The 57671-nt window shown below is 74.0% G+C and carries 47 protein-coding genes (2 of these 47 running past the window's edge); 26 read left to right on the top strand and 21 right to left on the bottom strand.

The features are described from left to right. On the top strand, positions 1-1224 hold the 3' portion of the coding sequence (locus tag Mco01_RS03485) for a cryptochrome/photolyase family protein (RefSeq protein WP_204055421.1). It extends 273 nt beyond the left edge of the window; the window shows 1224 of its 1497 coding nt (coding positions 274-1497); its start codon lies beyond the left edge, outside the window; the stop codon is at positions 1222-1224. Between the two features lie 21 nt (positions 1225-1245). Here the strand turns inward: Mco01_RS03485 and Mco01_RS03480 are convergent, their stop codons facing one another. Continuing rightward, on the bottom strand, positions 1246-3171 hold the full coding sequence (locus Mco01_RS03480) for an endonuclease/exonuclease/phosphatase family protein (protein ID WP_204055420.1): 1926 nt from the start codon (positions 3169-3171) through the stop codon (positions 1246-1248). Positions 3172-3346: 175 nt separating this feature from the next. On the opposite strand from Mco01_RS03480, the gene Mco01_RS03475 reads away from it, so the two are divergent. After that, on the top strand, positions 3347-4525 hold the full coding sequence (locus Mco01_RS03475; RefSeq protein ID WP_204055419.1) for an ROK family transcriptional regulator: 1179 nt from the start codon (positions 3347-3349) through the stop codon (positions 4523-4525). Positions 4526-4574: 49 nt separating this feature from the next. Here Mco01_RS03475 and Mco01_RS03470 read toward each other — a convergent pair whose 3' ends face one another. The 4 genes from Mco01_RS03470 to Mco01_RS03455 form a co-directional block, all read right to left on the bottom strand. Beyond that, a complete protein-coding gene (locus Mco01_RS03470; RefSeq protein WP_204055418.1) occupies positions 4575-6134 on the bottom strand; it encodes a glycoside hydrolase family 3 protein in 1560 nt (519 codons plus the stop codon). Positions 6135-6243: 109 nt separating this feature from the next. Then, the gene (locus Mco01_RS03465; protein WP_204055417.1) at positions 6244-7095 is read right to left on the bottom strand and encodes a carbohydrate ABC transporter permease; all 852 of its coding nucleotides are present in this window, start codon (positions 7093-7095) and stop codon (positions 6244-6246) included. Beyond that, the gene (locus Mco01_RS03460) at positions 7092-8105 is read right to left on the bottom strand and encodes a carbohydrate ABC transporter permease (RefSeq protein ID WP_204055416.1); all 1014 of its coding nucleotides are present in this window, start codon (positions 8103-8105) and stop codon (positions 7092-7094) included. Before Mco01_RS03460 ends, Mco01_RS03465 begins: the two co-directional genes overlap by 4 nt. Positions 8106-8110: 5 nt before the next feature. Then, complete coding sequence (locus Mco01_RS03455; protein ID WP_204055415.1) at positions 8111-9442, bottom strand: sugar ABC transporter substrate-binding protein; 1332 nt, start codon at positions 9440-9442, stop codon at positions 8111-8113. A gap of 216 nt (positions 9443-9658) precedes the next feature. On the opposite strand from Mco01_RS03455, the gene Mco01_RS03450 reads away from it, so the two are divergent. Next, positions 9659-10822: an ROK family transcriptional regulator gene (locus Mco01_RS03450; protein ID WP_204055414.1), complete on the top strand. Its 1164-nt coding sequence runs from the start codon at positions 9659-9661 to the stop codon at positions 10820-10822. Positions 10823-10966: 144 nt separating this feature from the next. Continuing rightward, complete coding sequence (locus Mco01_RS03445) at positions 10967-11662, top strand: M15 family metallopeptidase (RefSeq protein ID WP_204055413.1); 696 nt, start codon at positions 10967-10969, stop codon at positions 11660-11662. A 31-nt stretch (positions 11663-11693) separates the two neighbouring features. On the opposite strand, the gene Mco01_RS03440 is transcribed toward Mco01_RS03445, so the two are convergent. The 3 genes from Mco01_RS03440 to Mco01_RS03430 are packed head-to-tail and all read right to left on the bottom strand — an operon-like array spanning position 11694 to position 15129. Next, the gene (locus Mco01_RS03440; protein ID WP_204055412.1) at positions 11694-13616 is read right to left on the bottom strand and encodes a N,N-dimethylformamidase beta subunit family domain-containing protein; all 1923 of its coding nucleotides are present in this window, start codon (positions 13614-13616) and stop codon (positions 11694-11696) included. Further along, positions 13613-14899: a condensation domain-containing protein gene (locus Mco01_RS03435; protein ID WP_204055411.1), complete on the bottom strand. Its 1287-nt coding sequence runs from the start codon at positions 14897-14899 to the stop codon at positions 13613-13615. The genes Mco01_RS03440 and Mco01_RS03435 overlap by 4 nt, the downstream gene beginning before the upstream one ends. Then, complete coding sequence (locus Mco01_RS03430) at positions 14896-15129, bottom strand: acyl carrier protein (protein WP_204055410.1); 234 nt, start codon at positions 15127-15129, stop codon at positions 14896-14898. Before Mco01_RS03430 ends, Mco01_RS03435 begins: the two co-directional genes overlap by 4 nt. Positions 15130-15729: 600 nt before the next feature. Between Mco01_RS03430 and Mco01_RS03425 the strand changes: the two genes are divergently transcribed. The 5 genes from Mco01_RS03425 to Mco01_RS03405 are packed head-to-tail and all read left to right on the top strand — an operon-like array spanning position 15730 to position 22036. After that, entirely contained in the window at positions 15730-17151 is a 1422-nt protein-coding gene (locus tag Mco01_RS03425) for a class I adenylate-forming enzyme family protein (protein ID WP_239103306.1), read from the top strand. After that, positions 17148-18740 (top strand): condensation domain-containing protein, encoded by a 1593-nt coding sequence (locus Mco01_RS03420; protein ID WP_204055409.1) that lies wholly within the window; start codon positions 17148-17150, stop codon positions 18738-18740. The genes Mco01_RS03425 and Mco01_RS03420 overlap by 4 nt, the downstream gene beginning before the upstream one ends. Continuing rightward, a complete protein-coding gene (locus tag Mco01_RS03415) occupies positions 18737-19663 on the top strand; it encodes a thiamine pyrophosphate-dependent dehydrogenase E1 component subunit alpha (RefSeq protein ID WP_239103305.1) in 927 nt (308 codons plus the stop codon). The genes Mco01_RS03420 and Mco01_RS03415 overlap by 4 nt, the downstream gene beginning before the upstream one ends. Then, on the top strand, positions 19654-20658 hold the full coding sequence (locus Mco01_RS03410; RefSeq protein WP_204055408.1) for an alpha-ketoacid dehydrogenase subunit beta: 1005 nt from the start codon (positions 19654-19656) through the stop codon (positions 20656-20658). The genes Mco01_RS03415 and Mco01_RS03410 overlap by 10 nt, the downstream gene beginning before the upstream one ends. After that, the gene (locus Mco01_RS03405) at positions 20651-22036 is read left to right on the top strand and encodes a 2-oxo acid dehydrogenase subunit E2 (protein WP_204055407.1); all 1386 of its coding nucleotides are present in this window, start codon (positions 20651-20653) and stop codon (positions 22034-22036) included. Before Mco01_RS03410 ends, Mco01_RS03405 begins: the two co-directional genes overlap by 8 nt. 103 nt (positions 22037-22139) lie before the next feature. Here the strand turns inward: Mco01_RS03405 and Mco01_RS03400 are convergent, their stop codons facing one another. Next, on the bottom strand, positions 22140-27083 hold the full coding sequence (locus Mco01_RS03400) for an ATP-dependent helicase (RefSeq protein ID WP_204055406.1): 4944 nt from the start codon (positions 27081-27083) through the stop codon (positions 22140-22142). Between the two features lie 117 nt (positions 27084-27200). On the opposite strand from Mco01_RS03400, the gene Mco01_RS03395 reads away from it, so the two are divergent. From Mco01_RS03395 to Mco01_RS03375, 5 genes are all read left to right on the top strand, one after another. After that, positions 27201-28535: a pyridoxal phosphate-dependent decarboxylase family protein gene (locus tag Mco01_RS03395; protein ID WP_204055405.1), complete on the top strand. Its 1335-nt coding sequence runs from the start codon at positions 27201-27203 to the stop codon at positions 28533-28535. A 46-nt stretch (positions 28536-28581) separates the two neighbouring features. Next, positions 28582-29070: a VOC family protein gene (locus Mco01_RS03390; protein WP_036322373.1), complete on the top strand. Its 489-nt coding sequence runs from the start codon at positions 28582-28584 to the stop codon at positions 29068-29070. A 57-nt stretch (positions 29071-29127) separates the two neighbouring features. Beyond that, positions 29128-29322, top strand: a complete 195-nt coding sequence (locus Mco01_RS03385; protein WP_036322371.1) for a DUF3046 domain-containing protein — start codon at positions 29128-29130, stop codon at positions 29320-29322. 70 nt (positions 29323-29392) lie between these two features. After that, on the top strand, positions 29393-29635 hold the full coding sequence (locus Mco01_RS03380; RefSeq protein ID WP_204055404.1) for a hypothetical protein: 243 nt from the start codon (positions 29393-29395) through the stop codon (positions 29633-29635). Continuing rightward, the gene (locus Mco01_RS03375) at positions 29632-29877 is read left to right on the top strand and encodes a transcriptional regulator (protein ID WP_204055403.1); all 246 of its coding nucleotides are present in this window, start codon (positions 29632-29634) and stop codon (positions 29875-29877) included. Before Mco01_RS03380 ends, Mco01_RS03375 begins: the two co-directional genes overlap by 4 nt. A 113-nt stretch (positions 29878-29990) precedes the next feature. Here the strand turns inward: Mco01_RS03375 and Mco01_RS03370 are convergent, their stop codons facing one another. Then, positions 29991-30266, bottom strand: a complete 276-nt coding sequence (locus Mco01_RS03370; protein ID WP_204055402.1) for a hypothetical protein — start codon at positions 30264-30266, stop codon at positions 29991-29993. A 316-nt stretch (positions 30267-30582) separates the two neighbouring features. On the opposite strand from Mco01_RS03370, the gene recA reads away from it, so the two are divergent. The 3 genes from recA to rny all read left to right on the top strand — a co-directional run bounded on the left by recA (position 30583) and on the right by rny (position 34993). After that, complete coding sequence (gene recA / locus Mco01_RS03365) at positions 30583-31686, top strand: recombinase RecA (RefSeq protein ID WP_036322359.1); 1104 nt, start codon at positions 30583-30585, stop codon at positions 31684-31686. Between the two features lie 8 nt (positions 31687-31694). After that, complete coding sequence (gene recX, locus Mco01_RS38895; RefSeq protein ID WP_239103304.1) at positions 31695-33047, top strand: recombination regulator RecX; 1353 nt, start codon at positions 31695-31697, stop codon at positions 33045-33047. A 320-nt stretch (positions 33048-33367) separates the two neighbouring features. Next, the gene (gene rny / locus Mco01_RS03355) at positions 33368-34993 is read left to right on the top strand and encodes a ribonuclease Y (RefSeq protein WP_204055401.1); all 1626 of its coding nucleotides are present in this window, start codon (positions 33368-33370) and stop codon (positions 34991-34993) included. A gap of 185 nt (positions 34994-35178) precedes the next feature. On the opposite strand, the gene Mco01_RS03350 is transcribed toward rny, so the two are convergent. From Mco01_RS03350 to Mco01_RS03325, 6 genes are all read right to left on the bottom strand, one after another. After that, a complete protein-coding gene (locus Mco01_RS03350) occupies positions 35179-37056 on the bottom strand; it encodes a S9 family peptidase (RefSeq protein ID WP_204055400.1) in 1878 nt (625 codons plus the stop codon). Between the two features lie 91 nt (positions 37057-37147). Beyond that, positions 37148-37897, bottom strand: coding sequence for a type 2 periplasmic-binding domain-containing protein (locus Mco01_RS03345; protein ID WP_204055399.1), 750 nt, complete (start codon positions 37895-37897; stop codon positions 37148-37150). 170 nt (positions 37898-38067) lie between these two features. After that, positions 38068-38940 (bottom strand): amino acid ABC transporter permease, encoded by an 873-nt coding sequence (locus Mco01_RS03340; RefSeq protein WP_204055398.1) that lies wholly within the window; start codon positions 38938-38940, stop codon positions 38068-38070. Then, entirely contained in the window at positions 38937-39608 is a 672-nt protein-coding gene (locus Mco01_RS03335) for an amino acid ABC transporter permease (RefSeq protein ID WP_204055397.1), read from the bottom strand. Before Mco01_RS03335 ends, Mco01_RS03340 begins: the two co-directional genes overlap by 4 nt. 40 nt (positions 39609-39648) lie before the next feature. Beyond that, complete coding sequence (locus tag Mco01_RS03330) at positions 39649-40482, bottom strand: glutamate ABC transporter substrate-binding protein (RefSeq protein WP_239103303.1); 834 nt, start codon at positions 40480-40482, stop codon at positions 39649-39651. A gap of 152 nt (positions 40483-40634) precedes the next feature. Then, complete coding sequence (locus Mco01_RS03325; RefSeq protein ID WP_204055395.1) at positions 40635-41390, bottom strand: amino acid ABC transporter ATP-binding protein; 756 nt, start codon at positions 41388-41390, stop codon at positions 40635-40637. Between the two features lie 125 nt (positions 41391-41515). Here Mco01_RS03325 and miaB point away from each other — a divergent pair, with 125 nt between their 5' ends. Continuing rightward, positions 41516-43012 (top strand): tRNA (N6-isopentenyl adenosine(37)-C2)-methylthiotransferase MiaB, encoded by a 1497-nt coding sequence (miaB, locus tag Mco01_RS03320; protein ID WP_204055394.1) that lies wholly within the window; start codon positions 41516-41518, stop codon positions 43010-43012. Positions 43013-43094: 82 nt separating this feature from the next. On the opposite strand, the gene Mco01_RS03315 is transcribed toward miaB, so the two are convergent. The 4 genes from Mco01_RS03315 to Mco01_RS03300 form a co-directional block, all read right to left on the bottom strand. Next, positions 43095-43700, bottom strand: a complete 606-nt coding sequence (locus Mco01_RS03315) for a hypothetical protein (RefSeq protein WP_204055393.1) — start codon at positions 43698-43700, stop codon at positions 43095-43097. A 243-nt stretch (positions 43701-43943) separates the two neighbouring features. Next, positions 43944-45509: an MFS transporter gene (locus Mco01_RS03310; RefSeq protein ID WP_204055392.1), complete on the bottom strand. Its 1566-nt coding sequence runs from the start codon at positions 45507-45509 to the stop codon at positions 43944-43946. Continuing rightward, positions 45425-46000 (bottom strand): ArsR/SmtB family transcription factor, encoded by a 576-nt coding sequence (locus Mco01_RS03305; RefSeq protein ID WP_204055391.1) that lies wholly within the window; start codon positions 45998-46000, stop codon positions 45425-45427. The genes Mco01_RS03310 and Mco01_RS03305 overlap by 85 nt, the downstream gene beginning before the upstream one ends. Before the next feature lie 24 nt (positions 46001-46024). Continuing rightward, positions 46025-48193: a helix-turn-helix transcriptional regulator gene (locus tag Mco01_RS03300; RefSeq protein WP_204055390.1), complete on the bottom strand. Its 2169-nt coding sequence runs from the start codon at positions 48191-48193 to the stop codon at positions 46025-46027. A gap of 162 nt (positions 48194-48355) precedes the next feature. Here Mco01_RS03300 and Mco01_RS03295 point away from each other — a divergent pair, with 162 nt between their 5' ends. From Mco01_RS03295 to Mco01_RS03285, 3 genes are read left to right on the top strand one after another with little or no spacing between them, the layout of a single operon-like run. Continuing rightward, complete coding sequence (locus tag Mco01_RS03295; protein ID WP_204055389.1) at positions 48356-49147, top strand: hypothetical protein; 792 nt, start codon at positions 48356-48358, stop codon at positions 49145-49147. Between the two features lie 4 nt (positions 49148-49151). After that, entirely contained in the window at positions 49152-50270 is a 1119-nt protein-coding gene (locus tag Mco01_RS03290) for a hypothetical protein (RefSeq protein WP_204055388.1), read from the top strand. 46 nt (positions 50271-50316) lie between these two features. Beyond that, entirely contained in the window at positions 50317-51246 is a 930-nt protein-coding gene (locus Mco01_RS03285) for a ribonuclease Z (protein ID WP_204055387.1), read from the top strand. Positions 51247-51903: 657 nt separating this feature from the next. On the opposite strand, the gene Mco01_RS03280 is transcribed toward Mco01_RS03285, so the two are convergent. Continuing rightward, positions 51904-52599: a class III extradiol ring-cleavage dioxygenase family protein gene (locus Mco01_RS03280; protein ID WP_204055386.1), complete on the bottom strand. Its 696-nt coding sequence runs from the start codon at positions 52597-52599 to the stop codon at positions 51904-51906. 79 nt (positions 52600-52678) lie between these two features. Between Mco01_RS03280 and Mco01_RS03275 the strand changes: the two genes are divergently transcribed. The 5 genes from Mco01_RS03275 to Mco01_RS03255 form a co-directional block, all read left to right on the top strand. Further along, positions 52679-53209 carry a methylated-DNA--[protein]-cysteine S-methyltransferase gene (locus tag Mco01_RS03275; protein WP_204055385.1) on the top strand — a complete coding sequence of 177 codons (531 nt, stop codon included), beginning with the start codon at positions 52679-52681 and terminating at the stop codon, positions 53207-53209. Between the two features lie 51 nt (positions 53210-53260). Continuing rightward, positions 53261-54184, top strand: coding sequence for a tRNA (adenosine(37)-N6)-dimethylallyltransferase MiaA (gene miaA / locus Mco01_RS03270; protein WP_239103301.1), 924 nt, complete (start codon positions 53261-53263; stop codon positions 54182-54184). Position 54185: 1 nt separating this feature from the next. Continuing rightward, on the top strand, positions 54186-54998 hold the full coding sequence (gene dapF, locus Mco01_RS03265) for a diaminopimelate epimerase (RefSeq protein WP_204055384.1): 813 nt from the start codon (positions 54186-54188) through the stop codon (positions 54996-54998). A gap of 88 nt (positions 54999-55086) precedes the next feature. Further along, complete coding sequence (locus Mco01_RS03260; RefSeq protein ID WP_239103300.1) at positions 55087-55851, top strand: SCO6745 family protein; 765 nt, start codon at positions 55087-55089, stop codon at positions 55849-55851. A gap of 199 nt (positions 55852-56050) precedes the next feature. Then, positions 56051-57671: the 5' portion of a tetratricopeptide repeat protein gene (locus Mco01_RS03255; protein ID WP_204055383.1), read on the top strand. The gene runs 662 nt beyond the window's last position; the window shows 1621 of its 2283 coding nt (coding positions 1-1621); the start codon lies at positions 56051-56053; the stop codon falls past the right edge of the window.

Below are 57671 nucleotides of genomic sequence, written 5' to 3'. Positions count from 1 at the left end.
ACCAGCCACGCGGCGGCCGCCTTCGTCGCGGGGCTGCCCGGGGTGACCGTGCTCCCGCCCCGGGGGTTCGCCAGCACCGAGGAGGAGTTCGCGGCGTGGGCAGCCGGGCGCGGCCGTCGCCGGCTGCTGATGGAGGACTTCTACCGCGACGCCCGGCGGCGGCTCGACGTGCTCATGGACGGTGACGAGCCGGCGGGCGGGCGGTGGAACTTCGACCGCGAGAACCGGCGGCCGGCGCCGCGTGAGGCCGGTCTCGGCCTGCCGCCGCCCTGGCGGCCCGAGGAGGACGAGATCGACGAGGGGGTCCGCCGGGACCTCGACCGGTGGGAGCGCGCGGGCGAGATGGCGTTCGCCGGACGGGACGCCCCGCGGGCCCACCCCGCGACCCGGGACGAGGCGGTGGCGGCCCTGCGGGACTTCGTACGGCACCGGCTGCCGTTCTTCGGGCCCCACCAGGACGCCATGCTCGCGGCCGACCCCGTCATGGCGCACAGCACGCTGTCGCCCGCTCTCAACCTCGGGCTGCTCGACCCCATGGAGTGCGTACGGGCGGCCGAGGCGGCTTACCGGGACGGACGGGCGCCGCTGGCGAGCGTGGAGGGGTACGTCCGGCAGCTGATCGGCTGGCGCGACTACATGTGGCATCTCTACTGGCACTTCGGCCCGGACTACCGGCGCTCGAACGCGCTCGGGGCCCGCACCCCGCTGCCGCGCTGGTTCGACGACCTGGACGCGGACGCCGTGGGGGCCCGCTGCCTGTCGTGGGCGCTCGCGCAGGTCCGCGACCACGGCTTCACCCACCACATCGTCCGGCTGATGGTGCTCGGCAACTACGCCCTCCAGCGGGGGTTCGACCCCGAGGCGCTGGCCGGCTGGTTCCACCGGTCGTTCGTGGACGGGTACGACTGGGTGATGATCCCCAACGTCGTCGGGATGTCCCAGCACGCCGACGGGGGGCGCCTCGCGACCAAGCCCTATGCCGCGGGCGGGGCGTACATCGACCGCATGAGCGACTTCTGCGGCGGCTGCCGCTACCGCCCCGACCGGAGAACCGGCGACGACGCCTGCCCCTTCACCGCGGGCTACTGGGCGTTCGTGGCCCGCAACGAGGAACTGTTGCTGGCCAACCCGCGCACCGCGCGGGCCGCCAGGGGCATGCGCCGGCTCGCGGACATCGACGAGGTCCGCGCGCGCGAGGCTCGGCGCGGCGACGCGCCTCCCTGACGCACCCGGAGCCGGCGGCGCTCACGCGACGCGCAGGCGCACCACCAGTGGCAGGTGGTCGGAATACGGCACGCGGGGGGCGTCGGCCGACACCGCGGTCAGCCCCGGGCTGATCAGCACGTGGTCGATCCGCCTCACCGGACGGTCGGCCGGGGAGGTCGGGGGGTCGCCGAGCGCGCGCAGCGGATCGGTCAGCCCGGCCGCCTCCAGCACCCGCATCGCCGGCTCGTCCGGCGTCGTGTTGAGGTCGCCCGCCAGGACCACGGGGATCGGGTCGCCCACCCCGACCTCGGACGGCGGTGCGCCGGCCCGCAGCCGGCGGACGATCGCCGCGACCTCGGGCGCCTGCCCCGGGGGCGACTGGAGGTGGGTGTTCACGATGCCCACCCGGCGGCCGCCCACGTCGAGCACGATCGACTGGGCCTGGGCGCCGGTCGGGTACCCGTGCCGCCCCAGGCGCGCCGACTCCACCCGCGCGACGGGCAGATCGGTGAGCACGGCGTCGCCCCACAACCGGTCGGCCGCCCAGGCGAAGTGGTAGCCCATGCCGAGGCCCCGGGCGATCCTGGCCAGGTCGTCGTGGCCGCCGTTGAGCAGCCAGCCGCGGTCGACCTCGCTCAGCAGCACCACGTCGGGGTGCCGCGTGCGGGCCCAGGCGGCGATCCGGTCGAGGTCGAGGCGCCCGCCGAGCCCGTACCCCATCCGGATGTTGTACGCGATCAGCGTGAACTCCGGCCCGGGGACCGGCCGCTCGGCCGGGAGCGGCTGCCAGGTGAGCAGGCCCGTGAGGAGGGCGGCCGCCAGGGTGGCCCGCTTCCACCGGCGGGGCGCCGCCCGCAGGGGGCCGGCGCCGCGCCACCGTCCCCGGGACCCTCCCGCCCAGGCGGCCCCGGCGACGAGCACGGCGACGGCCACCGGCACCAGGCCGTTGGGGAAGCCGAGGTCGGCGTCGTAGGCCGCGTAGTAGAGGAACACCGCCACCAGGAACACCAGCATCCCGGCGAGGACGGCGCCGCCCGCCCGTGAGGTCCGGCGCGGACCGTCCGCCTCCCCGTGGGGCAGCCCCGCGAGGCCGGCGCAGGCGCCGAGGGCGACCGTCGCGACGAGGACCGGCAGGACGGGGAACGAGCCCGCCTGCTCGATCGCGATCCCGAGCACGAGGAAGATCCCCGCCATCGGTCCCCAGACAACGGTCCACGCGCACAGGGCCGCCCCGATCATCGCGGCCACCCGTACGGCGACGCCGAGGGCGGCGAGCGGCGCCGCGATCTGGTGGTCCTCCACGGACAGCAGCCCGGCCTGGCCGAAGTACATCCCCGTCAGCAGCAGCATCGGGCCGAACAGGAACCAGACGGCCGCGGGAGCGGGATCGGCCGGCGCCTGCGAGAGCCGTACGGACCACAGGAAGGCGGCGCAGAGGGCGAGGACGGCGAGCCAGGGGAGCGGGCCGTCCCGCCACGCGAGGTCCATCTGGCCGAGCGCGAAGTGGACGGCGACCGAGGCCGCCAGGCCACCCGTCAGCCCGGCGGGCACCCAGGCCGCGGCCGTCGTCCGGGCCGCGCCGTACAGGAACACCAGGCCGGCCGTGACGCCCGCGGCGGCGACGAGGAGCTGCGGGGTGCCGCCGTCGGTCGCCTGCAGGGCGATCCGCGCGGCCGCCAGCAGTGTCGCGCCGGCGACCCGGAGGAGGCGCGGCGGCACGACGCGCGACAGCGGGACCGCCGCGAACGGCAGCGCGAACCACAGCGCGGCGAACAGGCCCATGCGCTCGGGAGGGGTCTCGCCCGCCCGGCCGTACAGGGTGATGAGTGACGGCAGGAACACGCGTAATGTGTCGAACAGGAGCAGCACGCCGCCGGCGAGCGCGACGAGCGGCCACGGCGCGGGGGCGTCCGCGGGCGGGCCGGGGCGGGAGCCGGGGCGGGGCTCGGCGGTCGTGCCGGTCATGGGCGCTCCTCACAGGCGACATGAGTGATCCTCACGTCCCGTGGGAGCGGTATCAAGAGGGCGGCCCGGACCGGTCCGCGCCCTTGTGGGCTCGCTAAACTTGCTGGAAACTTTGTTGACGATTCGCGGGAGCGATCGTGTCACCGCGACGGGGGCGACCATAGAAAGCAGGAGCATGGAGCGACGCCCTGGCGTGCCCAGGCTGCTCCGGGAGATCAATGACCGGGCCGCCCTGGAGCTGCTGCTCGCCTCGGGGCCCCTGACGCGCGGCCAGATCGGCGAGATGACCGGCCTGTCCAAGGTCACCGCGTCCCAGACGCTGGCCCGCCTCGAGGAGCGCGGGCTGGTCGAGGTCGTGGGGGAGCAGGCGGGCAACCGCGGCCCCAACGCCGCCCTGTACGGCGTGATCGCCTCGTGCGCGTACGTCGCGGGGCTCGACGTCGGGCCCGACTCGGTGACGGCCGCGATCGCGGACATCAACGGCGACATCGTCGGCGAGGCGACGGCCTCGCCGAACGGCCACGACGACCCGGTCTCGATCGTCCACAACGCCGTGATGCGGGCCTGCCGGTCCGGGAAGGTGGCGCTGTCGCGGCTGCGCGGCGTCGTGATCGGCACGCCGGGCGTCGTCGACCCGCGCACGGGCGACGTGCGGTTCTCGTTCGACCTGCCCCACTGGCACGAGGGCATCCACGAGGCGCTGGCCCGCGACCTGCGCCGCGACGTCACGATCGAGAACGACGTGAACCTCGCGGCCATCGCGGAGCGGGCGAAGGGGGCGGCCCAGGGGGTGGACGACTTCGTCCTGGTCTGGGTGGGCCGCGGCCTCGGCCTCGCCGTCGTCCTCGGCGGGCGGCTGCACCGAGGCAGGTCGGGGAGCGCGGGCGAGATCGGCTACCTGCCCGTGCCCGGCGTCCCTCTCGCCGAGGACGTCAAGGCCACGCCCGGCCGCCTGCCGTCCCTGGCCGGCGGCCTCCAGTCGCTCGTCAGCTCGGAGGCGGTGACGGAATTGGCCCGCGAGTACGGCTTCAGCGCGGACGGCGCGGCCGGCTGCGTCACGGCCGCCGTGGCGGCCGGCGACGCCGGCGACCGCCTGCTCGACGAGATCGCCTCCCGGCTCGCGCTCGGCGTGGCCTCGGTGTGCGTGGTGCTCGACCCGGGCCTGGTGGTGCTGGCCGGCGAGGTGGGCCAGGCGGGCGGCGCCGCGCTGACCTCCCGCGTGGAGGAGGCGGTGGCCCGAATCTGCCCGATACGCCCCGAGGTGGTGGTCACCGGCGTCGAGGGCAACGCGGTGCTGCGCGGCGCGGTCCTCGCCGCGCTGGACCAGGCCCGCGAGGAGATCTTCGCCTCCTGACGCGCGTACGGCCCGGGACGCCTGTCCCGGGCCGTGGTCACGTGGCCGTTCAGGCCGTCAGCAACTCGACGGCGGCCTGCGTGTTCGCCCGGGCCGCGCCGTACGTCGCAATGTAGGCGCCGGCCGCGGGACGCCAGATCGGCAGGCCCATCTCCACGACGACCGCGTCGGGGCGTCCGGCGACCAGCGCGGACACGAGCGCCCTGGTGCGCGGGTGGCGGTGGGCGTCCTTCACCACGACGATCAGCGAGCGGCCCCCGGCCCGGCCGAGCAGCGCGGCCGTGTCCGCCTCGTCCGGCTTCACGCGGACCACCTCCGCGTCCGGCAGCCAGGGGGACACGCCCCACGGCACGTCGCCGACGGCGATGGTCGGCGGAGTGTCGACCTCCACCACGAACGGCTCCACCAGCGGCGCGGCCGACCCGGTCAGGGACACGGCGCGGCGGGCGGCGTCCAGGCCGACGACCGTGCTCTCGCCGGCGTCCCGGTGCGGGGCGGCGAACCAGTCACGTAGCCGGTCGGTCCGCTCGTTCGCCTCCTCCAGCCGCTCAAGGGGCAGCCGCCCGTCGGCGACCGCGTCCACGATCGCGGCCAGCAGCAGCGTGATCTCCTCGGGTGTCGGCAGCGGGCCCAGGCACAGCAGATCGGCGCCCGCCGCCAGGGACATGACCGCCCCGCCGCCGAGGCCGACGCCGCGGGAGATCGCGTGCATGTCGAGCGCGTCGGTGATCACCACGCCGTCGTAGCCCATCTCCCGGCGCAGCAGGGCCGTGAGCGTCTCGGCGCTGAGCGTGGCGGGCAGGCCTCCCGTCAGGCCGGGCACCGCCACGTGCGCAGTCATGATCGACTTCGTGCCCGCCTCGATCGCGGCCCGGAAGGGCACCAGCTCGCGCTCACGCAGCAGGTCGAGGGAGGCGTCCACCAGGGGGATCTCCAGGTGGGAGTCCTGCCGGGTGGCGCCGTGGCCGGGGAAGTGCTTGACGCAGGCGGCGATCCCGAGGGCCTGCAGCCCTCGTACGGCGGCGACCGTGTGGCGCGCCACGAGCTCCGGCGACGAGCCGAAGGACCGCGTGCCGATGATCGGGTTGTCGTCGACGGTGTTGACGTCGGCCACCGGGCCCATGTCGAGGTTCACCCCGCAGTGGGCGAGGCCGGCGGCCATCGAGCGGTAGACCCGCTCGGTGAGCTCCACATCGTCGACGGCGCCGAGGGCGGCGTTGCCCGGGTAGGGGCTTCCGGTGTGGTAGGCGAGGCGGGTGACGTCGCCCCCCTCCTCGTCGAGCGAGATGACGGGCCGCCCTGCCCCCTTGAGCTGGGCGGTGAGCGCCGCCATCTGCTCGGGCCCTTCGACGTTGAAGCCGAAGAGCGTGACGCCGCCCAGGCCGTCCTCCAGGCCGCGAAGCACCCAGTCGGGCGCGGCGGTGCCCCGGAAGGCGGCGAGCAGCGTGCCCGCCGCGAGGCGGACGAGTCCCCGATCGCCGGCGTTAGCGATCAAGTCGGCGATCCCCCCGCGCGGCCCGCTGTCGCGGGCGCCGTCGGTCCCGGGGTCCGGGAGGGGGTCGCGGGACTTGGCGATCCCTGTCGGCAGGGGATCGCGGGTCGCAGACATGGTGTCTCGACTCCTTAGGTGGGTGTGTGTGCTTACTCGGTGGACGGGCAGGCCGGCTACGGCCAGGCCCTCGTGGGGCCGTGGCCGTAGGATGCCCGGAAAAGGGGGGTCAACCCTTGACTGCGCCCGCGACCAGGCCGGAGACCATGCGCCGCTGGACCAGAAGGAAGAAGGCGAGGACCGGGATGGTCATCAGGGTCGAGGCCGCCATGATGCCGCCCCAGTCGGTCGACCGCTGGCCGACGAAGAACTGCAGCGCGACCGGCATCGTGTACTTGCCCTGGTCTCCGATGAGGGTGAGGGCGTAGACGAACTCGTTCCACGTGGTGATGAACGAGAAGATGCTGGTGGCCACCAGGCCGGGCGCGACGAGGGGGAACAGCACGCGCCAGAACGTGGTGAACCGGCTGGCGCCGTCGATCCAGGACGCCTCCTCCAGCTCCTTCGGGACGGCCGCGACGAACGTGCGGAGCATCCAGACGGAGAACGGGAGCGTCAGGCCGACGTTGATGATGATCAGGCCGAGCAGCTGGTCGTACAGGCCGAGGCGCTTGACCATGGTGAACAGCGGGATGAGCAGCGCCTCGGCCGGGACCATCTGCACGATCAGCAGCAGGATCAGGAACGAGGTGCGGAAGCGGAAGCGGAAGCGCGCCACCGCGGTCGCCGCGAGCAGGGCGAAGACCGCGCCGATCACCACGGCGCTGACCGCCACGAACGTGCTGTTGAGCAGGTACTGCCAGATGGAGTGACCGGCGACGCCCTTGGTGAAGACCCGTGAGACGTGGTCGAGCGAGGGCGGGCTCGGGAACGGGATGAAGGCCGTGGTGAAGATCTGGTCGTTGGGCTTGAAGGCCGTCGTGACCATCCAGTACACGGGGAAGACCGCGAAGAGGAACACCGCGACGCCGGCGGCGTTGAGCGCGGCGGCGCCGAGCCTCTTGCGGGCGAGCGGGCTCATCGGACGTCCTCCGTCTTCACGATCTGCCGGACGTACACGAAGGTGATCACCAGCAGGATGCCCGTCAGGACGACGGCGATGGCCGCGCCCAGGCCCATCTTGGGCGGGCTGCTGAACGCCTCCGCGTAGCTCCACAGCGAGAGGTTGAAGGCGTCGCGGTTCACCGTGCCGCCCGCCAGCAGGTAGAGCTGCGTGAAGACCTTGAAGTCCCAGATGATCGACAGCACGACCAGCACGGCGAAGACCGGCTTGAGCAGCGGGAAGGTGATCTTCCTGAACGTCGTGAACGCGCCCGAGCCGTCCATTCGCGCCGCCTCGTACAGCTCGGCCGAGATGCTCTTGAGCCCGGCGAGGACCGACACGGCGATGAACGGGAACGACGCCCAGACCACGGCGACGATCAGCACGAAGTAGAGCGTGCTGGTGTCGTTGAACCACGGCTGCCCGCTCCAGTCGGACCGGCCGAAGACCAGGCTCGACAGCCAGTCGGGCAGCAGGTTCAACGTCCAGTTGACCACGCCGGAGTCGGAGTCGAAGAGCCACTTCCACACGATGGCCTGCGCGGTGGGCGGCGTCGCCCAGGCCGACATGATGCCGATGATCACGAACGTCGACATCTTCTTCCCCAGCCTGTTGAGCAGGAGGCCGACCAGCGTGCCGAGGATCAGCGTGAACGCCACGGCGAGGACGGCGAACACGACCGTGTTGCGCAGCGACGACCAGAACAGGTCGGAGCTGAGGATCTGCTGGTAGTTGTCGGTCCCCACGAACTCGGCCGGCGCCGGATTCGTCACCTTGATCTGGCGCAGCCCGACCTTGTGGAACGACATGTCGACCATCTGGTAGAGCGGGTAGAGCAGCAGCACCGCGATGACCAGAAGGCCGGGCAGGAGGAGGACGTACGGGACCGCCTTGTCGGAGAGGCCGGACCTGCGCGCCCTCGGTGGCGTACGCCGCGACGGGGCGGAGTTGTCGGCTCCGCCCCGGGCGACCAGTGACGTCTGGGTCATGATCCCTACTGGTTGAGGATCGTCTCAAGCTCGGAGTTCGCGTCCGTCAGAGCCTGGTCGACGCTCTTCTTGCCCTCGATCACCGACCGGGCCGCGTTCTGCAGCACGGCCTTGGTGTCGTTGGCCTCCGCCCAGTTGGGGCTGGCGGGGAAGCCCTTGGCCACCTTGAAGGTGTCCGTGAACGGCTTCTGGGTGGGGTCGCTGCCCAGCTGCTCCAGCGCGTCGGGGTAGAGCGGGAGCAGGCCGCCCTCCTTGGCGTACCGCACGCCGAACTCCTTGCCCGCGGCCAGCTTCAGGTACTCGGCGGCGAGCTCGGGGTTCTTGGTGTCCTTCCAGATGGCGATGTCGTTGCCGCCCTGGAAGGCCGGGGCCGGGCCGCTGCCGTCCTTGGACGGGAGCGAGAAGAAGGCCATCTTCGACTCGTCGATCTTGCCCTTGCTCTGCTCCTTGATCGCGGCGATGTCCCAGCCGCCGGTGACGTACATGCCGACCTTGCCGGCGGCGAAGCGCTGGGCGATGTCGACGCTGTTCTGGGTGAGGCGGCCCTTGCCGGAGACGGCGTCCTTGGACACCAGGTCCGTGTAGAACTGGAAGCCTTCCTTGAAGCCCGGCTGGGTCAGCTCGCCGACCCACTTGCCGCTCTCGAACTTCGCGAAGTCGCCGCCGGCGGACCAGACGAACGGGGACAGGGACATGTTGGCGTCGGAGCCGCCGTTGAAGGCGAAGCCGTCGACGTCCTTGCCCTCCTTGTCGACGATCTTCTTGGCCGCCGCGACCAGGTCGTCCCAGGTCTTCGGCACCTCGATGCCGAGCTTGTCGAACCAGTCCTTGCGGTACAGGACGGCCCGGGTGCCGCCGCCCCACGGCGCCGCGTAGACCTTGCCGTCGATCGTCTCGTAGCTCCACAGGTTCTGCGGGATCTGCTGGAGCTCGGGGTCGCTCTTGACGATGTCGGTGACGTCGGTGAGCGCGTCCTGGGCGACCCAGGCGGCCACCTGGTCGTTGCCGAACTCGGTGACGTCGGGGCCCTCGCCGCCGGCGAGTGCCGCCGTCCACTTCTTCTGCGCGTCGGGCCAGGGGACCCACTGGACCTTGACGTCGGCCCCCGTCTTCTGCTTGAACGCCGCGTTCAGGTCGTCCATGTACTTGGTGAAGACGTCTGTGGGGGCACCAAGACGCCACACGGTAAGGGTCTGGCCGGCGAACTTGGGACCGTTGGCCGAGGCGGCGTTGGTCGGCGTCGTCTTGCCCGAGTCGTCGCTGCTTCCGCAGGCGGCGAGTCCCAGGGCCAGGGCAGCGGTCGCGGTGCTCGCGGCCACGATCTTCACGATCTTCACGGGTGGTTCTCTCCCTTCCCGGCTTCGCGTCGGGGGTGCGCCTCTAGGGGGGTGTCGGCGGGCCGCTCACCTGGTGAAGGCGCTCTCCTTTCGGTCGGCGCTCATGGCGTCCCGAGGCTCGATCGGTTGCCTCCGGGGTGGCTGCGGCTAAACTAACAAGAAACTTTCTTAAAAAAAACCCGCGTTAGCGGATCGTGACGAGAGGGGAACCAGCCGGTGCCTCAACGACCGGGAACACCACGGCTGCTGCGTCAGATCAACGACCGGGCGGCATTGGAGCTGCTCCTCTCGAAGGGCCCGCTGACCAGGGCCGAGTTGGGAGAGCTTACCGGGCTCTCCAAGGTGACGTCGGGCCAGCTCCTGTCCCGTCTGGAGACCCGCGGCCTGGTCACGGCGGCGGGCGAGCGGCCCGGAGGGCGCGGCCCCAACGCCGCCCTGTACGGCGTCAACCCGTCCAGCGCGTACGTCGCGGGCCTGGAGGTCCTCCCCGACAGTGTGACGGCAGGCGTGGCCGACATCACCGGGACGATCGTCGCGGAGGTGACGGTGGACCCGAGCGACGCGGGGGACCCGGTCCGGGTGGTCCACGAGGCCGTGCTGCGGGCGTGCGAGACGGCGAGCGTGGAGCTGGGGCGGCTGCGCTGCTTCGTGATCGGCACCCGCGGCGTCGTCGACCCGGTCAGCGGCGACGTCCGGTACTCCTTCGACCTGCCGGCCTGGCACGTCGGCATCCTGGCCGGGCTGCGCGACCTGCTGGGCGACTGCGTGATCATCGAGAACGACGTGAACCTGGCCGCGCTCGCCGAGCAGACGTACGGCGCGGCGCGCGGGGTGGAGGACTTCGCGATCCTGTGGGCCGGCGTCGGCCAGGGACTCGGGGTGATGCTGGGCGGGCGGCTGCACCGCGGCATCACCGGCGGCGCGGGCGAGATCGGCTGGCTCCCCGTTCCCGGCGAGCCGCTGCCGAGCGACGTGAGGGCGCCGCAGACCGGGTCGTTCCAGCGTCTCGTCGGAGGAGAGGCACTGGGGGGTCTGGCGCGCGAGCACGGCATCCAGGACGAGGCGGGGGTCGCCGGCCTGGTCCGCACGGCCCTGGCCACCGGGAACCACGGCTTCATCGAGGACCTGGCGGGCCGGCTGGCGGTCGGCGTCGCGGCCGTGGCGGTGGTGCTCGACCCGGGCCTGGTGGTGCTGAGCGGCGACATCGGCAGGGCCGGCGGCGACGCGCTGGCCGCCCGCGTGGAGGAGGCCGTGGCCCGGGTGTGCCCGAGCCGGCCGAGCGTCGCCGTGACCGGCGTCGAGGGCAACCCCGTGCTGCGCGGCGCGATCGTCGCCGCCCTCGGCCGGGCCAGGGACGAAGTCTTCTCCGACACTGTATAAGACACCGGGTGAGTCACAGCGTGAGACACCGGGTGAGACGGCGGGTGACTCGCGCGGTGCGGCGGCGTTGCGCGACCGCCGTGGCGACCGCCGGCGGGCCTCCTCCCGCGTGGCGGAGATCCGGCGGGCGATAGGTTGCTGCGCATGCCTGATGCTTCCCGCGACTGCCTCGCCGTGTCCCCGATCGCCCTTGGCACCGCCGAGGTGGTGCTGATCTCGGATCCCCGCGTGACCTCCATCCCGGTGGAGGAGTGCGGAGAGGCTCTGGGCGACGTGCGGGGGAGGCTGCGGGTGGACGGCCGGCTGGCGGACCCGGCCGGCGCCTACGCCCATCTGCGTGAGGGGCTGCTGACCCGCCTGGAGGAGGCGCAGCGCCTCCTGCCCGCCGGGTGCAACATCCTGGTCGTCGAGGGCTATCGGCCGCCGGCGCTGCAGACGCGGTACTTCGAGGAGTACAAGGAGGACCTCAGGTCCGCCTACCCCGGTCTGTCGGAGGCGGAGCTGCACGTGGCCGCCAGCCGGTACGTCTCGCCCATCGAGGTCGCCCCCCACACGGCGGGCGCGGCCGTGGACCTCACGCTGTGCGACGATGACGGACGCGAGCTCGACATGGGCACGGCGGTCAACGCCAATCCCGAGCAGAGCGACGGCGCCTGCTACACGGCGGCCGCCACCATCGGACGGCAGGCCCGGCGGCACCGGGAGATCCTCGGCGGGGCGCTGGAGGCGGCCGGTCTCGTCAACTACCCGACGGAGTGGTGGCACTGGTCGTACGGCGACCGGTACTGGGCGATGACCTGCGGGGTCCCGGCCGCCCGGTACGGCCCGGTCGACCTCTGACCTCCTCCCGTCCCGCATCCGGCGCGTCCGTTCAGATCCAGGGGCCGGCGGCGGGCCGCCAGCGCAGCGACCGGCCGGCGCCCGCCGACACCAGCCGTCCGGCGTGGGCGGCGAGGACGGTCGCCCCCGGGGCCTCGCCCAGGTCCGTCCAGGCGGCGGGCGCGGCGGCGGCCGGCCGGGTGCGGACGCGGTGGCCGGCGCCGAGCGCGTAGAGGCTCCCGTTGCTCCCGCTGAGGGCGACGGCGCCACCCGAGTCGCCGGCGTCCCGCCAGGGGGAGGGGCCGGTCCTGGCGAGGTCGCCGAAGGGCAGCGCCCACAGGCGGCCCCGGGACGTCGCCGCGAAGAACGTGGAGTCGTTGACGGCCAGGGCGACGGTGTCCGGGGGGACCCGCCCGACGTCCGCCCAGTCGGCCGGCTCCTGCGTGTCCGGCCGATGGCGGAGCACCCCCGCGGGGGTCACGCCGTACAGGCCGGTGGCGAGCCCGCCGGCCGCCTCGCGGGGCGCGTCGAGGCAGAGCACCCCGCCGCCGGAGCCGATCGGCCGCCAGCGCAGGTTCTGCCCGCACAGCTCGCGGGTGAGCAGCACGCCGTCGGTGCTGACGGCGTACAGGGTCCGGCCGGAGGCGGCCAGCGCGCGCAGGTCCGCGACGGGCCCGACGACCTCCCACTCCGTGCGGGCGGGCCGGGAGAGCCGGTCGAGGACGTTGCGGGTGATCCGGTCGACGACCGGGTCGTGCAGGGTGTTGCCCCAGTTGACGGTCGCGGCGTTGAACACCGTGCCCCGGCCCCGGGTGAACAGGCCCATGGTCGCCCAGCCGCCCTGGCCGTACGCGCTCCAGTGCCGCAGGTCGGCGGTGGCGAGCACGACGAACGACGAGGGCGTGCCGTCCCGGCAGGTGACCCGGGGCACGCCGAGGACCTCCTCGAACTCGGCCGCGTCGGTCTCGTAGCCGAGCGCGCCCTGGCCGAACTTGTCGCCGTCGGTCAGGCCGGTGCCCTCGAAGACCCAGTGCCCCGCGAAGCGGACCGTGTACGACTCCTCCCGCATGAGGGCCATCGACGGCCCCCAGACGCCGGCGCCGTTGCGGAAGCTCACGCCGGTCAGCGCGTTCTCCGGGCGGTCGACGGGGGCGCTCGACCACTCGACGGTGGTCAGCGCGGGGTCGTCCACGGGGTCGGCCAGCGGGTCGCGGTGGCAGACCATGGTCCGGCCCTCCATCCGGATCTGCCACCAGCAGGTGTTGCCGGAGAAGAACGCGATGTTGCCGCCGCGCCGGGCGAAGTCCTCGCAGGCGTCGCGCATGGGGGCCGACCAGTACTCGTCGTGCCCGTTCACCACCAGCAGCCGGTAGGCCGATAGGAGTCCCGGCTCGAGGTCGAGCCCTGAGCAGTACTCCACCGTGTAGCCGGCCGGGCCGAGCCAGCGCAGCAGGCCGTCCTCCCACCGCTCGGGAGGCGGGCCGCCGCCGGGGCGGTCGAACGTCACCCGGGCCGCCCGGTCGGGCTGCTCGGTCCAGTAGACGCTCTCGCCGGGCACGCCGGCCCGGTTGTACGCCTGCCACGTGGTGAACGGGATCGACACGAGGATCGGCGACGCCGAGCCCGGGACGGCCTGCCGTACGACGAAGTAGACCTCGTCGTCGGCGCTCGTCCCGGTCCCGGGCAGGTCGCCGGTCGCCCGGGGGACGGGCATCCCGGTCTCGGGCGGCCCGGGCGTGAACCGGGCCCGGTAGAGCGAGCTCGGCCACGTCTCCGGCACCCGCAGCGTCCACTCGGGCCCCCGCACCGAGTCGGCCAGGACGAGCCGGTCGCTCGTCACGTCGTGGACGGTGACCCCCACCGTCGCCGAGGTGTCCAGCCGGAACTCCAGCGTCTCGCCCTGCGCGCACGACGTGGCGGCCGCGTACGCGCGGACGACGGGCTCACGGGGGTGGCGGACGCCGGAGGGGGTCATCGCAGCGCCGCCTCGACCAGCAGCCGTTCCAGCTCGACGAGGAACCGCTCCATGTCCGCCGTCGCCAGCCACCGCGTGTCGGCCGTCAGCGAGATCCGCCCGCCCTCGTTGACGTGCACGCAGAAGCGGCAGTTGAGCCGGTCCTGGCTGAGCGGCCAGGCGATCCGCGTCGCGTCCAGCGCCTCCTTGATCGGCGCCTCGTCGCGGTAGACGGCCCGCTCCGCGAAGCGCATGTCGTTGAAGCAGCAGTACGGGTGGACGGGGACGCCGCGGTCGCGGCTCGCCTCGGCCACCACCCGTTCGCGGTCGCCCGGGTCGTGGTAGCCGCTCCGGTAGGCCCGCAGGACGGCGGGCCGGGCCCGCGCGAGCAGGTCGGCGAAGCCCTCCTCCGCCACGTCCAGGACGAAAAGGCCCTCCTGGGACAGCGTGGTGACTGCCGCGCGGGTGTCGTGGCGGAAGCGGTTGCCCACGATCGGCAGCACGGCGACGGTCTCGTGGCCGGTCAGCTCCGCCACCATCGCGCTCACGGCCGTCAGCAGCACGGTCGAGGTGCTCGCGCCGTGCCGGACGGCCAGGCGCTGGGCGGCCATGTCCGCGGCCGGCGAGGTGAGCAGGGCCCGCCGGATCGGCGGCCGCTCGGCCGCGCCCGAGGCCACGTGGAACATCGTGGGCGGGATCCTGCGGTGCTCGCGCTCCCAGTGGGCGGCCGCGCCCGCGGCCTGCCGGCGGCCGGCCGCCGAGCCCTGCCACTGGGCGAGGTCGAGCGGCTGCGGCGGCGGCCCCTCGCGGAGGCCGCCGCGCAGCAGGATGAGCCGCAGGTCGCGCAGGACGCGCTCGGCCCCGAGCCCGTCGGCGGCCATGTGGCAGAACGCGAGGACGATATGCGTGACCTCCTCGCCGGCGGCGGAGCCCTCCGTCACCAGCGCCACGCGCAGCGGCCACTCCCTCTCGTAGTCGAAGGCCGTGCCGCACAGCTCCGCCAGCACGGCCTCCGGGTCCCGCTCCGGCGCGATCGCGACCTCGACGGCGCCCCGGTCGCGCAGGTCCTGGCGGGGGCCGGGCGCGACCAGCGTCCGCAGCGCCTCGTGCCGCTCGACCAGCAGGCCGACGGCCCGCGACACGTGGGCCACCGACGCGGGCCGCGCCCCCCGCGGCACCTCCAGCACACGCCCGAAGTTGAAGTAGCGGTCGTCGGGGGCGGTCCGCCCGATGGCGTCCCAGATCGCCCGCTGGCCCCACGTGAGCGGGGCCGTGCCGGAGCGCGCGCCGGAGAATGCGATCATCGGGCCGCCGACACCCAGGCCGCCAGGCCGTCCAGGCTGTCGAGGAACGAGACGTCGCCGCCGAGGTCGATCTCCACGCCGTACTCCCGTTCCAGCGCGTCGATGAGCCGCATCTGCGCGAGCGAGGTGACCCCGAGGTACGACAGCGGGACCGTCGCCGCCATGACCTCGGCGGCGCTGACCTGTCCGTCGCACGACTCCGACACCAGCTCCGCCAGTCTCTCCTTCATCTCCTGCCTCCCTGCCGGGTTCCTGATCCACCGGTTCCGATACTGGCCGCTCCCCGGGCCGTGTCTCGACCGCTTTACGGACCTCTCCCGCCCGTGTTCCGGCCCGGGTTTCCCCGACGAGGAGTCCGGCAGGGCCATGGTGATCCCCGCGCGTGCCACGGGACGTGGGGTCATCGGGCCGTACGGCTGGGCGCCGGGGCAGGATCCGGCAGGCGCGGTGCGCGACGCGCACGTGCGGGAGCGGCGGTCGCCGTCGTCCCGGAAGAATGGAACGCCCGAGGTCGCAAGCATCCCCGCGTAGCCCCCTGTGCTCGGATGAATGCAGCTCGAAGGCCGAGGTGAGCGCCCCCGGCGCACAGTAATTGGAAAGGTTGTTTGCAGTTACCCGACGGGGTCAGTCTGGCACGGCGCCGGGCCGCTCACAACCCCTCCGGTCGCCCGGAATGCCCGGCGCGGACGGCCCTCTCGACGCCGCGACCCCCTTGTGACTCGTCATTGCGACATGCCAGACTTAGCCCGCAATTATTGGAAACATTCCTTTCAGTATTAAAGTTTCCTCCCTATTTCGGTATGTGATATTCATCCGATCTATTCGGAGTGATGATGAGGACCGCGCTGGAGGTTCCGACGCTTCCCGGCCTCCTGGCCGCCCGCGCCGCCGACGAGCCGGCGGGCGTCGCGATGATCGTCGACGGTGTCGGCGAGCTCACCTTCGGGGAGTGGGAGAAGCGGTCGGCCGCGGTGGCGTCCTCGCTGCTCGCCGCGGGGGTCGGGCCCGGAGATCGGGTCGTGCTGGTGTTCCCGGCGTCGGAGTGGATCGACTACGCGGTCACGTTCGCAGGCGTCCTCAGAGCGGGGGCGGTGGCGGTCCCGCTGTCGGACCGCACACCCGACGCCGAGATCGGACGGATCGTGGCCCACTGCGGCGCCTCGATCGTGCTGACCGACCCCGCGGCGCTCCCGCCCGGGTCCCAGCCGCCGCCCGCGCCCCCGGGGCCCGGCGCGCTCGCCCAGATCCTCTACACCTCGGGCACCACGGGGACGGCCAAGGGCGTCGCGGCGAGCCACGCCAACCTGGCCTATGGGACCCGCCTTCGGCCGCGGCACCGGGCGTTCGCGCACTCCCGCCACCTCGTCCACGCGTTCCCGATCGGGACCAACGCCGGGCAGCTGATGCTGGTGAACGCGCTCACCGCGCACCCGGCCGTGGTGACCCTGCCGCGGTTCACGCCCGGGAGGTTCGCCCGGCTCATCGAGCGGTACCGGGCCGGCACGGTGTTCCTGGTGCCCGCGATGGGCATCGAGCTGCTGAACGACCGGGGCGCCCACGACCTGTCCAGTGTGCTGCTGCTCGGCTCGGCCGCCGCCCCGCTGCCCTCGCCGGTGGCCGTCGGGCTCGGCGGGCTCTTCCCCAACGCCACGATCACGAACTACTACACCTCGACCGAGGCCGCCCCGGCCCAGACGATCATGATCTTCGACCCGGAGCGTCCCGGCTCGGTCGGCAGGGCGGCGGCGGGCGGCGACGTCCGGGTCGCCTCGCCCACGGGTGAGGCGCTCCCACCGGGGGAGACGGGCGAGGTGTGGATGCGCTCGCCCGCGGCGCCCCGCTCGTACTACAACGACTCCCGCGAGGGCCCGGCCGTCTTCCGCGACGGCTGGATCAGGATGGGCGACCTCGGCTACCTCGACGAGGAGGGCTACCTCTACCTCGTCGACCGCGAGAGCGACGTGATCAAGTCGGGGGCGTTCAAGGTGTCCACGCTCAAGGTGGAGGACGCGCTGCACGCCCACCCCGCCGTGGTCGAGGCCGCGGCGTACGGCGTGCCCCACCCCGTGCTCGGCATGACCGTCACCGCGGCCGTCGTCCTGCGGGAGGAGGCCTCCGCCGCCGACCTGCGGGCGTTCCTGTCCGGGCGGCTCGCCCCGCACGAGATCCCGGCCGACGTCGTGACGCTCGACGCCCTGCCGCGCAACCGGGGCGGCAAGGTGGACAAACGGGCCCTGCGGGGGCGCGCGTGACCGACCCCTCTCCGGCGTCGTTCGCCCAGGTCGGCATGTGGATCACCGAGCGCATGGGCCGGGCCGGCTCGGCGTACCACATGCCGCTGGTGATCACACTCGACGGCGCGCTGGACGCGTGCGGGCTCATCCAGGCGTGCGAGGCGCTTCTCCGGCGGCACCCCGTGCTGTCCACCGCGATCCAGGAGCGCGACGGCATCCCGGTCGAGGTGCCCGGCGCCCGCCCCGCCATCAGGGCCACCGCCGCCGACGACCTCGACGCGCTGGTCCGGGAGGAGACCCTGCGGCCGTTCGACGTCGAGCGGGGCCCGCTGGCCCGGTTCCGGCTGGCCCGGCTGTCGGCCACCCGGCACGCGCTCGTCGTCGTGGCCCACCACCTGGTCTTCGACGGCGAGTCGAAGGACGTCCTCGTCCGCGACCTCGCCGCCCTGTACAACGGCCGGGCCCTGCGGCGGCTCGACCGGTCGTACGCCGACCACGCGGCGGCCGAGCGCGAGCGGGTCGCGGCCGACCTCGGCGCGGCGCGCGCCTACTGGAGCGCCCGCTGGCGGGAGCCCGGCGAGGTGAGGATCCCCGGTCTCGACCCGTCCGCGCTCACACGGGGTGCGGGCGAGGGCGCGGTCCACACGTTCGCCGGGCGGATGCCCGACGTGCCGGGCGCCTCCCGGTTCGAGGTGTTCCTCGCGTCCGTGCACGCCCTGCTGTTCGCGTACGGCAACGAGGCCCCGGTGTGCGCCGTCGACGTCTCGACCCGCACACCCGAGTTCCGGGACCACATCGGCCTGTTCGTCAACGAGCTCCCGGTCTGGTCGTCGCCGTCCCCGGAGACGACGGTGGCCGGGCTCGCGGTCCGGCTCCACGACGACCTGCGGGAGCTGTACCGGTTCCGGCCGGTGCCGCTAGCCCGGGCCGTCAGGGGGCTGCGGCCCCGCACGGCCCTCGCGCCGGTCTCGGTGAGCTACCGGAGGCGGCGGGAGGAGTCCGAGCCCGCATTCGCCGATCTGCGCGCGAAGGTCGACTGGGCGGTGTTCAACCACGCCGTCCGCAGCGCGCTGCACCTCCAGGCGGTCGACGGCCCAGAGGGCCTGACCGTGGTCATGCAGTACAGCTCCCACGCCCTCTCGGGTGTCACCCAGATAGCGGAGGACCTCAAAGCCATCATGACGAATCCAGACATTGTTCTCGGGGAGATCTCGACGGGCGGCGCCGGGCCGGCGACCCTCGCCGACGAGATCAGGGCGATCTGGCAGGAGGTGCTCGGCATCGACGAGGTCGGCGACGACGAGGACCTGTTCGATCTCGGCGGCCACTCCCTGACCATCACGCAGATCATCGCCCGCATGCGCAAGCGGCTGGGCATCGAGGTGCCGCTCGACGTGTTCTTCGACACGCCGACGATCAGCGGCGTCCTGGAGTCCATCGGCGCGGACCCGGCCGCGCCGGCTCACGGGGCGGAGGCCGGGGACGGGCCCGCGCCGGCTCACGCGGCGGAGGCCGGCCACCGGCCCGCGCCGGCTCACACGTCCGGATCCGTGCACGCGGCGGAGGCCGGGGACCCGGCCGGCTCGGCCGCGGGCAGCGGCCGGTGACCGAGCCGTCGGTCGCCCTGGCCGGCTCCACGCTGCCGGCCGGCGACGACCTCGACCTGCTGCTGCTCATCAGGCACTTCGAGCTGGCGCTGCTCGACCTGTTCGGGCGCGGCGAGCTCAACGGGACGACGCACACGTGCCTGGGCCAGGAGTACGTGCCGGTGGCGCTGCGGGGGCTGCTCGGCGAGGCCGACCACGTCTTCAGCAACCACCGGGGGCACGGCCACTACCTCGCCCGTTTCCAGGACCCGGCCGGGCTGCTCGCCGAGATCATGGGCCGCGAGGGGGCGGTCTGCCGGGGGGTCGGGGGCAGCCAGCACATCCTGCGCGACCGCTACGTCTCCACCGGCGTGCAGGGCGAGAGCCTTCCGGTCGCGACGGGGGTCGCGCTGCACCTCAAGCGGACCTCCCCGGGGGCCCTGGCCTGCGTGTTCATCGGCGACGGCACCTGGGGTGAGGGCGCGGTCTACGAGGCGCTGAACCTCGCGGCGCTCTGGCGGCTGCCCCTGCTGGTGGTCGTGGAGCACAACGGGATCGCCCAGTCCACCCCGACCACCCGCCAGATGTCCGGCACCGTACGGGCCCGGGCCCAGGCGTTCGGGGCCCGCCACCACGGGGTGGAGACCTCGGACGTGGCGGCCATCCGCCGCGAGCTCGCCCCGCTGGTCTCCGAGGTCCGGTTCGAGGGACGGCCGCTGGTCGTCGAGTTCGCCACCCACCGGCTCGGCCCGCACAGCAAGGGCGACGACACCCGGCCCCCCGAGGTCGTGCGGCAGGCCGAGGCGAACGACTGGTACCGGCGGTACGCCGAGGCGGACCCCGCCCGGTTCGGCGCGGCCGACCGGGCCCAGCGCGAGCGGGTGGCGGCCGTCGTCGCCGAGGTCGCCGCCCGGCCCCCGGCGGGGTGGGACCCGTGCGCGTAGCGGAGAACCTCAACGCCGCCCTGCACGCGGTGCTCGAGGCCGACCCTTCGGCGTACGTGATCGGGGAGGACATCACCGATCCGTACGGCGGTGCCTTCAAGATCACCAAAGGGCTGTCGAGCCGGTTCCCCGACCGGGTGCTGGGGACGCCGATCAGCGAGTCGGGCATCACCGGGCTGGCCGCGGGGCTCGCCCTGTGCGGCGACGCCGCGATCGTCGAGATCATGTTCGGCGACTTCGTGGCGCTCGCGTTCGACCAGATCGTCAACTTCGCCGCCAAGTCCGTCTCGATGTACGGCTCTCACGTGCCCATGCGGATGGTCGTGCGGTGCCCGTCCGGGGGCGGCCGCGGATACGGTCCGACGCACAGCCAGAGCCTGCAGAAGCACTTCGTCGGCGTGCCCGGGCTGTCGGTGTACGAGATGTCGCCCCTGCACGACAACCGCGTCGTGCTGGAGGAGATGCTGGCCGCCGGCCGGCCGGCGGTGTTCTTCGAGGACAAGGTCCTCTACACGCGGCGGATGCACGACGTGGGGGACCTGTTCCTCCACGACCACCTGGCGGGGTCCGGCGGGACGGCGGGCGCGGCCCGGGTGTTCCTCGAGGACCCGGAGGCCGCGGACTGCGTGATCATCGCCCCCGGCGGGATGGTGGAGCGCGCGGTGGGCGCGATGCGCCGGCTGCTGCTGGAGCAGGAGGTGAGCTGCACACTCGTCGTGCCGTCCCGGCTCCACCCCTTCGACGTCGAGCCGCTGCTGCCGTCGCTGCGCCGGGCGCGGGCCGTGCTCGTCGCCGAAGAGAGCACGGCGGGCGGCACGTGGGGGAGCGAGGTCGCCCACCGGATCCACGCCCACCTGTGGCGGGACCTGCGGCGGCCGGTGACGCTCGTCCACTCGGCCGACAGCGTGATCCCCACCGCCCTCCACCTGGAGCGGAGCGTCCTCGTGCAGGAGTCCACGATCCACGACGCGGTGCTGGAGGCCCTGCGTGACTGACATCCGGGTGCCGAAGCTCAACAACAACGACACCTCGTACGTCCTGGTCGAATGGGTGGCCGAGGACGGCGGGGCGGTCGCCTCCGGCGACCCGGTCGCGGTCCTGGAGACCTCCAAGGCCACCGAGGAACTGGTCGCTGAGGAGGACGGGTACCTTTGGCGGGTGCTGCCCCTCAACGCCGACTGCGCCCCCGGCGACCTGATCGCCCGCCTCACCGCCGACGCCACCCCGCCCGCCGACGCCCCGTCCACGGATGCCGCGACCGGCTCCGGCTCGCCTGTGGACGCCGCGACCGGCGCCACTCCGCCTGCGCACGCCGCGACCGGCTCTCGTTCGCCCGTCGACGCCGCGACCGCAGTCACTCGGCCTGGGCACGCCGTGACCGGCGCGGGCGCGCCGGAGACGACGGGCGCGGCGCCCGTGGACGCGCGGGAACCGGTGATCACGGCTCCCGCGCGCGCCCTGATCGAGGAACTGGGCGTCGACCCCGCCGAGCTGCGCGCGCTCGGCGTCCCCGTGGTCCGCCGGACCGATGTCGAGCGCCTGGCCGCGGCCCGCCTCGCCCCGGCGGGAGAGGGTGGCCGGGCCGGACAGGTGGGGGAGGCGGCCCGGGCCGGACAGGCGGGGGACGCCGGGCGCGGCGACGACGACGGGCGGCCCGGCGGCGCCGGGTGGCGGCCGTCCTCCGGCGGCGCGAGCGGTACGTCCTACGAGCTGTCCCGGGTGCAGCGGGCGGTGGCGCGGGCCGTGCGCGCCTCGCATGAGACGATCCCGGCGGCGTACACGGTCATGCGGATCGACGTCGGGGACGCGCTCGCGCTGGCGGCCCGGCTGACCCGCGAGGTCAGGCGGCCGGTCGGCCTGCCCGAGCTGGTGACCTGCGCGGTCGCCCGCCTGCACGCGGCCTTCCCCCTGCTGTACGCCACGCTCGCGGACGAGCGGACGGCGCTGCTTCCCGACGCCCCGCACATCGGGGTCACGATGGACGCCGGCGCCGGGCTGTTCGTGCCGGTCATCCATGACGCCGGCCGCCGGTCGCTGAAGGAGGTGGCGGCGCGGCTCATGGAGTACCGCCTCGCCGCCGCCACCGGCGACTTCCGGGAGGACGACCTGGCGGGGGCCAACATCGTCGTCACCCTGCACCACGACGGCGACGTCACGCTCGCGATCCCGTTGATCTTCCCGGGCCACGCCTGCGCCCTGGCCGTCGCCTCCCCGCAGGAGGTGCTCCAATTGCGCAGCGGCGAGGTCGTCAGCCGGACGTACGCGAACATCGGCCTCGCCTACGACCACCGCCTCGTCAACGGACGGGACGCCGCCCTCTACCTCCGGGCCCTCAAGGACCTCCTTGAGGACCCCGAGAGCACGTTCGCCTGACCCGCCCCCGGCGCTCGTCCGGACCGACCGTGGCGCCCAAGCCGTAACCGGCTCGGCCCGCGGGCCATGGGTGACCGCAGCGGTCACGGGGAACGGCGGAGGCTCAGCCGCGGATGCGGAGGCCGCGGGGAGTGGGGTGGAACCCGGCGGCCTCCAGGGCGGCGGCGAGCGGCGACTCGGTGATGGCCGCGCCGTCGGCGCGCTCGACCGTGAGCTTGCCGAGGGCGCCCCGCCGGACGGCGACGGCCAGCGACTCGACCGCGGGACGCAGGTCGTCCTCCTCCCCGAACGACAGCAGGGTCTTGCCGCCGCGCTCGACATAGAGCACGAGCCGTCCCTCGACCAGGACCACCAGGGCGCCGGCCTTACGCCCCGGCTTGTGCGTCACGTCGTCGTCCCGGTCGGGCCACGGGAGGGCCGCGCCGTAGGGGTTGGCGGGGTCGGTCGCCGCGAGGACGACGGTCCGCTTGGGTGGGGCGGCCGCAGGCATGGCCCAGATGTCCTCCTGCGGGGGCGCGCCGCCCGGCGCCATCGCCCGCATGCGGTCCACCGCGCCAGGCAGGGCGAACTGGGCGCCGCCGAGCCCTTCGACGAAGTAGCCGCGCCGGCACCGGCCGCTCTCCTCGAACGCGCGGAGCACCTGGTAGACCGAGGAGAAGCCGCCCGGGATGCGTTCGGAGGTGATCCCGCCCCTGGTCAGCACGCCGTGCCGTTCGAGCAGGACCTCGGCCTGGGCGTGGGCCCGCTGTGTTCCGTCCGGCGAGGGGGCGGGCAGCAGCCACCAGCGGCCGCTGACCGTGGGCGGACCGCTCCGCGTGGGCAGGACGGCACGGCGGCGGCGGGTCGTGGGCGGACGGTGGGCGGGCCGCCCCGTGCCGAGGATCGATCGCAGGGGCGCGAGCGTGTCGCCGGTGACGCGGCCGGCCCAGACCAGATCCCACACCGCGGCGGCCAGCACGGTGTCGTCCGGGACCGCGGACGGCACCCCGGGCACCGGCGACGGGGCGGCCGAGCCGAGGATCCGGGCACGGCGGGCCAGAGAGGCGCTGGGAGGGGCTGCGCCGTCTGCGTCGCCACGACGGTCGTCAGGGCCGCCTTCGGTACCGAGGCGGTCGTCGCGGACGGCGAGCGCAGCGACGCGGTTGGACAGCTCGCGGAAGAAGAGCGCGCCGCCGCCGCCCAGGATCTCCAGCACCTGCTCGTGCAGGGGCGTCATGGTGATCTCGGACGGCGTGGGCATCAGCAGGGGGGCGGTGTCGGCGAACAGCAGGGACACCCAGCCGTCGCCGCCCGGCAGCGAGCCCTGCCCGGCCCAGAGGACCTCGCCCGAGGAGGTCAGCTCGTCGAGCAGCGCGGGAGTGTAGCCAGGGACCCGGCTCGGCAGCACGAGCGACTCCAGGGCCGAGGCCGGGACGGCGGCGCCCTGCAGGCGCTCGATGGCGCTGATCAGCGCGTCCATCGACCGGCCGGTCCCCGCGGACCCGTGTGCGGCCGGGCCGCCCTGACCGGTGGGGCCGGACGCCCGGGCCGTGGGGGACTCGCCCGTGACGGTCGTGGGCGTGACGCCGTGCCAGGCGGGCAGGAACGCGGCCAGCGTCTCGTGCGGGACCGGCTCGACCTCCTTGCGGAGCCGGGCCAGCGACCTGCGCCGCAACATCCGCAGCACACCGGCGTCGCACCACTCCTCGCCCCGCCCGCCGGGCCGGAACTCGCCGGAGACGACGCGGCCCGCCGACGCCAGGCGCCGCAGGGCGTCCTCCACGACGGACACGCCCACGCCGAACCGCGCGGCCGCGCCACCCGGGGAGAACGGCCCCCGGGTGCGCGCGTGGCGGGCGACCAGGTCGCCCAGGGGATCGGCGGCGACGGGACGCCGCCCGGAGGCGCCGGCCGCCGGGGACTCCAGGAACTCCTGCGGCACGCCCACCGGCAGCGGGACGCCGAGCGCGTCGCGCAGCCGCCAGGCGTCCTCGACCGCCGCCCACTGCTCGTGCCCGGCGATCCGCACCCGGACGGCTCTGCGGGCCCGTTCCAGGCCGGCCAGCCAGGCCGGGTCGCCCTCGCGGATCGAGACGTCCTCCGCGAGCAGCGGGCCGTGGGAACGCAGCAGGTCGGCCAGGTCCTCGGCGTCGCGCAGCGGCCGGTCCAGGCGGGCCAGCTCCCGCTCGGCCTCGGCGATCACGTCGGGATCGAGCAGCTCGCGCAGGTCGGCCTGGCCGAGCAGCTCCGCGAGGAGCGCGGTGTCGAGGGCGAGGGCCTGCGCCCGGCGCTCGGCGAGGGGCGCGTCGCCCTCGTACATGAACGCGCCGATGTAGGAGAACAACAGCGAGGCCGCGAACGGCGAGGGCTGCGAGGTCTCCACCTCGACCACCCGCACCCGCCGGGCGGCCACGTCGCGCATGAGCCGGACCAGCCCCGGGACGTCGAACACGTCCTGCAGGCACTCCCGCATGGTCTCCAGCACGACCGGGAACCCGCCGTAGCCGCTGGCGACGCCGAGCAGGTGCGCTGCCCGCTGGCGCTGCTGCCACAGCGGGGTGCGCCTGCCGGGGTTGCGGCGCGGCAGCAGCAGCGCCCGGCCGGCGCACTCGCGGAACCGGGCCGCGAACAGCGCCGAGCCGCCCAGCTCCTCGGTGACGATCTGCTCGATCTCCTCGGCGTCGAAGGCCGCCACGTCGGTCGGCGCGTCCTCCAGGGTGTCGGGGATGCGCAGCACGATCCCGTCGTCGGAGTGGATCGCCTGCACGTCGACGCCGTACCGCTCGCGCAGCCGCCGCCCGATGGCGAGGGCCCACGGCGCGTGCACCCGTCCCCCGTACGGCGAGTGGATGACCACCCGCCAGTCGCCCAGCTCGTCGTGGAAGCGCTCGACCACGAGCGTGCGGTCGTCGGGGACGTATCCGGTCGCCTCGCGCTGCTCCGCCAGGTAGGACAGCAGGTTGCCGGTTGCGAACTCGTCGAGCCCGGCGGCCCGTACCCGCGACCGGGCGGCCTCCCCGTCGCCCCGGCCGCCGGCGCCCGCGGCCGACAGCTCACGCAGGAAGGCGCCGATGGCCCGGCCCAGCTCGGCCGGGCGGCCGACACTGTCGCCGTGCCAGAACGGCAGCTTGCCCGGCTGCCCGGGAGCGGGGGAGACGAGCACCCGGTCGGCCGTGATGTCCTCGATCCGCCAGGAGGTCGCGCCCAGCACGAACACGTCGCCGACCCGGGACTCGTAGACCATCTCCTCGTCGAGCTCGCCCACCCGGGAGGACTTCTCGCCGACCAGGAACACCCCGAACAGGCCGCGGTCGGGAATCGTGCCGCCGTTGGTCACCGCAAGCCGCTGGGCGCCCGGCCGTCCACGCAGCGTGCCCGTGACCCGGTCCCACACGACGCGCGGCCGCAGCTCGGCGAACTCCTCGCTCGGATAGCGGCCGGCCAGCATGTCGAGGGTCGCCTCCAGGGCGCTGCGCGGCAGCGTGGCGTACGGCGCGGCCCGGCGGACCACCTCCTCCAGCGCGTCGACCGTCCACTCGTCGAGGGCCGTCATCGCGACGATCTGCTGGGCCAGCACGTCGAGGGGGTTGCGGGGATAGCGCAGCTCCTCGATCTGCCCCGAGCGCATGCGCTCGGCGACGACGGCGGTCTGCACGAGGTCGCCGCGGTACTTGGGGAAGATCACGCCCCGGGAGACCGCGCCCACCTGGTGCCCGGCGCGGCCGATGCGCTGCAGCCCGCTGGCGACGCTGGGCGGCGCCTCCACGCAGGCCACCAGGTCGACCGAACCCATGTCGATGCCCAGCTCGAGGCTGGAGGTGGCGACCACCGCGGGCAGGCGCCCGGACTTCAGCGCCTCCTCGATCTGCGACCGCTCCTCCTTCGACACCGAGCCGTGATGGGCCCGCACCACCTCGGGGAGGGCGCCCCCGGACGCGCCCGCCTGGGCCATCAGCTCGGCCGGCATGGGAGCGGCCCCGCTCTCCCGCTGGGCCGACCACTGGGCGTGGAGCTCCTCGAACGCGGCCGACCACTGCGCCGGCTCGCCCGTGGACGGGCCGTCCCCGGGCGGCGGGGCGGCGCGCCGCTCCCAGGCCAGCTCATTGAGGCGGGTGCACAGCCGCTCCGACAGCCGCCGCGAGTTGGCGAACACGATGGTCGAGCGGTGCGCCTCGATGAGGTCGAGCAGGTGCTCCTCGACGTGGGGCCAGATGCTCCGCCGGTGCTCCGACGGCTCGCCGCCCTCGCCGGGCGGCGGGGCCAACTCGGTCATGTCCTCGACCGGGACCACGACATCGACCTCGATGACCTTCTCCGAGGGCGGCTGGACCACGGTCGCCGGCCGCGGGCCGCCGAGGAACGCGGCAACCTCCGCGACCGGGCGCACGGTGGCCGACAGGCCGATGCGCTGGGCGGGCTCGGGCAGCATCGCGTCGAGCCGCTCCAAGGTGAGCGCGAGGTGCGCCCCCCGTTTGGTGGCGGCCACCGCGTGGACCTCGTCGACGATCACCGTCTCGACGCCGCGCAGCGCCTCCCTGGCCTGCGAGGTGAGGATGAGGAACAGCGACTCGGGCGTGGTGATCAGGATGTCGGACGGCCTGGCGGCGAAGCGGCGCCGCTCCTCGGCCGCCGTGTCGCCCGAGCGGATCGCCACCGAGATGTCCGGAGCCGGCAGGCTCATGCGCAGGGCCGTCTGCCGGATGCCGGTGAGCGGGGCGCGCAGGTTCCGCTCGACGTCGACCGCGAGCGCCTTGAGCGGCGAGACGTACACCACCCGGCACAGCCGCTCGGGGGCCTTCTCGCCGCGACGGCGGCGCGGCCGGTCGACCTCGTCGTCCGGCACCGCCGCGGCGGCAGCGTGCTCGACCGCGAGCCTGTCGATGGCCCACAGGAACGCGGCCAGCGTCTTGCCGGAGCCCGTGGGCGCCACGACCAGCGTGTTCTCCCTGCGGGCGATCGCCGACCAGGCGCCCTCCTGGGCCGCCGTGGGCGCGGCGAACGCGCCGGCGAACCACTCCCTGGTCACCGGGCTGAATCCCTCGAGCGCGCCCACCCGCCCATAATGCATCCGCCCACCGACAGAAACGCCCCGCCCGCCGTCGGGGGTCCGGTGCGGGCGTCACTGAGCCGAGGGACTTTTGCTGCCGTTTACCGGGTTTACCCGATTTATCCTCATACTTGCCCGGTGCACTACTATGACGAGCGGCTGACGGACCTGGTCTTCTCGTACATGAGGGACCGCCTGGCCATGGATCCCGTCCCCCTGGACCACCCCGGCGTCAAGGACAAGCTCGACGCGGCGCTGGCGGGGCTCATCACCGCGCAGGGCCACGACCCCGCGAAGGTCCTGGAGGTCTACGCCGACCAGCTCGCCCCGGCCGTGATCTCGGCGGACAGCCCCCGCTTCCTGTCGTTCATCCCGGCGGCCCCGACCAAGGCGGCGCTGCTGTTCGACATGGTGGTCTCCTGCGCCTCACTGCAGGGCATCTCCTGGCTGGAGGCGTCCGGAGCCATCGCGGCGGAGAACCAGGTGCTACGCCTGATCGCCGATAAGGCGGGCATGCCGGCCTCGGCCGGCGGCTGCTTCGTCTCGGGTGGCAGCGCCGCCAACCTGTCCGCCCTCGTCGTCGCCCGCGACACCGCCCGCCGCACGCGGCCCGGGCTCGGCGTCCCGCGGATCGCCGTCAGCGACCAGGCGCACTCCTCGATCATCAACACGCTGAACATCATCGGCGCGGAGGCCCTCGTCGTGCCCACGACCGGCCACCGGCTGACCGGGGAGGCGCTGCGGGCCGCGCTGGAGGCCGACGGCGGCCGCGACGTGATCGCCGTCGTGGCGACCTGCGGCACCACCAACGCGGGGATCGTCGACGACCTGGCGGGCGTCGCCGAGGTCGCCCGCGAGCGCGGCCTGTGGTTCCACGTCGACGGCGCGTACGGCGGGGCCGGGCTGTTCGCCCCCTCCGTACGGGACCTGTACGCCGGGATCGAGCACGCGGACTCGTTCGTGGTCGACCCGCACAAGTGGCTGTTCGCGCCCTTCGACTGCGCCGCGCTGCTGTACCGCGAGCCCCGCCTGGCCAGGGCCGTCCACACCCAGGACGCCTCCTACCTCGACGTCCTCCATACGGAGGAGGACGAGTGGAACCCCACCGACTACGCGTACCACCTGACGAGGCGGGCGCGCGGGCTGCCGCTGTGGTTCTCGCTCGCCGTCCACGGCGTCGACGCGTACGCCGAGGCGATCGAGAAGGGGATCGAGCTGGCGCGGCGCGCCGCCGGCCTCGTCAGGAGCAGCGACCACCTCGAACTGGTCGTGGAGCCCACGCTCTCGGTCGTCCTGTTCCGGCGGAAAGGCTGGCAGGCGGACGACTACCACCGCTGGTCGCGGCGGCTGCTGGCGGGACAGATCGGATTCGTCACGCCAACGGGCTGGGAGGGGGAGACGGTGGCCCGGTTCGCCTTCCTCCATCCCGGCACGACGATCGGGATCGTCGAAGAGATCCTGGCCACCATGTGAGCCCCCCATGGCTCGATCCGGGGGTGATGGGACAAGCTTGCGAAGTATGGAAATTGATTACGCGGCCATCGAGTCGGAGCGCGCGCGCATCCGCGAGCGCTATCTGAGCGAGCGCCGTGCCGAGAGCAGCGCGAGGGGTCTGCACCACTTCGCGCTGATCTCGTCGGACGTCGAGCGCACCATCCGCTTCTACCACGAGCTCCTCGAGTTCCCCCTGACCGAGATCTTCGAGAACCGCGACTACCGGGGCTCCAACCACTTCTTCTTCGACATCGGGAACGGCAACCTGCTGGCGTTCTTCGATCTCCCCGGCCTCGATCTGGAGCCGTACAAGGAGGTCCTGGGCGGGCTCCACCACATCGCGATCTCGGTCGACCGGCCGACGTGGGAGCGGCTGCGGGGCAAGCTCGACGCCGCGGGCGTGCCGTACCAGGAGGAGAGCGGGGCCTCCGTCTACTTCCGCGACCCCGACGGCGCGCGCCTCGAACTGCTCGCCGACCCCCTCGGGGAGATGTACGGCACCCGCGTCATGTGAGCTCGTGCCGGTTCTCGCCCCGGACGGACCGCTCCGGGGCGAGGCCATACTTGACGCATGCGCCTGACCGACTTCTGGAACCGGATGCGCCGCCACTTCGGCGAGGCGTACGCGGAGTCGTGGGCGAAGGACTACGTCATCGCCGGTCTCGGCGGCCGGACCGTCGAGCAGGCCCTCGCCGAGGGCGTGGCGGCCAAGCAGGTCTGGCAGGCCGTCTGCCAGGAGGTCGACGTGGATCCCCGCCTCCGCTGAACCCCCACCCCCTCTCCGGGCCGCTTCCGCGCGCCGTCAGCCGGTCCCGGCGATCGCCGGAGGCGCGTGCGTGCTGCTCACGATCCTGATCACCGTCTACTGGTACCGGCGCCGCGTCCACGACCGGCTCGTGGCGCGCCTGAACGGCCCGCTGACCGCGGCGTACACGATCACGATGGCCGCGTTCGCGTTCGGGGTGTTCCTCCTGCCCGACCACCCGGCCCCCGTGTGGGTGACCGCGCTGGTCGCGGTGTCCGTGGTGGCGGGGCTTCCCCTGGTGTGGGGCGCGTGGCGGCTGCTGGCGAGCCGATGACCACCCATCCCCGGCACGAGCTCGACGACCTGATCCACGCGCCGGTCCGTCTGTCGATCATGGCCGCACTGGCGGCGTCCGAGAAGGCCGGCTTCCGCTTCCTGCGCGACACGATCGAGGTCAGCGACTCCCTGCTGTCCAAGCACATCCTCACCCTTGAGGAAGCCGGCTACGTCCGCGTGTACGAGCGGGCCGTCCTGCGCACGGGGGCGAGGGTGCGGTTGGCCGACGCCATCCGCTGAGGGGCACCCCGGGAGGGCGACCGGGCGGGATGTGTCCGGCGGGCTCGGTCGGGCGGGCGTGTCGGGCGGGCGTGTCGGGCGGGCGTGTCAGGCGGGCGTGTCAGGCGGGCGTGTCAGGCGGGCTGGGAGAGTTGATTGCGGATCGTCTCGGCGGTGAGCCCGGGCTCCTCGACGCTCTCCTGCCCGTCGGGCGACCACAGGAAGGTCCAGCCCTCGCGCGACGGCGACGCGAAGACGATCGTCTGCCTCCTCGTGCGCGGGTGCCAGACCCACAGGACGGGCTCGTCACCGCCCACGAGGCGGCCCGCGAGCCCGCGCTCGGGGAGCCGCGCCGCGAGGGCTTCGAGGTATGCGCGGCGCTCGCGGCCGTACGCGCTGGTCCCCGTCACGTAGCCGCCTTCACGTGGAGATCCGGCTTTGGTACAAGGATCGCCGCAGGTCAACGGGCTGACAACCATGTCCGGGTAAGGCCCGGGAATGTAACGCCGGGGTGCGGTCCGCCTTCCGGCGGCGCCACCCGCGTGGCGAATGGGGCTTTCGAGGTGTGATCGAACAGTCGTTCGGCTATATTGGAGTGGTCGCCGCCGGGGTGCGGCCGTTCCCGGTCGCCCTCGTCCACAGCGACGCGAAAGCCCGGGAAAATGTCGGTGGCACCCCGTAGCTTTTCGGTGACCGAGAAGACGACGACCCTCCAGGGGGCACCCAATGGCAATCAACGACCGCGAGAAGGCCCTTGAGACCGCCCTCGCACAGATCGAGCGGCAGTTCGGCAAGGGCTCCGTCATGCGCCTCGGAGACGACGCGCGTGCCCCGATCGAGGTCATCCCCACCGGTTCGATCGCTCTCGACGTCGCCCTGGGCATCGGCGGCTATCCCCGCGGCAGGATCGTCGAGGTGTACGGCCCCGAGTCCTCCGGTAAGACGACGGTCGCCCTGCACGCCGTGGCCAACGCCCAGAAGGGCGGCGGCATCGCCGCGTTCATCGACGCCGAGCACGCCCTCGACCCCGAGTACGCCAAGAAGCTGGGCGTCGACGTCGACGCGTTGCTCGTCTCCCAGCCGGACACCGGTGAGCAGGCGCTCGAGATCGCGGACATGCTGATCCGCTCCGGCGCCGTCGACATCATCGTGATCGACTCGGTGGCGGCCCTCGTGCCGAAGGCCGAGATCGAGGGCGAGATGGGCGACAGCCACGTCGGTCTCCAGGCCCGCCTCATGTCGCAGGCGCTGCGCAAGATCGCCGGCGCACTGAACCAGACCCGGACCACCGCCATCTTCATCAACCAGCTCCGCGAGAAGATCGGCGTCATGTTCGGAAGCCCCGAGACCACCACGGGTGGCAAGGCGCTGAAGTTCTACGCGTCGGTGCGGCTGGACGCGCGCAGGATCGAGACACTCAAGGACGGCACCGAGCCGGTCGGCAACCGCACCCGGGTGAAGGTCGTCAAGAACAAGATGGCCCCGCCCTTCCGCCAGGCCGACTTCGACATCCTGTACGGCATCGGCATCTCCCGCGAGGGCGGCCTGATCGACATGGGCGTCGAGCACGGCTTCGTCCGCAAGGCCGGCGCCTGGTACACGTACGAGGGCGACCAGCTCGGGCAGGGCAAGGAGAACGCCCGCACCTTCCTCAAGAACAACCCCGACATCGCCAACGAGATCGAGAAGAAGATCAAGGAGAAGCTGGGGGTCGGGCCGCGGCTCGACGCTCCCAGCGAGCCGCCGGCCGCCGCCCCGGCCGCGCCCGCCGCACCGGCCTCCGGCCGTGGCTCGAAGGCCGCCGCCGCGCCCAAGCCCGGTGACGTCTGATCGCTGCAATGAGGCGCGACGACACCTCCGCTCCCGGCGACGAGCCGGGATCGGGGGACTGGACGTCAGGCCCCTGGGGTCCGGCTGACCCGGACCCCGCTCTTTCCCCGTGGGACGGCGAGCCCTCCTCCCCTGAGCGCGACAGTCACGCCGATGCGGCACGGCGTCGGCCCGACGCGGCATGGCCACGGCCTAATACGGAATGGCCACGGCCTGATGCCGGCCCGCCCCCACCGGGCCGGGACGAGGCCCGGCCCACCCTCGACGCGCTCCGGGAGCAGATCCGCAGGCATGAGAGGGGCGAAGCCGGCTCTGGAGCCGACGTCTCTGGAGCCGACGTCTCCGGCTCGGCCGGCCGGGCGACCGCCCCGGGCGCCGGTGGGGAATCCGGGACCGGCGCCCGCTCGAGCCGGCGTCGGAGGGACTCCTCCGCACGCACCCGGCGGTGGCCGCAGGACGGGTACACCGGCGACCGCGATCCCGCCGGCCCTCCCGAGGGCGCGGACCCCACATGGTTCACCGGCGGCCCGGGAGAGAGCCCAGGCGCGGGCGGGCGGCCCGGCTGGTCGCATGATGAGGCGCTGCCCGAGGCCCTGCTCGGCAAGGATCCGGATCCGGAGGCTGGTCGCGGCCGGAGACGTCGCGGCCGACGGCCGGAATGGTCGCCGGACTCCCCGGGAGATCCGGGGACGGACCGAGGGTGGCGAGGCGGCCGGTCCGGGTGGTCACCGGACTTTTCGGGAGATCCGGAGTCGTCGGGAGATCCGGAGGCTGGTCGCGGCCGGAGACGTCGCGGGCGGCGGTCAGGGTGGCTGCCGGACGGGCCTCAGGAGGGGTCTCCGGCGGCGCAGGGGCAGGACGCCGACCCCGAGTCGGTTGCCCGGGCGATCTGCCTCAGGCTGCTGACGATGGCCCCCAGGACCCGGGCCCAGCTCGCCGACGCCCTGCGCAAGCGGGAGGTCCCCGAGGAGGCCGCCCAGGCCGTGCTGGAGAGGTTCTCCGAAGTAGGGCTCATCGACGACGAGGCGTTCGCCGCCGCCTGGGTCAGCTCACGCCACGCCGGTCGTGGCCTGGCCCGCCGCGCGCTCGCCCAGGAGTTGCGGCATCGCGGGGTGGACGAGGAGACGGTCAAGGACGCGGTCGGACAGCTCGACCCCGAGCAGGAGGTCGAGACCGCCCGCGCGCTCGTGGCCAAGAAGCTCGCCTCGACCCGGGGCGCCGACCCCCGGGCCCGCACCCGGAAGCTGGTCGGCATGCTCGCCCGCAAGGGCTACTCGCCGGGCCTGGCGTTCCGCGTGGTCCGCGAGGCGCTGGAGGCCGAGGGCGTCGAATCGGATGACCTTCCCGACGACTTCGGATGACCGCGAGAGCGCCGGAGCGGGCGAGGGATCCGGAGACCCCACCCTGGCAAAAGTCGCTTGACAGACCATCTTTGCTTGCTCGTTACCTCTCTGACGCTTAATCTCGACCGCAGTGAGGAGTTACTCCGCGCAGCGCGGTTTCCCATAACGGTGAACGACGGACGAAAGATCTTGATCGGCCTCCGGGCCGGATCGGTCGCCTCTGAGGGCGGCCGGGGATTTGGGCGATATTTGTCCTGGTGACGCCACCGGGTGGTGCCGTGCTGCGCGCGTGACCCCTCGTCTGGAGATGTGTCTGAGGCGAGAGGGGTGGAGCGAGCATGAACACGATCGTGATCGTTCTGGCGGTTGCGGTGGTGCTGCTGGCTCTCGTGGCGATCGCCGCCCTTGTGATAGTGGTCCGCCGCACCGGCGGCATGACCATGCCCGCCGGCCCCTCACCCGAGCAGCTGGCCGAGGTCAAGGCCGGAGTCAACGAGGAGCTGGAGCGGGCCCGGCGCGAGGCCGAGGAGATCCGGACCAAGGCGGAGCACGACGCGGGGGAGCTCCTCAAGAAGTCGGAGGGTCTGGCCGAGGGCGCCGCGCTGATGCGCAAGGAGGTCGAGGAGGAGTCCCGCATCCTCAAGAGCGAGCTCAAGGAGCTCAGGTCCGACCTCGAACGCCGCGAGAACCGCTTAGCCGAGCGCGAGCAGCGGCTCGACGAGGAAGCCCGCAGGCAGGCCGAACGCGCCCGCAAGCTCGCCGAGACGGAGACCGAGCTCGCCGACCGGCGTGAGGAGCTCGAACGGGTCGCCGAGCGGCGCCAGGAGATCCTCCAGCGGGTCGCCGGTCTCACCGCCGAGCAGGCGAAGGGCGAGCTGGTCAAGGAGATCGAGAACCAGGCCAAGCGCGAGGCCGCGCTGATCGTCCGCGAGATCGAGAGCGAGGCCCGCAAGGAGGGCGAGAAGCGCGCCTGCAAGATCGTCACCCTGGCCGTCCAGCGGGTCGCGACGGAGCAGACGGCCGAGTCGGTGGTCAGCGTGCTCCACCTGCCGGGCGACGAGATGAAGGGCCGGATCATCGGCCGCGAGGGCCGCAACATCCGCGCCTTCGAGTCCACGACCGGCGTCAACCTCATCATCGACGACACGCCCGAGGCGGTGCTGCTGTCCTGCTTCGATCCGGTACGACGGGAGACGGCCCGGCTCACGCTGGAGAAGCTCGTCCTCGACGGCCGGATCCACCCCCAGCGCATCGAGGAGGCGTACGAGCGGAGCAAGGCCGAGGTGCGCGACCTGTGCGTGCGCGCGGGCGAGGACGCCCTGGTCGAGCTGGGGATCACGGAGATGCACCCCGAGCTGGTGACATTGCTGGGCCAGCTCCGCTACCGCACCTCTTACGGGCAGAACGTGCTCAAGCACCTCATCGAGTCCGCCCACATCGCCGGGATCATGGCCTCCGAGCTGCGGCTCGACCGCGACCTCGTGAAGCGGTGCGCGCTGCTGCACGACATCGGCAAGGCGCTCACCCACGAGGTGGAGGGCAGCCACGCCATGATCGGCGCGGAGATCGCCCGCCGGTACGGCGAGCACGAGGACGTCGTCCACGCCATCGAGGCCCACCACAACGAGGTCGAGGTCCGGACGGTCGAGGCCGTCCTCACCCAGGCCGCCGACGCCATCAGCGGCAGCCGTCCGGGCGCCCGGCGCGAGTCGCTCGAGGCGTACGTGAAGCGGCTGGAGCGGCTGGAGGAGATCGCCCAGTCGTACGACGGGGTCGACAAGGTCTTCGCGATGCAGGCCGGCCGCGAGATCCGCGTCATGGTCCGTCCCGACTCGGTGGACGACATCCAGGCGCAGGTCATCGCCCGTGACGTGGCCAAGCAGGTCGAGGAGGAGCTCACCTATCCCGGCCAGATCAGGATCACCGTGGTCAGGGAGTCGCGGGCCACCGAGTTCGCCCGCTGACCGCCCGGCAGGCCGCGCCCCTGCGGCGCCCCTGCCGGGCCCCCTGCCGGGCCGACCCCGCGTCCCAGCGCCCCGCGTCGCGCGGCGGTGCGCCGCCCCCGCACGGTCGTCCCCCTGCCGGTCTGTGCCGCGGGCGTGGCCCGCGTCCTGCGTCCCACCGGCCGGGCCCGCGGCGCGGCGGGAGGCTACTGGAACAGCTGCAGGTAGAAGGCGAGCTCGGCGGCGAGAGCGGCGGTCTTCGTCTCGACCCGCCGGAACGCGTGCCCCTCGCCCTCGAACGCCAGGTACGTGCACGGCACGCCCCGGGCCGACAGCCGGTCGGCGAACGCCTCGGCCTGGGCGGGCGGGACCACGGGGTCGGCGAGCCCCTGGAGCAGCAGCATCGGGCAGGAGATCCGGTCGGCCGCGGCCAGCGGCTCGCGGGAGCTGTACAGGGACTCGGTGCCGACCAGCCAGTCCACGTACCGCGACTCGAAGTCGTGCGTCACCGCCACGAGAGGCGCGAGCGCGCTGATCCCGGAGATCGACACCCCTCCGGCGAACACGTCCGACGCCGCGCAGGCGGCCATGACGGTCCAGCCGCCCGCGCTGGCACCCCGCACGGCGACGCGGCGGGGGTCGGCCAGCCCCTCCGCGACGAGCCATCCGGCGGCGGCGACCACGTCCTCGACGTCGGCCACGCCCCACTGGCCGCGCAGCCGCTCGCGGTAGGCGCGGCCGAACCCGGTGGACCCGCCGTAGTTCACGTCGATCACGCCGATGCCCCGGCTGGTGAAGAACGCCTTCTCCAGGCTCAGCTCGGTCGTCGCGTGTGCGGTCGGCCCGCCGTGCGCGAAGACGACGTACGGCGCGGGGCCCTCCGCCGGCGCCCCAGGCGCCCGCGGTGGGTACACGTACGCGTGGACCCGGCGGCCGAGCGCGCCCTCGATCTCGACGGCCCGGGGGACGGGCAGGTACCCGACGTCGGGAAGCTCCGGCACCTCACGCCGCAGCCCCTCGACCCGCCCGGTGACGACGTCGACCCGGACCAGCGACCGCGGCACGTCCGGGCCGTACCCGACGCCCACGAGCGTCGTCCCGTCCGTGTCGAGCGCGGTCAGCCAGCCCTCGTACGGCACGTCGAGGTCGGTGAGGGTGCCCGCCTCTGGGTCGAGGACGCCCAGGCGCAGGTCGCCCCGGCCGTGCAGGACCGCCAGCCGCCCGTCCTCCAGCACCGTGTACGGCCGGCCGCCGAGCTGCCACAGCGGCCCGGCGAACTCCTGCTCGGCGGGGAAGAGAGCCTGGGAGGCGGTGCCGAAGATCCCGATGTGGTAGAGGTTCCACCAGCCCGACCAGTCGGAGACCAGGTAGAGGTGGCGGTCGTCACGCCAGGACGGGGCGAGGACCGACTCCGACGTGCCGCCCTTGATCGTCCAGGACGCGCCGTCGGAGATCTTCGTGATCCGCACCTCGGAGCCCGTCCAGGGCATGCGGGGATGGTTCCAGCAGACGTACGCCACGTGCTCGCCGTCCGGCGAGACGGCGGGCGAGGCGTAGAAGTCGGCTCCGGACACCCGCTCGACGACCTCCCCGGCGAGGGAGACGGAGACGATCGACCGGCTCACCTTGCCGCCGTCGTGATGGCGTTCCTGCACGCACCACACCTGCGGGCCGTCCGGGCCCCGGTACGGCAGCAGGTCGGCGTAGCGCAGGCCGCAGGGGCGGTCGGGCTCGGGGGTGAGGGGCCGGGGCTCGGCGCCCGGCTCGGCGAGGTACAGCCGCTGGTCGGCGAAGTCGGCGAAGACGAGGCCGTGGCCGGGGATGACGACGTACGACCGCCCGCCGTACTCGTGCACCCGGCTCCGGGCGTCCCACGGCGCGGCGATCACCTCGCGCCGCACGCCGTCGGGGGCCCGGTGGACGACGGTCCGCCGGCCGCCCTCCGCGGGCCGGCTCTCCTCCCACCAGACCTCCTCGCCCAGGACGGTCGGGAAGCCCAGGTCCAGCCCCGAGCGCGCCACGTCCGCCGTGGAGATCGGCGAGGGCCACGGAGACCACGGCGTCGGGCCGTGCGTGGGGGACATGACGGCATCCTGCCCGAAGACCGCGTCCGCGCGGGGCCGATTCCCGCCAACGGACGCCGGAACCCAGGGGCCACCGGGCCGGGACGAGTGGTCAGCGGCCGGGGGCGGGACGGGTGAGCGGCGGCGGGACCGTGTACCGGGTGGCGAGCACGCCGAGATTGTCGATGACCGCCTGCTTCCAGGTGCCGTCGTCGAACATGTGCCGCAGCGCCTCGTCCACGCGGTCCCGCAGCCCGGCCGACCCGGCGCCGATGCCGTACCGCACGGTGGTGATCGGCTTGCCGGCGAACCGGAACCTGCCGGGGTACTGCGCCTCGATGCCGGCGAGGACGGGCGCGTCCGCCACGATCGCGTCGGTCCGCCCGTCGGCCAGCAGCGGGGCGCACGCGGCGGGGACGTTGGCCAGCGCGAGGAACGTGCCCTTCCACCTCTGCCCGAACCTCGACACCAGCCGCGCCGACGACTCCTGCGTGGCGCAGACCCGCTTGCGTGTCAGGTCCCGTACGCGGCCGATGGTGAGGTCGCCGGCGCGGACGAGGATCTCCGTGCTCGTCACGAGATAGGGGCCGGCGACGTACCGGCCGTGGGCCGGGTCGGCCCCGACGACGAGGTCGGCCTGGGACGGGTCGAGGGTGTAGCTGATCTCGTCGTCGCGGTAGCCGAGGTCGCGCGCCACGTACTGCGCGACCGCGATGTCGAAGCCGGTGAAGTCGCCGTCGGGCAGCCGGGTCACCAGGCCCGGCTGTCCCGGGCGCACGCCGATGACGACGCCGCCGTCGGCCCCGCATCCGGCGAGGACGGCGGTCGCCAGGCACGACACCAGGGCAACGGCACGCCACACGCGCTCAATATCGGGGCGGGGTACCGCCCCCCGCCACCAGCGACACGGCAAAGTTCCCTTGACCCGCCGCGCCGGCGCGGCACGTCGCCCCCGGCCCGGCACCTCGCCCCCCGGCCCGTACCGCGCGGCCCGGGTGGCGGAGCGCCCCCGTACGGCGCGGTGGGGCAGGGCTACGGCACGGCCGCCATCTCGCCCCCGGCGGCGACGCCGGGCGCGACCGGGGCCGCGGCCGACCTGCGCCCGCGCCTGCTGCGCCGTTCCAGCCAGGTGGCGAGGTAGCCGAGCGCGAGGTTGATCACGATGTAGACGGCCGCGATGACGATGACCGACGGGATCAGGTTGAAGAAGTTGGCCGGCACCACCCGGGCCCCGGCGTTCAGCAGGTCGGCGTAGGCGACGACGAACCCGAGCGCGGTGTCCTTCAGCAGCACGACGAGCTGGCCGACGATCGCCGGCATCATCGCGGTGACCGCCTGCGGCAGCAGGATCAGCCGCATGACCTGGTTCTTCCGCAGTCCCACGGCGTACCCTGCCTCGGCCTGCCCGCGGGGGACGGCCAGGATCCCGGCCCGGACGATCTCGGCCAGGACCGAGCCGTTGTACAGCATCAGCCCGAACACCACGGCCGTGAACTCGGTGACGATCAGCCCGGCGAGGCTCCCGCCGTACTGCGCGAAGAAGATCAGCATGAGCAGCGGGATGGCCCGGAAGAACTCGACCACCACGCCCGCCGGGATCCGGACCCACCAGTGGTCCGACAGCCGGGCGATGCCGAACACCGCTCCGAAGACCAGCGCGAGCACGGCCGCCACGGCCGCCGCGGACAGCGTGTTGCGCAGGCCGGGGAGGATCAGCTCGGTCCAGGTGTCGGCCTCCAGGAAGGGCCGCCACAGCTTGCCGGCCCATTGGCCCTTCTCGTCGAACTTGTTCCACACGACGTACGCGACGAGCAGCAGGACCACGCCGAAGACCAGCGTGAGCACGTTGTTGCGCAGCCGGGTCCGCGGGCCCGGCGCGTCGTACAGGACGCTCGCCCGGGTCATCGGGCCACCGCCACGCGCCGGGCCAGCCAGCCGAACAGCAGGCCGACGGGCAGGGTGAGCACGAGGAAGCCGACGGCGAACCCCAGGAAGATCGGGATGATGTCGGACCCGTGGGCGTCGAAGAGGTTCTTCATCCGCAGCGCCGCCTCGGCGACGCCGATGGCCGCGGCGACCGTGGTGTTCTTGGTCAGCGCGATCAGCAGGCTGCCGAGCGGCGCGACGACGGCCCGCACCGCCTGGGGGAGCACCACCAGGCGGAGCGTCTGCGGGAACGTCAGGCCGATCGACCGGGCGGCCTCCGCCTGTCCGATCGGCACCGTGTTGATGCCGGACCGGAGGACCTCGCAGACGAAGGCCGAGGTGTAGGCCGACAGCCCGATCGTGGACAGCCAGAAGTTGTCGACCGACAGGTCGTCGGCCGAGAACTGGACGTCCATCACCGTGCCGAGGCCGAGGCCGCAGAACACGATGACCAGGGTGAGGGGCGTGTTGCGCAGGATGTTCACGTACACCGTGCCCGCCCCCCTGAGCACGGGCAGGGGGCTGACGCGCATGGCGGCCAGCACGGTCCCCCAGACCAGCGAGATCACCCCGCTGACCACCGTGAGCTTCACCGTCAGCCAGAAGGCCTGCAGGATGACGGGAAGCTCATCGACGACGGCCTCCACCGCTTCCTCCTCTCCGTGGTCCGCGCGCTCGGCGACCGGGTCAGTACCGCTCGACGGAGGGCGGCGAGGAGAAGAACTTGCCGAACTCGCCGAGGTTGGCGTCGACGGCCTTGCGCCAGGTGCCGTCCTTGAACATCGCCTCGATGGCGTTGTTCACCGCGTCGCGGCCCGCCTTGTCGTCCTGCTTCAGCCCGATGCCGTACTTCTCGGTGGAGAACGGCTTGCCGATCAGCTTGAACTGGCCGGGGAACTGCGTGGCGAACCCGGCGAGGATCGTCGCGTCCGTGGAGATGGCGTCGACCTGCTTGTTCTGCAGCAGCGGCAGGCAGGCGCCGTACCCCTGCTGCTGGGTGAGGTTCTTGGACTCCCACTCGGCGCCGAACTTGTCGGCGAGCCGCTTGGGGGACGACGAGCCCTGGGCGCCGCAGACCTTCTTGTCCTTCAGCGACTCGACGTCCGCGATCGAGGAGTCGTCGGCCCGGACGAGGATGTCCTGCCCGGTCACCAGGTACGGGCCGGCGAACGAGATCTTCTTCTTCCGCTCGTCGGTGATCGAGTACGTCGCCACGACCATGTCGACCTGGCCCTGCTGGATGAACGGCTCCCGGTTGGCCGACTGGGCCTCCTTGAACGTGATGCCGCTCTCCGGGACGCCGAGGGCCTTGGCCACGTAACGGGCGACGTCCACGTCGAACCCGGCGTACGTGCCGTCGGGCTTCTTCAGCCCCCATCCGGGCTGGTCGATCTTGATGCCGACGACCAGTTTCTTGTCGTTCTTCGCCTTGTCGACGATCGAGGTCGCTCCCGAGCTGGCGCACGCCGTGAGGCTCGTGGCCAGGACCGCGAGCGCGAGCATGCCGGCGCCGATTCGCATCTGCGTCACCTTTCGCTTCATGGGCTGGGGATCGTGAGCGGGGTCGCTGCGTGTGCTGAGAGGTGCTGCGGGTGTCAGGGGAAAGGGGGAACGCCGGGGGACCGTGCGCGGGCGTCGCGGCGGGGACCGCGGGCCGCGGGCCACGGCCCCGGTCAGTGCGAGAGGATCTTGGAGAGGAAGTCCCTGGCCCGCTCGCTGGCGGGCCGGGTGAAGAACTCGGCGGGCACGCCCTCCTCGACGATCTGGCCGTCCGCCATGAAGACGACCCGGTCGGCCGCCCGCCGGGCGAAGCCCATCTCGTGGGTGACCACCATCATCGTCATCCCGTCGCGGGCCAGGCCGGTCATCACGTCGAGGACCTCCTGGACCATCTCGGGGTCGAGGGCCGACGTGGGCTCGTCGAAAAGGATCATCTTGGGGTCCATCGCCAGGGCGCGGGCGATGGCCACCCGCTGCTGCTGGCCTCCGGACAGCTGGGCGGGGTGCTTGCCGGCCTGGGAGGCGATGCCGACGCGTTCGAGCAGTTCCATGCCCCGCCGCTCGGCCTGCTGCCGGGGGACCTTCCGCACCCTCGTCGGGCCGAGGGTGACGTTCTCCAGGATCGTCTTGTGCGAGAACAGGTTGAACGACTGGAACACCATCCCGACCTCGGACCGGAGGCGGGCCAGGGCCCGTCCCTCCGCCGGAAGCTCGCGGCCGTCGAAGGTGATCGTGCCGGAGTCGATGGTCTCCAGCCTGTTGACGACTCGGCACAGCGTGGACTTGCCGCCGCCCGACGGGCCGATGACGACGACGACCTCTCCCCGTCCCACGCTCAGGTCGACGTCCTTGAGCACGTGCAACGGGCCGAAATGCTTGTTGACCCCCTCGAGCCTGACTAGCGGGGCGGATCCACCGGTATCCGTCATGGTCAACAACGTAGGTCGGTCAATATCGCCAAGTCACTAATCTCCCGGTACCGATACCATCACGGCCCGCTTCCGCGTCCGGTCCGTACAGGCGGGGGCGGGGGAGCGCCTACGCTTGTAGTGCCATGACTGCGACCACTCAGGGCGCCGAGGACGCGACCCGGACCTACGAGGTGCGGACCTACGGCTGCCAGATGAACGTGCACGACTCCGAGCGGCTGTCCGGGCTGCTGGAGGACGCCGGATACGTCCCTGCCCCCGAGGGGGAGACGGCCGATGTCGTCGTGTTCAACACCTGCGCCGTCCGCGAGAACGCGGACAACCGGTTGTACGGCAACCTGGGTCACCTCCGTCCGATCAAGACGGCCCGCGAGGGGATGCAGATCGCGGTCGGCGGCTGCCTGGCGCAGAAGGACCAGGGCGAGATCGTCCGGCGGGCCCCCTGGGTGGACGTCGTGTTCGGCACCCACAACATCGGCTCGCTGCCGGTGCTGCTGGAGCGGGCCAGGATCGCGCAGGAGGCCCAGGTCGAGATCAAGGACTCCCTGGAGACCTTCCCCTCGACGCTGCCCAGCAAGCGCGAGTCGGCCTACGCCGCCTGGGTGGCCATCTCGGTCGGGTGCAACAACACCTGCACGTTCTGCATCGTGCCGTCGCTGCGCGGCAAGGAGAAGGACCGCCGTCCCGGCGACATCCTGAACGAGGTCCGCACGCTCGTCGACCAGGGCGTGCTGGAGATCACGCTCCTCGGCCAGAACGTCAACACGTACGGCGTGGAGTTCGGTGACCGGCTGGCGTTCGGCAAGCTGCTGAGGGCCTGCGGCGACGTCGAGGGCCTGGAGCGGGTCCGCTTCACCTCGCCGCACCCCGCGGCCTTCACCGACGACGTGATCGCGGCCATGGCCGAGACCCCGAACGTCATGCACCAGCTCCACATGCCGCTGCAGTCCGGGTCGGACCGGGTGCTCAAGGCCATGCGCCGGTCGTACCGGTCCGAGCGCTACCTCGGCATCATCGAGCGGGTCCGCGCCGCCATGCCGGACGCCGCGATCTCCACCGACATCATCGTGGGCTTCCCCGGTGAGACCGAGGACGACTTCCAGCAGACCCTGGAGGTCGTGCGGCAGGCCCGGTTCGCCAACGCCTTCACGTTCCAGTACTCCATCCGCCCCGGCACCCCCGCCGCCACCATGGACGGCCAGGTGCCGAAGGAGGTCGTCCAGGAGCGGTACGAGCGGCTGGTCGCCCTCCAGGAGGAGATCTCCTGGGAGGAGAACAAGGCGCAGGTCGGCCGCACGCTGGAGGTGCTGGTCGCCGAGGGCGAGGGCCGCAAGGACGGCGCGACCCACCGGCTGTCGGGCCGCGCCGCCGACAACCGGCTCGTCCACCTGGCCGCCGCAGACGCCCGCCCCGGGGACATGGTCACCGTCGAGGTGACCTACGCCGCGCCGCACCATCTGGTCGCCGACCAGGTCCTGTCGGTACGGCGGACCCGCGCCGGCGACGCGTGGGAGTCGCGGCAGGGCGCGCCCGCGCAGGGGACGGCCGTCAGCCTCGGCATGCCGGGCATCGGCCGCCCGGCCCCGCTTCCGGCCCAGCCGTCCGCCTGCTCCGCCGTCTGACGCCCCCGTCTGACGTCTCCTGTCCGCCTGCTCCGCCGCCTGCTCCGCCGCCTGGCGTCCCGCCGGCCCGTGACCGGCTCGGTCAGCCGCCCATGAGCTGGTCGAGCATCTGGTAGCAGTAGTCCCTGCGCGGGTCGCCGATGGCGTACCGGGCGCAGGGGTCGGCGATCCGCGCGGGCGGCGCGGTGGCCTGCTCCGGCAGGTCCGGCGGCGGCGCGGGGGCCCCCTCCCGCTTCGCCGTACGGTCCGGGGGTGCGCCGGCCGCCGGGTCGTCGGCGGCGAGCGTGGAGTCCTCCGCGGGCGGCGTCTGATCGGTGAGCGGACGGGGCCGCGCCCGATGCGCCGCCGGGGACCGGCGCGCCTTCGGGGTGCCCCCGCCCCTCAGCGAGGAGTGCCCGCGCGGAGCCGTCACGCCCGTGTGATCGTCACGGCCGATGACCGGGATCGGCGTGGGGACGGCCCGTGCCGACGGGGCGGGGGAGACCGCCGGAGTCGGCCGGGCGGTGCCGCCGTGGGCCGGGGTGGCGGTCCTGCGCGTGTCCTGGCGGGTCGGTGAGGGCCGCGGAGCGGCCGTCGCGTCCTCCCCCAGGACGCCGAGGGACGGGCTGTGCGGGCCGGCCGAAACCGTGACGGCCGCGGGGGACCGGTCTCCGGAGACGACGGCCAGGACGATGCCGAGACCCGCCACGGCGACGACTCCGGCGACTCCCGCGATGGCCAGAAATGGTCGGCCCTGCCTGCGGTGCCGAGCTGTTGGTGAGAAGTCCGGCAATGTAGTGATTCTTCCGTGAGGATTCCCCGTGATATTCCTCAATCAGTGTGCACGGACGGCCTTCCCTGCGGATTCGATTTCCCCTATTTCCCCGGTGCGGCAAAAGAGGCGTTCTGAGCGGGCAGGGCATTACTTAAAAGCAAATTATGGGATTTGGCGTTATTCGGATGACGCGAATTGCCGGGGCTCGTCCTCGGGGCGAACGGGCAGGTCCGGGCGGCGGTGCAGGGGGCCGATGAGCAGGATCAGACCGAAGACGGCCAGGAGACCCGTCGTGATCCACATCGTGGGGCGGACGCCCAGGGCGGCCCCGAGCGCGCCGGCCGCGAGTGCGCCCACCGGGATCGTGCCGTAGTTGAGGAACTGCATCGAGACGATGACGCGGCCGAGCAGGTGCGAGGGCACATACGCCTGCCGGAAGCTGCCTTTGATCACGTTTCCCGCGGTGACGCCCGCGATGACCACGGCGCCCCCGGCCACCGCGAAGGACAGCCTCCATCCCGGTCCCGCGAGGGGGATCAGCAGCCCGAACGGAGCCGTGCCGAGCTGGCACAGCAGCAGGCCGCGGGCCGTGCCGAACCGGCGCGTCACCCGGGTCGCGCCGAACGCCCCGATCACGCCCCCGGCGCTCATGCCCGCGATCAGGAAGCCGACGGCGCCCGGGCTCACGCCGACGACGCGGACGAGGAACACGACGAGGACGCTCTGGTAGCCGGTGAGCGCGAGGTTGCCCGTCGCCCCGACGGCCGTGAGCACGCGGAGGTAGGGGTCCGCGGCGACGAACCTCAGCCCGTCTGCGATCTCCCGCCGCAGGCCGGTCCGGTCGGCGCGCGGGCGCGGCGCCTCCGCCGTACGGATCCGGGTCAGGAGGACCGCGGAGACCAGGAAGCTGGCCGCGTCCGCGAGCACGCCCGCCACCGCCGACGCGGCCTGCGCGAGCAGCCCGGCCACACCCGGGCCCGCGATGTTCGCGGCCGACTCGCCGCCCACCAGGCGCGCGTTGCCGCGGGCCAGTTCGTCCGCGGGCAGCAGACCGGGGAGGTACGCATAGGAGGCCGTCTGGAAGAACACGGCCGAGATCCCCGACAGGAAGGCCACGACCAGCAGGTGCCCGATGGCGAGGACGCCGCACCACGCCGCCACCGGGACGCTCAGGAAGAGCGCGCACGAGACGGCGTCGCAGGCGAGCATGACCGGCCTCCGGGGGAGCCGGTCGACCCACGCCCCCGCCGGCAGGCCGATGAGCAGCCACGGCAGCCAGGAGGCGGCCGCGAGCATCCCGGCCTCCAGAGGTCCCGCGCCCAGCGTCGCGACCGCCACCAGGGGCAGCGCGACCGCGCTCACCGAGCTGCCGAGCCTGCTGGTCGTCTGGCCGATCCACAGCAGCCGGAAGTCCCGTGGCAGACCCCCGCCCCACCCCGGCCGGCGAGGCGAGACCCTGCCCTCTCCGGGACGCCGCGGCGGGGCCGTGCCGTCTCCGGCGGGTTGCCGGGTCGCCGGGCCGCCCGGATCAGCGGACGGGCACCGCCTCGGAGCTCCGGTCGGGGAGCCGGCCGCGGCGGCGGTGTGAGGGCTCCCCGGCGCGCCGCTGTCAGGGCTCCCGGCCGCGCGGGAGTCTCCGGCCCCGGCGGTTCGCGGGTTCACGGCTGGGCCGGCACGCCGTGGGCGAAGACGAACACGGGCTCGCGCCGCTGCCCGTCGTCCGGCGCCTCGCGCGTGGCCCATCTGTCGAGCAGGGCGATGACCTCCTGTGCGAGCTCCGCCAGCTCGCCCGGCGTCAGCCGCAGCCATTTGTCGGTCGAGAAGGGGCCGCCCTCCCAGGCGTCCCGGTCGGTCTCGGGGGCGGCGTACCAGGCCCGGACCGTGTTCATGTGGTAGTCGAGGTTCAGCGACTCGGCAGCCGCGGCGACCGCCAGCGCGGCGGGGTCGTCGGCGAAGTCCCGGGTCGACCAGCGCAGCCCCGGCGACACCAGCCGCCACCAGCGCTCCCGCCGGTCGCGCGCCAGCTCCGGCGCCTCCTCGATCAGGTCGCACGCCCCCAGGACGCGCAGGTGGTGGCTCACGTTCGCCACGGCCTGGCCGGTGCGCTCGGCCAGGACGCTCGCCGTCGACGGGCCGTCGACCTTGAGGATGTCCATCAGCCGCCGTCGCAGCGGGTGGGACAGCGCCGCCAGCACCCGCGAGTCCGTGACCTGACGGATCTCTTTGTTCGCCATGCCCTCAGTCTTGCTCAGCAACGACTATTGCGCAATGTCTCTTGCGCAATAGTCGTTGTGCGAGGCGAGGCTCAGGAGCGTGCCGAGGGAGGCGCGGTCGCTCGTGCCGAAGCGCTCGTAGGCACGGCACAGCTGGTTGGCGACCGTGCGGATCGACAGGCCGAGCAGGCGGGCGATCTCCCGGTTGGTGAGCCCGGCGGCGGCGAGCCCGGCGATCTGCCGCTGCCGCGGCGTGAGGCCGGGGGTCGCGAGGTCGACCAGGACAGGTGTGCGTGCCCCCTGGCAGGCCCGGGCCAGGGTCGCGGCGTACGCCAGCGAGGCGCCGGCCGCTCGCCCGCCGGGGTGGGCCTGCGCCGCGTGCCCCGCGGCCTCGGCGGCATGGAGCAGCAGGCCCAGGTCGGCCAGCCGCCGCGCGGCCTTGTCCAGCGCCGCCGCGTCCCCGTCCGCCATCGCCGCCGCGTGCTCGGCCAGGACAGGGGCGAGGTCGCCCCGCACGGTGTCGGCCAGTAGCGCCAGCCGCCCGGCCACCAGGTCCGGCGCCCCGAAACGGGCGACGTCGTGCAGCGCGAACAGATCGCCGGAGCCGGCCGTGGCGGGCCCCTCCGCGGCCTGGGCCACCGGCCCGCCGAGGGCGGCCCGGGGACGAGGTACCCCGGTGTGCGCGGCCTCCGCCCTGGACCCTGAGCCGCCGGGCTGGGCGCCGCGCAGGTTCGCCTCCGGGCCGGGGCGCCCCTGCGCGGCCTCCAGCGCGGACCGGCGGGCGCCGGCGAGGTCGCCCCTGGCGGCCAGGACCCAGGCGCGGGCGGAGGGGTCGTCACCACATCGGGCCAGAGCGTCCTCCGCCGCCCGCACGTCGCCCAGGTGGGCGGACGCGCACGCGAGCTCGGCGAGACTGGGCCGATGCGCCGGCGAACGCCGCACCCCCTCGCCGCTCCACGCCACCGCCTCGCGGAGCTCGCCGCGGAGCCGGGCCAGCCAGGCGCGGCGGGCGCAGAAGTCCGCCATCAGGGGCTCGTCCCACCCCGCGTCGTCCTCGGCGAGCCGTTCCCCCACCCCGGGCGTGATCTGCGGGATCTGCCCGGCGTACACCAGCGTCGTGATCCGGGCGGTCTGGGCCGCCAGCGCCGGGCCGGGTGACAGGTCCCGGCCGCCGCCCGGGCACGCGGGGGCGCGGGACGGTCCCGCCCCGGTCTCGCCGTCCGCTGTCGGGCGCGCACCGGTCTCGGCGTGCGCCGCCGACCGCGCCTCGGTCTCGCCGTCCGCTGTCGGCCGTGCCCTCGTCTCGGCGTCCGCCGCCGGGCGGGCCCCGGCCGTACGGGCGAGGCGGCGGGCGCGCAACGCCCCGACCCCGGCGCGGAGGACGGGGCCGAGCAGCGGGTGGGCCAGCCGTACCCGCAGGTCGTCGTCGCAGAGGAGGAGGCCGCGTGCCTCCAGCCGTTCCAGCACGGCCACGGACGGGCCCGCCGCGCCGGCCGCCGGGGCGGGCGACGTGGGCAGGGAGAGCGGTTCGGCGAAGGCGACGAGTTCGAGCGCCTCCCGCTCCGCCTCGCCGACGTCCCCGATCATGGCGGTCACGAGTTCCCGCAGGACGCCCGTCACCGGCACCTCGCCCCGCCACCGCCACACGCTCCCGACCCGCTCCAGGCCGCCGTCCTCCCGTACGGCGGCGACGAGCTCGCGCAGCAGCCGCGGGTTCCCGCCGCTGAGCCGGTGGAGCCGCCGTACGGTGAGGTCCTCCACGTGCGCGCCGAGGGCGGACGCGAGGACGTCGCCCGTCTCCTGAGCGGACAGCGGGCCGAGGTCGAGGCGGGGCAGGACGTGCCGCCGCCACAGACCGGCCACCGCCTCGGGGGCCGCCTCGTCCGACCGGACCGTCACGAGCAGCCGGGTGCGCCGCTGCGCGGCCAGGTGGTGCACGAGGGCCGCGGACGCCTCGTCCAGCAGGTGGGCGTCGTCGACGACGAGCACGCGGGCGGGCCGCATCGCCTCGACGGCCCGGCTCAGGGAGTCCGCCGCCGTCCCCGGGAGCAGGTGGGCGAACGCGCCGAAGCGCAGCGACCGGCCCTCAGGGGTACCGGTCACCCAGGCGTGCGGGAGGCGGCGGACGGCCTCGGCCGCCAGACGGCTCCTCCCCGTCCCCGCCGCACCCGCGACGACGGCCCCACGTCGCCCGCCGCGGAGGCCGTCGCGCACCAGAACGAGCTCCTCCGGCCGCCCGCCGAACGGCCACCCTCCCCGTGGTTCCTCCATGCCCCTAAGGAGTTTCGAGGTCCGCGTCTGATACGCCCGGAGCGCGGGGTTTTTGAGTACGGGGGTACTCATGCCGTCCCGTCTCCCCGGCGTCACGATCGCCGCATGGGATCGACGCGGACGCGTGTGAACGCCGTGCTGCTCGTCGCGGCTCTCGCCTGGGCCGCCCTTCTCGGCTGCGATCCGAGCGAGGAGGACGCGGACGGCGGGGCCTCGACACCCGTCGCCGCGATGAGCTCGCCCGCCATCGCCGGCGGCGAGCAGGGTTCGGGGGGTGACTCCTCGTCCGGCGGGGGTCAGGGCGGGGGCGCGGGCGGTGGCGGGGGAGGGCGGCCCGGCCGCTACACGCTCACCTCCGGGCCGACACTCGACGGCGACTTCAGCGCGCCGCAGGGAAACTCGCCGGGGACGCTGTGCCTGACCCTGTCCGCCCAGAGCCTGGGGACGGCCCGGGTGGCGCGGCTGCACCTCGCCGAGGACGTTCCGGGGGTCTTCACGCTCGGATCGGGGGCGGTCCTGTGCCCCGCGCCGGCTCCGGTCGCCTCGCCGTGCGAGGGGTCCGTGCTCGCGCCCGGCGGGCCGGTGTGCCTGCTCATGTTCTACGGCCGGGGGGACGCGGACTCGGCGGCCCGGCTCGAGGTGACGCTGGAGCAGCGGTGCACCGGCCGGGACACCCCGGCGTGCGAGAGCCTCCCCGACGAGGCGCACCCGTCGGAGTCGGATCCGGTGACCGTCACGTGGCAGTACAGCGTGCCGCTCTACTACTGCGCGGGCGGGTACACGCCGGGCGTCCTCAGCGAACCCTGCGACACGGCGGCCACGCCGCCTCCGTCCACCGATCCCGGGGTGACGGACCCGGCGATCGCGCCCACCCCCACCGGCTCCGACGTAGGCTGAGCCGGTGGCGGAGGACGAGCCCGGCACGCGGCCCGGAGGCGTGGCTTCGCCGAGGACGGCTCTCGACGTCGAGCACGCGGATGGCCGTGAGGCCGAGCGAGTGGGCGGGCGCGGGGGTGCCTCTAACGGTGAGCGTGCGGGGGGCCGCGAAGGCGGGCGTGCGGGGGACCACGAGCACGCGGGTGGCCGTGACGACGAGGGCGGCGCCCAGCCGAGCCCCCTGGAACGCAGGCTGGCGTCCTTCGCCCAGGCCGTGGGCATCGGGGCGGTCCCGCCCAGCATCGCCGTCGGCCTGCTCTTCTACTTCGGCTACGTGGCCGGTCGCCGCCGGTTCGCGGAGTTCGGCCTCGACCTGGACCTCCTCGACCTGTCCACACGGGCCGTCCTCCTCTACGGCTCGGAGGCCCTGTGGTTCCCCCTGGCCGCGCTGTTCCTCGCGACCCTGCTCGGGTTGTGGGGGCACGTCGAACTCGCCCGGCTCGTACGGCGCGAGCGGGCGGCCCCCGCCGGGCGGGGACGCGTCCTCACGGTGGCCGGATGGGCCCTGCTGGCCGCCGGGCTCGTCCTGGTGGCCCGGGGCGCGCTCGGGACGCTCGTCCCCGACGTCGCGGCCACCGAGACCCCCGGCACCAGCCCCGTCTGCCTCGGCGCCGGCGCCCTGGTGGCCGCGTACGGCCGGTGGCTCGTCACCTGGCGGCGCGCCCATCGGCAGCGGCTCCTGGAGCGGGCGGCGGCGGTCGCCGTGGTCTCGCTGGCGGTCGCGAGCCTGTTCTGGGCCAGCGCGAGCTACGCGGTGGCGTACGGGAGGGGCCGCGCCGCCGACTTCGTGGCCGGGCTGGCCGCCCGTCCCGAGGTCGTGCTGGACACCACCGAGCCCCTCGACCTCGGCCCGGAGTTCGCCGGGGTGACGGAGACGCGGCTGCCGCCGGCCAAGGGCCGCCGCCACCTCTACCGCTACCGGCACCTGCGGCTGCTGACGGAGTCGGGCGGCCGGCTGTTCCTGATCCCCGCCGACTGGCCCACCGGCCCCCGCTGGCCCCGCGTCTGGCGCGGCGGCGGCACGCTCGTCATCCCGTACGACGCCGGGAGCCGGATCCGGCTCCTGCCGTACGACGGCCCCTGAACCCCGGCACGGGCGGCCGGGGCCGCGCGTGCCTAGCATCTGCGATGTGTCCCTTCGCGAACTCGTCGTCCTCGGCACATCGAGCGCGGTGCCCACGAGGCGCCGCAACCACAACGGCTACCTGCTCCTGTGGGACGGCGAGGGGTTCCTGTTCGACCCGGGCGAGGGGACGCAGCGGCAGATGCTGCACGCGGGTGTGAGCGCCCACGACCTCACCTGGATCTGCGTCACCCACTTCCACGGCGACCACTGCCTGGGCGTCCCCGGGGTCGTCCAGCGGATCGCCCGCGACAGGGTGACGCACGAGGTGCGCGCCGTCTTCCCCGCCGTGGGCGAGGCCTACTGGGAGCGGCTGCGCCACGCCACCTCCTTCGGCGACACGTCGGTGATCACGCCGCTCCCGGTCGCCGGAGAGTCCGCGCGGCTGCCCGCGGGCCCGGTCGCGCTCACCGCGCGCCGCCTGTCGCACTCCATCGAGTCGTACGGCTATCGCCTCGACGAGCCCGCGGGACGCCGCATGCTGCCCGCCGAGCTGGCCCGGCGCGGGGTGCGCGGACCGGCCGTCGGCGTGCTCCAGCGGGACGGCGCGGTCACCCTCGACGACGGCTCGGTGGTGCGGCTGGAGGACTGCAGCGCGCCCCGGCCGGGCCAGAGCGCCGCGTTCGTGATGGACACCCGGCTGTGCGACGCGGTCTTCGCGCTGGCCGACGGCGTGGACCTGCTCGTCATCGAGTCGACGTTCCTGTCGGAGGAGGCCGCGCTGGCGGCCGAGTACGGCCACCTGACTGCCGCCCAGGCGGGGCGGGTGGCGGCGGCCTGCGGCGTGCGCAGGCTGGTGCTGACGCACTTCTCCGAGCGCTACACGTTCGCCGACGAGCCCCGTTTCGCCGAGGAGGTCCGCAAGGCGTACGACGGGGACGTCGTCCTGGCCCGCGACCTCATGCGTGTCCCGGTGCCGAAACGGGCGAGCAGGTAGATCTTTCGTGGAGGCGCCGGGCGGCATCCGTTCCGGCGGGCGCGGCGGGGTGGGCGCGGAGGCGGGGGCGGCGCGGCGCGCGGCGGCCCAACGGCACGCTCGGACAGCGGCCGGCCACGAGAAGGGAGATCCCGCCCACGGAGGCCGTGGGTGTCCTCGGCCGGTAGGGGGATGCTGAGAGGGAGGTCACTGCAAGGCAGGCATCATGAGGCAGCGGGGCCGGGTGCCATGGTGGACGGACGGCGCGGCCGGCGCGCTCTGCGTCGCGCTCCTCGTCGTCCCGCTCGGCGCCCGGGACGTATCGACGGCCCAGGCCGTGTGGCCGGCCGTGCCGTGGGTCGCTCCTGTCGCGCCGTCGGCCGCGCCGTCGGTGGCGGTGAGCGCCCAGCCCGCCGGAGGTCACGGCGGGCACGGAGGTCACGGCCACGGCGGAGGCCACGGAGGTCACGGCGGAGGTCACGGCGGAGGCCACGGCGGTCACGGCGGCGGCCACGCCGAGGGCCGCGGCGGGCACGGTGGCGGCCACGCGGGCGGCCCCGTGGCGGCCCGGGGTGAAGGCCGTGGGTGAAGGCCTGGGTTGACACGCCACCCTCGGCCCGGTCGCGCCGGCGCTGACCGGCGTTCCCAGGACGGCCGGGCGGCCGCGGCGGGGTCAGGTCACCAGGTCCACCGGGCGACGATGTAGCCCACGCCGTACGGCGCGTCATGGAAGAGCAGTTCGCCCGCGACCGGCGGCGCGTCGTGCGCCGCGGCCGCCAGGACCTGGAACACCGCCCGCCCCGCCACCCACAGCTCGGCGGCCTCGGCCGGGTCGAGGGCGGCCAGCCGGTCGGCGGCGGCCTCGCCCAGGGCCGCGGCCAGCATGGCGTCGTACGGCGCGGCGTCCGGGTGCACGTACCCCGGGGACTTCTCGGTCAGGCGGGCGGAGCCGTCGCCCATGACGAGCATCGCCACGCGCGCCGCCGACCCGGCGACGCGGTGGCCGAGCTCGGCGCAGGCGGCGGGGGTGGCGTCCGTGGCGATTGCCTCGAACCGCAGCCCGGGCGGCCCGGCCGGGAACGCCGGTTCGACCAGCAGGCGGCCGATCGTGAGGGACAGCGGCAGGACGGGATCACCGGCGCCCACCCGGACGTCCGGGCCCCAGGGCTTGAGCGTCCCGGCCGCGTCCCCCGGATAGGAGGCGGACCGGTCGGCGCCGCCGACGACGACCAGGACGTCGGGATTCGCTCCGGCGAGGGACCGCACGGCCGCCGCGCACGCCGCGCGGAGCCCGTCCAGCTCCGGGGCGGCGGCTCCGGCGACCTCGGGGACGATCAGCGGCGGATGCGGGCAGACGGCGGCGGCGACCAGCACGCGGCCACCCTACCCGCGAAATCCCCGCCCCCGTCCGCCCCGGGCGCCGGAGGGCCGGGATGAGCGGGACAATGGAGGCATGACGGGAACCGTGGCGTTCGGCAGCGTGCCGACGAAGCTCGGCGAGGTCCTGGCGGCCGTCACCGAGGAGGGCGTCGCCGCGACCGCGTTCCGGGACGCCCCCCGGGTGCGGGCGAGGATCGTCGAGCGGCTCGGCCTGGACGTCGCCGACGACCCCGGGCGCACGGCCGGCGCCCGCGCCGAGCTGGAGGCGTACTTCCGGGGCGAGCTGCGGGAGTTCCGCGTCCCGGTCGACTGGCGGCTGATGTCGGACGTCCAGCGACGGGTGCTCGGCACCCTCCACGCCACCGTCCCGTACGGCTCGGTCGTCACGTACGGCGAGCTGGCGGCCAGGAGCGGGACCGGCGTCCCGGCGCGCGGCATCGGAGCGATCATGGGGGGCAACCCGGTCCCGATCATCGTGCCGTGCCACCGGGTCGTGGCGGGCAACGGGCTGGGCGGGTTCAGCGGCGGCGACGGCGTGGAGTCGAAGCGCTGGCTGCTCACGCTGGAGGGCCACCTCCCTCCGACGCTCGACTGGGACCTGTGATCCCGCGGCGGCCGGGACCCGTGACCTCGCGGACGCTGGGACACTGAAGGCGTGGGACAGCTACCGGTGATCGCCGTCGTGGGCGCCACGGCGGCCGGCAAGTCCGACCTGGCCGTGGAGCTGGCGCTCCGGCTGGGCGGCGAGGTGATCAACACCGACTCCATGCAGCTCTACCGGGGCATGGACATCGGCACCGCCAAGCTGACCCCGGCCGAGCGCAGAGGCGTTCCGCACCACCTGCTCGACATCTGGCCGGTCACGCGGACGGCCAGCGTGGCCGAGTACCAGCGGCTCGCCCGCCCGCTCATCGAGGACCTCCGGGCGCGCGGCGTCGTGCCCGTCCTCGCGGGCGGGTCCGGGCTCTACGTCCGGGCCGCCCTGGACGACCTGGAGTTCCCCGGCACCGACCCGGACGTCCGGGCACACCTGGAGAAGGAACTGGCCGAGACCGGCCCCGCCCCCCTCTACGAGCGCCTGACGACGCTCGACCCCGTCGCCGCCGCGAACATCCTGCCGAGCAACGGCCGCAGGATCGTCCGGGCCCTCGAGGTGATCGAACTGTCCGGGCGGCCGTTCTCCGCCACGATGCCGTCGTACGACGCGGTCTACGAGAGCGTGCAGATCGGCGTGGAGGTGCCGCGACCCCTGCTGGACGCGCGCATCGAGACCCGGGTGACGCGCATGTGGGAGGCCGGGCTGGTGGACGAGGTCCGCGCGCTGGCCGCGCAGGGCCTCGCCGAGGGGAGGACGGCCGGCCGCGCCCTCGGGTACGCCCAGGTGCTGCGCTTCCTTGACGGCGAGTGGACCGAGGAGCAGGCCCGGGAGGAGACGGTACGGGCCACCCGCAGGTTCGCCCGGCGGCAGGAGTCGTGGTTCCGCCGGGACCCCCGCGTGGTCTGGCTGCCGTTCGACGCCCCCGACCTCGCGGAGCGGGCGGTCGCGGCGGTCGGCGCGGGTGACTCTAGACTTCGGTGACATGCGGTTTGTGAAGGGCCACGGCACCGAGAACGACTTCGTGATCCTCCCGGACGCCGACGGCCGGCTGGACCTGTCCGCGGCGGCCGTCGCCGCGCTGTGCGACCGGCGGGCCGGCATCGGCGCCGACGGCGTCCTGCGGGTCGTGCGCAGCAAGGTCGACCCCGAGGCGGCAGGCCTGGCGGACGAGGCCGAGTGGTTCATGGACTACCGCAACGCCGACGGCAGCGTCGCCGAGATGTGCGGCAACGGCGTCCGGGTCTTCGCCCGCTACCTGGTGGACGCCGGTCTCGCCGCCCCCGGGGAGTTCGGGGTGGCCACGCGCGGCGGGATCAAGCGCGTCCGGCTCGGCGCGGCAGGAGACGTGAGCGTGGACATGGGCATGCCGCGGGTGCTCGGCGCCGGCACGGCCGTCGTCGGCGGGCGGGAGTACCACGGCCTCAACGTCAGCATGGGCAACCCGCACCTGGCGTGTCTCATCGACGACCCCGTGGCCGGGCTCGACCTGACGGTGGAGCCGGGGTACGACCGCGCGACCTACCCCCACGGCGTCAACGTCGAGCTGATCAACCCGGCGGGCGACCACGCCGTCTCCATGCGGGTCCACGAGCGCGGCTCGGGGGAGACCCGGTCCTGCGGCACGGGAGCCGTCGCCACGGCGGTGGCCGCCGCCCGCGCGGCGGGGGAGGAGACCGGCACCTGGGCCGTCCACGTCCTGGGAGGCACCGTGTCCGTCACCCTCGACGGCCGCACCAGCCACCTGGCCGGCCCGGCCGTCCTGGTCGCCTCGGGCGAGCTCCCCGCCGTCCTCTGACCCGCGATTCCCCACCTTCGCGAAGGGTTGCAGAACCTTGTTCTGATCGCCAGGCTGAGTCTGGACAGTGGACCGAGGTGGAGGGCGCATGGACCCGCGTGACGCGGCGGTGGCGACGAAGGCGGCGGTGGGCGCCCTGGGCGGCGGCTTCATGATCTCCAGGGAGGTCAAGGCGCTGTGCGAGCGCTCCGGCCTGGGCCCCAGGGAGATGTACTTCCGCGGGCGCTGCGGCGTCCTCGGCGAGGTGGATCCCGGCGTCGTCGTGGCGGCCGCCGTGTTCTTCCCGCCCGGCCACGTCGAGCAGTCGTGGGAGGGCGGCCGGAGGCTGCCCGTGGACGAGGCGGTGCGCCTGTACGCCTCCGCCTGCCACGCCTGGGGTGAGCGCAGGCTCGGCGCCTTCGACGGCGCCGACCGCCTCTGCGCGCTGCTCACCGCCGTCGCCGACGGATCGGACGTGCTGGGCGCGCCGCTGTTCGCCGGGTGGCGGGCGCTGCCCCGGCCCGCGTCCGGCCCCGCGCTCACGGCCCACCTCCTTCACCTCGTCCGCGAGCTGAGGGGCGCCCGGCACGCCACCGCCGTGATCGCGTACGGCGTGGACCCGCTGGTCGCGACGCTGGCGGGGGATCCCGCGGCGGGAACACCGGCCACGCACGTCCGGGGTGCCGACGCCGCCCGGTTCCTCGCCTGGCCCGAGCCGTATCCGGAGCCCACGCCGGACGAGGTCAAGCGCCGGGGGCGGGCCGAGGAGCTGACCGACGACCTCATGGCCGCCGCCTACACCGTCCTCTCCCCGGCCGGGCGCGCCGAGCTCGTGGACCTGCTCACGCAGGCACTCCAGGCCGCCGCGCGCTGACCCGCCCGGGCACGCCGAGCTGGTGGACCTGCTCGCGCAGACCCTCCGCGTGGCCCGGCATGCCGGAGTCACAGGTCGTGCGGCGGGACGTCCGCGACCGCCCGCCGCGGCGACAGGACGTACGGCACGACCGGCCCGGGCGACGCGGCCGGGCGGCGCTGTTTGGGTCATGGTCGTGCAACTGGCAGACTGGCCTCTCATGGACGTGGACATCTGGGCCTGGGTCGGCGGCACCCAGCGCGAACTGCACGAGGCCGGCAACACGGGGCTGGCGATGGCGCTCGGCGACGTGCCCGGGCAGGCGCTGGAGGGCCGGTACGCCCAGCTCGACGTCGTGGCGCCCGCCGTCGCGCAGCACGCCGAGAGCCTGGGGCAGCCCTGGCTGGAGCTGTTCGCCCGCTACTGGCACCTGCTCGGACGGGTCGGCGACCGGGCCAACGGCGCGGTGGCGCTGGAGGACGCGGCCTCGCTCGTGGAGTTCGCCCAGCGTGACGACGTCCGCGACTGCCCCGCCGCGCCCGGCGCGGTGGAGGTCCTGGCCATGGCCCAGGCGAACACCGACGGCCCCGGCTTCGCCGGCACCCGGCTGGCCGCGCTCGGCGCCGCCCTCGACGGCGTCGGCCCCGACTCGCTGGCCTTCTCCGGCCTGGCCACGCAGTACGTCCTGGCCCTGATCGACGCGGGGCAGGCGGGCGAGGCCGTGGCGTACGCGGAGGCCGCGGTGGAGCGGCTGCGCGGCGCCGGCCGTGAGGCGGGCTGGGAGCTCGGCGCCGCCTCGGCCCGGGCGCTGCTCGGCGCCGGCCGCGCGGACGACGCGCTGGCCGCCCTCGACGCCTCGACCGGACTCAAGCCCGACGACCCGGTGGCCAAGGGCCGCCGCGAGGCGCTGCTCCGGTCGCTGGTCCTGGCCACGCTCGGCCGCACCGAGGAGGCCGTGGACGCGCTGCCCGACCTCGACGTGGTGGGCGACCACCCCCGCGAGTGGGTGGAGTGGGGCCGCACGGTCCGGCTGCTCGCCTCCAGCGGCTCCATCGCCAACACCTGGCAGCTGGGCCGGATCCTGCGCCAGTGGATCACCTACTTCGAGACCATCGGCGGCCACCGCGCCCGCTTCGAGCTGGCGCTGACCGCCGGGCACCTGGCCGTGGCCCGCCAGGGCCTGTGGCAGGCCCGTCTGCTGGCCCTCTACGCCGAGGGCGTGCTGGCCGACCTGACCTCCACCGAGGGCCTCGCCGAGCGGGTGGCCGAGCTGCGGGCCGCCGTCGAGCGCGCCTCCGAACTGCCCGCCCCCGGGCCCACCGACGAGCTGGTGGCCTACTTCGACGCCGCGGACGGCCGCACGGCCGACCCCGAGCGGTGGGTGGGCTGGCTATGGCCGCTGTCCGGGACCGACCTGGAGGCGACCCGCCGCCACACCACCACGCTCGGCTTCCTCGGGTACGCGGCGACCGGCGCCGACCTCTACTGGAAGACGCTGGCCGAGGACGCCGACCCCGCGCAGGCGGGCGAGGAGGACATCTCCTACCTCACCGGCCTGCTGATCGAGGCCGGCCAGGACGAGCGGGTGGAGGAGCTGGCCGCCCGCCTCCCGGCGGCCGCGGGACACCTCGCCCGCGCCCGTCTCCACCGCGCGCGGGAGCGCTGGGAGGAGACGGCCGCCGAGGCGGAGGCCGCCGTCGCCGCCGAGCCGTCTCTGGAGGGCCGGCGCCTGTGGTCCGGCGCCGTCCAGCAGCTTGGCGACAACGCCAAGGCCGCCGAGATCATCCAGCCGCTGCTCGACTCCGGCGAGGCCGAGGAGGAGGACGTCTGGCGGCTCATCG

Origin of the sequence: Microbispora corallina (assembly GCF_016863035.1) — a bacterium.
Classification (GTDB): domain Bacteria; phylum Actinomycetota; class Actinomycetes; order Streptosporangiales; family Streptosporangiaceae; genus Microbispora; species Microbispora corallina.
This window is presented reverse-complemented; position numbering and strand designations above follow the sequence as displayed.

Coding starts and splice junctions, on each gene's coding strand:
- Mco01_RS03480 (WP_204055420.1), bottom strand. CDS start 3,171: ATGACCGGCACGACCGCCGAGCCCCGCCCCGGCTCCCGCCCCGGCCCG.
- Mco01_RS03475 (WP_204055419.1), top strand. CDS start 3,347: ATGGAGCGACGCCCTGGCGTGCCCAGGCTGCTCCGGGAGATCAATGAC.
- Mco01_RS03470 (WP_204055418.1), bottom strand. CDS start 6,134: ATGTCTGCGACCCGCGATCCCCTGCCGACAGGGATCGCCAAGTCCCGC.
- Mco01_RS03465 (WP_204055417.1), bottom strand. CDS start 7,095: ATGAGCCCGCTCGCCCGCAAGAGGCTCGGCGCCGCCGCGCTCAACGCC.
- Mco01_RS03460 (WP_204055416.1), bottom strand. CDS start 8,105: ATGACCCAGACGTCACTGGTCGCCCGGGGCGGAGCCGACAACTCCGCC.
- Mco01_RS03445 (WP_204055413.1), top strand. CDS start 10,967: ATGCCTGATGCTTCCCGCGACTGCCTCGCCGTGTCCCCGATCGCCCTT.
- Mco01_RS03440 (WP_204055412.1), bottom strand. CDS start 13,616: ATGACCCCCTCCGGCGTCCGCCACCCCCGTGAGCCCGTCGTCCGCGCG.
- Mco01_RS03435 (WP_204055411.1), bottom strand. CDS start 14,899: ATGATCGCATTCTCCGGCGCGCGCTCCGGCACGGCCCCGCTCACGTGG.
- Mco01_RS03430 (WP_204055410.1), bottom strand. CDS start 15,129: ATGAAGGAGAGACTGGCGGAGCTGGTGTCGGAGTCGTGCGACGGACAG.
- Mco01_RS03425 (WP_239103306.1), top strand. CDS start 15,730: ATGATGAGGACCGCGCTGGAGGTTCCGACGCTTCCCGGCCTCCTGGCC.
- Mco01_RS03400 (WP_204055406.1), bottom strand. CDS start 27,083: ATGCATTATGGGCGGGTGGGCGCGCTCGAGGGATTCAGCCCGGTGACC.
- Mco01_RS03390 (WP_036322373.1), top strand. CDS start 28,582: ATGGAAATTGATTACGCGGCCATCGAGTCGGAGCGCGCGCGCATCCGC.
- Mco01_RS03385 (WP_036322371.1), top strand. CDS start 29,128: ATGCGCCTGACCGACTTCTGGAACCGGATGCGCCGCCACTTCGGCGAG.
- Mco01_RS03375 (WP_204055403.1), top strand. CDS start 29,632: ATGACCACCCATCCCCGGCACGAGCTCGACGACCTGATCCACGCGCCG.
- recA (WP_036322359.1), top strand. CDS start 30,583: ATGGCAATCAACGACCGCGAGAAGGCCCTTGAGACCGCCCTCGCACAG.
- recX (WP_239103304.1), top strand. CDS start 31,695: ATGAGGCGCGACGACACCTCCGCTCCCGGCGACGAGCCGGGATCGGGG.
- rny (WP_204055401.1), top strand. CDS start 33,368: ATGAACACGATCGTGATCGTTCTGGCGGTTGCGGTGGTGCTGCTGGCT.
- Mco01_RS03350 (WP_204055400.1), bottom strand. CDS start 37,056: ATGTCCCCCACGCACGGCCCGACGCCGTGGTCTCCGTGGCCCTCGCCG.
- Mco01_RS03340 (WP_204055398.1), bottom strand. CDS start 38,940: ATGACCCGGGCGAGCGTCCTGTACGACGCGCCGGGCCCGCGGACCCGG.
- Mco01_RS03330 (WP_239103303.1), bottom strand. CDS start 40,482: ATGCGAATCGGCGCCGGCATGCTCGCGCTCGCGGTCCTGGCCACGAGC.
- Mco01_RS03325 (WP_204055395.1), bottom strand. CDS start 41,390: ATGACGGATACCGGTGGATCCGCCCCGCTAGTCAGGCTCGAGGGGGTC.
- miaB (WP_204055394.1), top strand. CDS start 41,516: ATGACTGCGACCACTCAGGGCGCCGAGGACGCGACCCGGACCTACGAG.
- Mco01_RS03310 (WP_204055392.1), bottom strand. CDS start 45,509: ATGGGCCACGCGCGAGGCGCCGGACGACGGGCAGCGGCGCGAGCCCGT.
- Mco01_RS03305 (WP_204055391.1), bottom strand. CDS start 46,000: ATGGCGAACAAAGAGATCCGTCAGGTCACGGACTCGCGGGTGCTGGCG.
- Mco01_RS03295 (WP_204055389.1), top strand. CDS start 48,356: ATGGGATCGACGCGGACGCGTGTGAACGCCGTGCTGCTCGTCGCGGCT.
- Mco01_RS03275 (WP_204055385.1), top strand. CDS start 52,679: ATGACGGGAACCGTGGCGTTCGGCAGCGTGCCGACGAAGCTCGGCGAG.
- dapF (WP_204055384.1), top strand. CDS start 54,186: ATGCGGTTTGTGAAGGGCCACGGCACCGAGAACGACTTCGTGATCCTC.
- Mco01_RS03260 (WP_239103300.1), top strand. CDS start 55,087: ATGGACCCGCGTGACGCGGCGGTGGCGACGAAGGCGGCGGTGGGCGCC.